Source organism: Paraburkholderia sp. EG287B (assembly GCF_040965595.1).
GTDB lineage: Bacteria > Pseudomonadota > Gammaproteobacteria > Burkholderiales > Burkholderiaceae > Paraburkholderia.
Genome location: NZ_JBFRCG010000017.1, coordinates 167,786 through 222,844, shown reverse-complemented (window position 1 = coordinate 222,844; position 55,059 = coordinate 167,786). Strand labels below are relative to the sequence as shown.

Below are 55,059 nucleotides of genomic sequence, written 5' to 3'. Positions count from 1 at the left end.
CGTCAGGTCGGGCGCAGCCGCTCAGGCCGTGAAGAGCGTGTCGAGCGCGGCGGCGGCCTCGTTGTCCACCGTGTTGTAGGTCACGGTGTCGGCCTCGAAGATGTAGTGCGTGGTGTACTTGCCGAGGCGGGCAAGAATCTCTTCCTGAATCAGCTCGGGCGTGGCGTCGAGTTTCAGGTACCACGCGGTCGATGACAGGCGCGTCTGGAACGCGCCGTACTCGACCATCAACTGGTCGAACGCGAGCGCATCCTGATCGCGGCAGACAATGACCAGATTTCCCTTCATGCATGCCTCCAGATTTGTGCGGAACACCGAAGTGGCGCGGTTTGACTCATGCGCACCGGATGGACTGGTGCGCACCGTTCATCCCATGATACCGCGCCTCGCCGGTTGAGCCGGGCGAGCCCCGCAGCCTGGTACGGGCATCCCTCGTGTGATGGTTTGCGCAAGCTCGTTGCGCACTCACCAGGTCGGCGCCGCGGCGCGCGGCGGCACGACGCCCTCGGCCGTCATGGCCTCGCAACGGTCGCGCCCGGCCGCCTTCGCCATGTAGAGCGCGAGGTCGGCGCGGCTCATCAGACGCTCGGGCTGATCCTGCGAGGCCGCAAGTTCGGTCACGCCGATGCTCACGCTCACGCTCGCTTCCTCGGGCAATTCCACGCAAATGCGTTTGCTCACCTGCTCGCGCAGGCGATCGAGCACGATGAGCCCCGTGGCAAGCGAGGTCGCGGGCAGCAGGATGCCGAACTCCTCGCCGCCCAGGCGTCCGACGGCGTCGTCGGCGCGCAGTTCGGCGCGGCAGGTCTCCACGAAATGCTGGAGCGCGCGGTCGCCCGCCGGGTGGCCGAAGCGGTCGTTGATCTGCTTGAAATAGTCGAGGTCGGCAATCGCCATGCACAGCGGTTTGCCTGCCTCGTAGGCCGTGTCGATCTCGCGGCGCAGCAGGTCGAGGAAGTAGCGGCGCGAGAGCGCGCCGGTCAGCGCGTCGTGGCGCGCCTCGGCGGCGAGCAGCGCGTTCGCGGCCTGCAACTGCCCGGCGAGATCGCGGCTCGCGTGATGCAGGCGCCGCTCGCGCACCCACGAGACCGAGATCACTGCCGCGAGCGCCGCGGTGCCCGCGAGCGTGAGGAAAATGAGGAGCCGGTCGCGCTGGTGGTTCGCAATCAGCTCGGACCATGCGTTGACCGGATCCACGAGGTGTGCCGAGAGCCCGGAGTTCAGGCCGCCGCGCTGCTCGTAGAGGGCTGGCGCGCGTTGGCCCGGCAAGGCGATCATTTGCGCGGCGTCGGCGCGCGGGATCCACGGCGCCTCGCTCAACGCGGTTTTCGATGCCGGGCGCAACTCGAGCGGCGCGAAGTGCTCGCGCAGATAGGTGTTCACGCGGTCCAGCGCATTCATTTCGGCGACGTGCGAGCCGGGCAAGGCGCGTCCTTCGAGCGCGCTGTCATGGGCCATGATGATGACGCCATTGTTGTCCGCGACGAAGGTGCCCGGGTGGGTCACCCAGTGGCGCAGTCGGGCGATGCTGACCTTCGCGACCACGGCGCCGACCAGCAGGCCGTCGTCATAGGCGGGCGCTGCGACGAAAATGCCGGGCTCGCCGCTTGCCGTGCCCACGCCGTAGGCTTCGGAGAACGCCCCGAGCAGCGTGTCGTTCAGATATGCGCGCGGACGCATGTCCACGCCGACGTAGGAGATTTTTTCGAGCGCATTGCTCGACGCGATGCAGATGCCGTTCGCGTTGACGAGCCAGATCGCATCGAGCCCGGAGAAGCCCTGGGCGTCGTGGAGAAAGCGGTCGACCCCGGCGAGCGCCGGCACGCCTTGCAGCTCCTTGCGCCGTGCCAGTTCCGTCGATTCGCTCGACGCGGCATAATGCGCGGCCTCGGTGAGTGCCTGCTGGACGACACGGGTTTCGGCCATCGTCGCCGGAATGGCGCGCGACATGGCGAGGTCGCTGGCGATCACTTCGGCCATGTTGTCCACGACCGAGCGCATCATCTGGCGCTGTGCGGCGAGCGCGGCCTCGAACTCCTGGCGGACCATGCGGTCCGCGAGCCAGTCGGCCGCCGCCCAGCAGACGAGCGCGACCACCACGACCCCGAGGGGCCCGGCTGCCTGACGCAAGAGTCTCCTGTTCATCGGCCTTCTGGTTCGTGAGTGGTATGGAGGCGTGGGGATCGGCGCCCCTGGGCGTCGGGGCGCCACTGACGGAGCGTGTCGATTTTACCCCTCGAACGGGGCCGGTGAACCCGCTCTCGAAGCCTCAGCGCGGCGTTGCGAGGCGGCGCGAGCGGACGGCGGCGCGAGCGTGGATCGCTAACATGCAAGGTGCATGCCGTCAGCACGGCGATACGCGGCGATGAGCGAAGTCGAGGCAGCGCAGACGCGGTTGGCGCGGCTTCGCGAGCGCCGTTCACGCGCGTGCCAGCGTGTGGCGCGCAAGCGACGCCCACTGGCGTTGGCGGCCTGAATGAGGCAGGAACGCAGGCGAGCGCGGCGTCGTTGTGTCATCAAGGCGTCATCGATGCGTCATCACGATGACGTGCAGAAGCCGGGCGCGGCACGTTCTGGAAGCTCTCCAGAAGGCCGGCGAAAGCGCCGCGAAAGCCCGTGTAGTCTGGCTTTCACGGCGCACCGGCCGCGGTTGTGAGTGTCATCGAGGTTGTAGTAGTGTCGTGCCGTTTCAGTCGAGGCAAGCCCAGTCGTCCGCCGCCAGTCGCCAGCCGCAACTGCGGTGCGGGCGGTGCGTACCACCGCGGCATCGTCGCCGTGTCATCAACGCCAACGAAATTTTGAGTCCATGCGCCTTGCCTTTGTCGATCCGCCATCCTCGCAGCTTGTGCAATGCCTGTCCGGCGGCACGGACGTCATGTCGTCCGCCTTTCTGAAACCTGGCGCGGAGGGCGTCTGAATGGAGTTCAGCTTCAACCTGAACCGCACGGCCAACGCCTCGGCGTGGCGCGTGCTGCCGAACCGCTGGGACTTCGTGGCGTTCCCGCTGATGATCGGCCTCATTGCGATGGCGGCCGTGGGCTTTCACGAAACGATGGCGCCCATCGCGACGTTGAAGGCGCAGCCCATCTCGCTCGATCCCGCGAACCTGCCCGAGTACGCCATGCGTACCACGCTGCGCATGCTCGCGGCGATGGTGGCCTCGCTGATCTTCACGCTCGTCTACGGCACGCTCGCGGCGAAGAGCCGCCGCGCGGGCCAGGTGCTCGTGCCGATTCTCGACATCCTGCAGTCGGTGCCGGTGCTCGGCTACATCTCGTTCACGGTCACGTTCTTCCTCGCGCTGTTTCCCTCGCGCGTGCTCGGTGCCGAACTCGCGGCGATCTTCGCGATCTTCACGAGCCAGGCCTGGAACATGACGTTCAGCTTCTACCAGTCGCTGCGCACGGTGCCGCGCGATCTGGATGAAGTCTCGCGCGGGTTCCACCTGACCGCATGGCAGCGCTTCTGGAAGCTCGAAGTGCCGTTCTCGATGCCGGGCCTCATCTGGAACATGATGATGTCGATGTCGGGCGGCTGGTTCTTCGTGGTGGCCTCCGAAGCGATCACGGTGGGCAACAACACGATCACGCTGCCGGGTGTCGGTGCGTATCTGGCGCAGGCGATCGCGGAAAAGAACCTGCACGCCGTGGGCTGGGTGATCCTCGCGATGATCGTGGTGATTCTTGCCTACGACCAGTTCCTGTTCCGCCCGCTCGTGGCCTGGGCCGACAAGTTCCGTATGGAGAACACGAGCTCGGGTGATGCCCCGGAATCGTGGCTGCTCGACCTGATTCGCCGCACCCATCTCATTCATCAACTGCTCGTGCCGCTCGGCTGGCTCTTCGCCAAGGCGGCGCGCATGCCGATCAAGCTGCCGTCGTTTCCGAACGTGACGTTCGCCGCGCCCGTGACGCGCGGCCGCCCCGGCTTGCGCGCACGCATCGGCGACGCCGTGTGGGCCGTGCTCGTGATCGCATTGACCGTGTTCGTCGTGTGGCGCGTGGTGGCCTTCGTACGCACGGGCGTGACGCTCGACGAAGTGTGGCACGTGCTCGGTCTCGGCTTCATCACGCTCTTTCGCGTGCTGCTGCTGATCGCCATCGCTTCGGTGATCTGGGTGCCGCTCGGTGTGCTGATCGGTCTGCGCCCGGCGATCGCCGAGAAGGTCCAGCCGCTCGCGCAGTTCCTCGCGGCGTTCCCGGCGAACCTGCTGTTCCCGGTGTTCGTGATCGTGATCGTGCGCTTTCACCTCAACCCTGACATCTGGCTGTCGCCGCTGATCGTGCTCGGCACCCAGTGGTATATCCTGTTCAACGTGATCGCGGGGGCCAGCGCCTATCCGAACGACTACAAGGAAGCGGCGAAGAACTTCCGCATTCGTGGCTGGCAGTGGTGGCGTCAGGCTATGCTGCCTGGCATTTTCCCGTACTACGTGACGGGCGCCATCACGGCTTCGGGCGGCGCGTGGAATGCGAGTATCGTCGCGGAGTTCGTGCAGTGGGGCGATACGAAGGTCGTCGCGCACGGGCTGGGCGCCTACATCGCGCAGACGACGGCGGCCGGCGATTACCCGAAGATCATTCTCGGCATTGCCGTGATGTCGCTCTTCGTCACGCTGTTCAACCGCCTCTTGTGGCGCCCGCTGTACACGTACGCCGAGTCCCGTCTGCGGCTCGACTGATCGACGACTGATCGAACAACGAATGATCGAAGGTAACGCGATGCAAAACCCCAAGACGCTGAGCGCCGCGCACGGTGATGTGCAGACGGCCCCGAACCCGCCGCGCCTCGGCGAAGAAATTCTGAACGTGAAGGACGTGTGCCGGGGCTTCAACAAGACCCAGGGCGAGCTGCTCGTGCTCGACGACGCCAACCTCCAGCTGCGCGAGGGCGAGATCGTCGGGCTGCTGGGCCGCTCGGGCTCGGGCAAGTCGACGTTGCTGCGCATCATCGCGGGCCTGATCTCGCCGACCTCCGGCGACGTCACCTGGCGCGGCAAGCCGCTCGAAGGGCCGGCCGAAGGCGTGGCGATGGTGTTCCAGACCTTCGCGCTGTTCCCGTGGCTCACCGTGCTGCAGAACGTGGAAGCGGGCCTCGAAGCGCAGGGCGTGGGCGCGCGCGAGCGGCGCGAACGGGCGCTGGCGGCGATCGACCTGATCGGTCTGGACGGCTTCGAAAACGCCTATCCGCGCGAGCTTTCGGGCGGCATGCGCCAGCGCGTGGGCTTCGCGCGCGCGCTCGTGGTCGACCCGATGCTGATGCTGATGGACGAGCCGTTTTCCGCGCTCGACGTGCTGACCGCCGAAACGCTGCGTACCGACCTGCTCGACCTGTGGACGCAAGGCCGCCTGCCGATCAAGTCGGTGCTGATCGTCACGCACAACATCGAGGAAGCGGTGTTCATGTGCGACCGCATCCTCGTGCTGTCGTCGAATCCGGGCCGCGTGGTGGCCGAGATCAAGGTGCCGTTCAAGCATCCTCGCAACCGTCTCGACCCGGTGTTCCGCAAGCTCGTGGACGACATCTACGCGAAGATGACCGCGCGTCAGACCGACGAGACGACGAAGAAGGGCCTCGAACTCGGCAGCTGGCTGCCGCGCGTGTCGACCAACCTGATGGCCGGTCTGATCGAAACGCTCGCGATGGCGCCGTATCACGGCCGCGCCGACATGCCGGAAATTGCGCGCTCGCTGCATCTGGAAGTGGACGACCTGTTCCCGATCGCGGAAGTGCTGCAGAACCTCGGTTTCGCCGACGTGCGCGAAGGCGACGTGCTGCTCACGCCGCCCGCGCGCGTGTTCGCGGAGTTCGGCACGCAGGAGCGCAAGATGATGTTCGCCGAGCATCTGCTGCGCCACGTGCCGCTCGCGGCGCGGATCAAGAAGGTGCTCAACGAGCGCCCGGGGCATCGCGCGCCGCGCGTGCGTTTCGAGCAGGAACTGGAGGACTTCCTCTCCGACGGCGCCGCCGAAGAGACGCTCGACACCGTGATCGACTGGGGCCGTTATGGCGAGATCTTCTCGTACAACGACCAGTCGGAAATCTTCAGCCTCGAAGACGTGGAGTCCTGAGCGACGCGCGCATCGCCAGGCATAAAAAGCGGTCGCGGGGTGCGTTCACCTGGCGACCGTTTTTCGTTTGCGGACAAGGCGCGCTATTGCAGCGTGCCCCAGCGCTCCACCGCGGGCTCGGCCGTGGCCCACTTCCAGCCCGACTGGTCCTGACAGGCGCTCGCGGTGAACCACTGCTCGGGCGCGTCGGCTTTCTCGCCGTCCTGCACCGAGAACACGAAGTCCTTGCAGAGCGTGAGGGCGTTGGCGAACGCGCGCGTCACGCGCACCTGGCCGTGGCCGTTCTCCACGGGCAAATCGTGCTTGATGCGCCAGAGGTCCATGCCGCCCACGGGCAGGCGGCCGGCCGTCTCGGCGATCAGCGCCTGCTGGTCCGCGTGCATGCTCTTCATGAAACGGCCGACGGCTTCGTCGGTGGCCGCCTGCACGGCAATGCCCACGCCGATGCCCACGGCAGGATTCGCCGTGACGATGCCGGTGGCCGCCGCCGCCGCGGCGCCGCTCGCCGCGCCGATCGACGAGCAGCCGCTCGCCGCGAGCGCGACGCCCGCGCAGAGCGCGGCCAGCGCGATGAGCTTCACGGGGCGCGCCGTGGACGACTCCGTTGCACCGTGCCGTACGCGCTTCGCGCGCGCGTTCATGCCGTTCATTGCAGCGCACCCCAGCGGGCGGTGGCGGGTTCGGCCGAGGCCCACTTCCAGTTGTCGCCGTCGCGGCACACCGATGCGACGAAGAACGCGCTCGAGGCGGGCTTGTCCTTCGTGGCCTCGTGATCGACGGAGAACACGATCTCCTTGCAGTCGAGCGCACCGCTGCTGATCGTGCGGCTCACCGTGACGCGGCCGTGCTCGTCGTCCTCGATGGGGAACGAGTGCGTGATCGACCATGGCGCGACCGCGCCGACTGCGAGCGGGCCCGCCGCGTGGGCGATGCTGTTCTGGGTGTTGGTGTGGACGACGCGCTCGGAGTACTGCACGCCGGCCTTCGCCGCGGCCACGGCGCCGAGGCCGATGCCGGTCGCCACAGCCGCGTTGCTCGTCACTTTCGAGGCGACCGCCGCGCCGGCGATACCGGCGCCGGTTTGTGCGCCTTCGGAGTAGAGCGAGCTGCAGGCCGAGCACGCGAGGCTCGCGATTGTGGCGAGCAGCGTGAGCGACATGACGCGTCGCCAGCGAGGATGAGCGGAAGGGAGCGGGGGCACGCCGGCGATCGTTTCCATGACCGCGGCCGACACCGCTGGCGCAACGCGCGCCCGAGCACTTCGTTGTTGCATGATGATTCCCTGCCGCTAGCCGGATAGCGCCGCGTTGCGCGGATATCCAGCATGTTTTGCTTACTTAACGTGCTGCGGATTGTGCAGCACGGGATTGCTTACGGGGATAGGTAAAGTGCAAGAAATTGCAAAAGGGCGTGCACGGCAGGCCGAACTTTGATCGGCTTGCCGTGCGCCTCCCACCTCGCCGCGCAACGAGCGTGCCGCGATGAGGCGGGGGAGGGGAATCAGGCTTCGTTCGTGTCCGGGTCGGCGGGTGCTTCGCTTTCGCCATCGTCGGCGCCGTAGCTGCCGAGCCGGTTGTAGAGCGTCTTGAGGCTCACGCCGAGCGTGCGCGCCGCGAGACGCTTGTCGCCGCCGCAATACTTGAGCGTGCCGAGAATGATCTGCTTCTGCGCATCGGCGAGTGGCGTGCCGATCCAGACGCTCATGGCGTCGCCCTGGGTGACCGGCTTCTTCACGCGCGGCACCAGCTGCGGATGCGCGATCTCCACGACCTTTTCGGCGAGGATGAATGCGCGGTACACGGCGTTCTTCAGTTCGCGCACGTTGCCGGGCCACGACCAGTTGCGCACGGTTTCGAGCGCGCGCTTGCTGAACGCCTTTTGCGTGCCTTCCTGGTCGTTCAGTTCGGTGAGGAAATGCTGCGCGAGCAGTTCGCGGTCGCGTTCACGTTCGCGCAGCGGCGGCGCGCGCAGCGGAAACACCGCGAGCCGGTACATCAGGTCCTCGCGCAGGCAGTTTTCCTTCACGGCCGTCACGGGGTCGCGGTTGGTGGCGGCGATGATGCGCACGTCGCCGCGAATCGCTTCGTTGCCGCCCACCGGAAAGTACTCGCCGGTTTCGAGCGCGCGCAGCAGCTTCACCTGATGCAGCAGCGACATCTCGGTGATTTCGTCGAGGAACAGCGTGCCGCCGCGCGCGTGCTCGAAGTGACCGTCGCGCGCCTGCACGGCGCCCGTGAAGCTGCCTTTTTCGTGACCGAACAACTCGGCCTCGATCAGCTCGTCGGGAATCGCGCCGCAGTTGACCGCGATGAACGGGCCGTCGCGGCGTTCGCTATGCGCGTGGATCGTGCGGGCGATCAGTTCCTTGCCCGTGCCCGATTCGCCGACGATGAGCGCCGTCGCCTCGGTTACGGCCACGCGGTCGATCTGCGCATACAGATCCAGCATGACCGCCGACGAGCCGTACAGCAGACCGTACGACTGCAATCCCGCGACACGCGCATCCTCGTCCGCTGCGGTATTTCCGTTGTTTTCGCTGTTGCGTTTGGTGGCGGCGGGCGAGCCCGGCTCGATTGACGCCATAGGGATGTTCGTCCTGCAAAGGTAGTGCGGGGCGTTTGCTTCAACGCGCATCGGCATGTCATCGGCATGCTTCTGCGCGTATCGGCGAACAGGCCCTGCGATCCGGGGCTGGCCGTCCAGGACAGGTGCGGAACTTGCCGCTCCGACGGCCGCGAGGTTTGCGTCTTCGAGCTTGGTAGCTCGTTTTCGCGTAAACATTTAACCACTGCCGCGCCTGACAGGGCAATGGACCTGTCCAGGCACACCGCGAGCGAGTGTGGCACGCATCCTGCTGCGGAACTTGAAGCGCCCCGCGCCGTCTGCATGAATAGGGGCCGCGCATCGGCCACGCCCCGGGCGATGTCATTCGAGTCAACTCGCGTCTTCCGTCTTTGACGAGGCGTATCTGGGAGAAAGCGATATGTCGAAGAACCGCAGCGGTTTGGTAGGAACCCTGGTGACCGTCGGCGCGCTTGGCGCGATGGCGGGCATGCTGGCATGGCGTTTCTCGCAGCGTCATCGCATGCAACGGCAAACTTTTTATCGCGATCTGAGCCGCTGGGAGGGCGAAGGCGGCTCGCTTGCCGACACCACGGGCAACAACGGACTGGGCCCGGAAATGGCCATGGCCCGGGGCGCCTCGGACGCGCCCGCACATGGCGCGAAGAGCCGGATGACGAGTGGCGTGAACGGCGCAAATGGGTCCGCCGGCATGCCATGGCCGTTTCCGCACAGCTAGCAGGCGGGCGTGGCGGGGGCCACGCGAGAGCCGTGCCCGCTTGTCTCGAATAAGTCTATAATAGTCATATCAACAACAATCGAGGTTCGGACGGCCCGCGGCTGACGGTATTGTTGCTCAGTTGTAGCAAAACCGCGCGTATCGAGGCTTTTGCCGCCTTGGGCGTGCGTCCGACCGTTTCGTACTCCACTGCAGCGCAATCACGTGCGTCGCGACTTCCGCGGTGCCGGGCAAGGTTGTCCGGCACGCCTGCGAAGGGCGCGGCGCTCGCGCTTTGGAGCCATTCACCTATCAAGGCTGACGAGACGCGATGCCACATGTATTGATTGTCGATGACGATGCGGAAACCCGCGAGGCGCTGGCGGCCGTGGTGAGCGACGACGGGCTCACGACCGCGCAGGCAGGCGACCTGCGCGAGGCGCGCATCCAGCTCGTGCGGCAGACGCCGGACGTGGTCTTCACCGACCTGAAGCTGCCCGACGGCAGTGGCACCGACCTGTTCGAGGATCTCGACCCGCGCTCCGGCGTGGAACTCGTGGTCATCACCGGGCACGCGACGGTCGAGACGGCCGTCGATGCGCTCAAATCCGGCGCGATCGATTACCTGGTCAAGCCGATCAACCTCCAGCGCGTCAAGGCGATCCTGAACCGCCTGCCGCGCGCGGGCGACCTCAAGGCCGAAATCGGCACGCTGCGTGGCGAGCTGCGCCGCATGGGGCGCTTCGGCCTGATGCTCGGCAATTCGCCGACCATGCAGGAGGTCTACGACCAGATCAGCCGCGTCGCGCCGACGCCCGCCTCGGTCATGCTGGTGGGCGAATCGGGCACCGGCAAGGAAGTGGCCGCGCAGACCATCCACCAGTTGAGCCTGCGCCGCAAGCACGAATTCCTTGCGGTGAACTGCGGCGCGATCTCGCCGAACCTGATCGAGTCCGAGATGTTCGGTCACGAGCGCGGCTCGTTCACGGGCGCCGACCGGCAGCACAAGGGCTATTTCGAGCGCGCGAACGGCGGCACGCTGTTCCTCGACGAAATCACCGAAATGCCGATCGAGCTGCAGGTGAAGCTGCTGCGCGTGCTCGAGACCGGCATGTTCATGCGCGTGGGCACGACCAAGGAAATCGAGACCGACGTGCGCCTGATCGCGGCGACCAACCGCGACCCGGAGCAGGCCGTCGCCGAAGGCAAGCTGCGTCTGGACCTGTACCACCGCCTCAACGTGTTTCCGATCAGCCTGCCGCCGCTGCGCGAGCGCGGCAAGGACGTCGAGCTGCTCGCCCAGTCGTTCCTCGACGAGCTCAACGAGCGTCATGGCACCAAAAAGCAGTTTCCCGCGGCGGTGCGCGACATGCTGGCCGCCTACCCGTGGCCCGGCAACGTGCGCGAGCTGAAGAACTACGTGCAGCGCGCGCACATCATGTCGGGCAACGACGGCGATTTCACGGCCACGGTGCCGCTGCAGATTTCGCTCTCGAAGCCGATCGCCGGCACGGCGGTGACGATCCCGTTCGGCACCTCGCTCGCCGATGCCGATCGCCAGCTCATCCTCGCGACGCTCGAGCAGTGCGGCGGCGTCAAGACGCGTGCGGCGGAAATCCTCGGCATCAGCCTGAAGACGCTCTATAACCGTCTTGTGGAGTACGGCAACGAAAGCGCCGGCAAGGGCGATGCGCCCGCGCGTGTAGCCGGCGTCTGAGCAGCATGAGCGAGCGTGCCCATGTGGCGCGCTCGCGCGGGCGGTACGACGCTTGCAGTGTGAGTTTCGCGTCCATGATGAGGAGCGAAAGATGCCGAGCTGCAAAACCAGTGATGCCGTCCGCGTGAAGCCCTGGCTCGCGCATACCCCGCAGCCCGACGAACCGCCGCCGGATCAACCCGGCGAGCCGGACGTGCCGCCCATCGGCGATCCACCAGAGCCACCGGGTGAAGTGCCGCACGCGCGACCCCGATTCGACCCTTCGGTCTCCTCTCGATTTCATCTCTCGCGTGGCGCATTGCCCGCCACCTGAGCATCTGCTCGCACGGCCTCGAGAAGCGATCCGCTGATCGTGATGCTTTTATGTACTAGTTACAAAGGCGCCACCATTTTTACCGGCGAATTCACGCGGCGAACCCTAGACTATAAAAAAGCGCCACGGCCGCGTGGCCGCCTTCCCGCTGGAGGCATCGACATGAGACATCCTGCCTTGCGCCGCTCCGCACGTTACACGGGCAAGCGTGGCCCGCGCGATTCGCAAGAGAAAAGCAGTCCGCAACCGTCGGACGCGCCGGACCCCGCGGGCCAGAATCGCGCCGCGCCTGGCGTGCCGCCCGACGGCGAGCACAACCAAGGCGGGGCGCGGGCTGAGGGCATCGAGTACCAGCGCGATCTCGGCTCCGAACAGGACGCCTGATCCGCTTCGAACCGCGTCTCACCGCGCGCTGTTGGCAGGCCGGTTTCCTGGCCTGACAGATCACCGGGGTATTCCGTTCTTGCGTGCTTGCCGCGCGGAATTTGCTCGCGCTGTCGTTTGTGAGAAAAGATTTTTGCTCCAGACCCCGCCGAGTCGGCACGCGTCTTGCATACGTACCTGAAGCATCGTCTTCGGACCCAACGAAACAGGAGGTAGAGCCGCAATGGGCAGACTGATCGTGGTATCGAATCGCGTTGCGCCGACCCAGGAGGGCCGTCCCGCAGCGGGCGGGCTCGCAGTCGGCGTATTGGACGCGCTCAAGGAAACCGGCGGTGTGTGGTTCGGGTGGAGCGGCGAAACCGTCGCGGAGCCGTCCGCACCGGTCATCGAGCAGCAGGGCAGCGTCACCTACGCGACGGTGGGTCTCACCCGGCGTGACTATGACCAGTACTACAAGGGCTTCTCGAATACGACGCTCTGGCCGACGTTCCACTACCGCAACGACCTCGCGCGCTACGAGCGCCAGGAGTACGGCGGCTACCTGCGCGTGAACGTGTCGCTCGCGCGCCAGTTGCAGCCGCTCATCGAGCCCGACGACATCATCTGGGTGCACGACTATCACCTGATTCCGTTCGCGCGCTGCCTGCGCGATCTCGGGGTGAAGAACCCGATCGGCTTCTTCCTGCACATTCCGCTGCCGGTGCCCGAAGTCATGCGCTCGGTGCCGCCGCACGAAGAACTGATGAAGTTCATGTGCCACTACGACGTGGTCGGCTTCCAGACCGACGCCGACCGCCAGGCGTTTCTCGACTACATCGAGCGCGGCGGTCATGGCACCGCAAGCGACGACGGCATGGTCCACGCGTGGGACCGCTTCCTGAAGGTCGGCGCGTACCCGATCGGCATCTATCCGGACGCCATTGCCAAGGCCTCGTCGCAGTTCGCCGACCGCAAGGCCGTGCGCAGCCTGCGCGAAGCCATGCGCGGACGCAAGCTGATCATGAGCGTGGACCGGCTCGACTATTCGAAGGGGCTCGCCGAGCGCTTCCAGGCGTTCGAGCGCCTGCTGCAGAACGGGCCGGGCTGGCATGGCCGCGTCTCGCTCCTGCAGATCGCGCCGCCGACGCGCTCCGACGTGCAGACCTACCAGACGATCCGCCGCAATCTCGAAGGCGAGGCGGGCCGGATCAACGGCCGTTTCGCGCAGCTCGACTGGACGCCGATCCAGTACCTGAACCGCAAGTACGAGCGCAACCTGCTGATGGCGCTGTTCCGCGAGGCGCAGGTGGGCTATGTCGCGCCGCTGCGCGACGGCATGAACCTCGTGGCGAAGGAATACGTGGCGTCGCAGAATCCCGACGATCCCGGCGTGCTGGTGCTTTCGCAGTTCGCGGGCGCGGCCGAACAGCTGCCGGGCGCGCTGGTCGTGAATCCGTACGACCTGAACCAGACGGCCGAGGCGCTCGAGCGTGCGCTCTCGATGCCGCACGCCGAGCGTGTCTCGCGCTACAACGACATGATGGCGTCGCTGCGCGAGAACAATCTTTCGGTGTGGCGCGATACGTTCCTCGCCGACCTGCGCAGCGTCGCGACGGCCGCTTCGGTCACGGCCAGGGCGCGCAATGCCGCGCCGGCGGGGAAAGCTCCCGTGCAAGCGAGCGCGCCCGAACAGGCGCAGCGTGCGGCGCGCGCGTAGCGAGGCATCGGCGGTTAGGGGCGCAGCGGGATGCATGCCGCCCCTGGCCGACTAACCATTCTCGGCGCAAACGGATTCGCGCGGCGGCCTTCGGCCCGCCGCGTTTTTTTGCGTCCGCGTAATCGCTACCCGGCGATACGCGTCGCGGCGTGCGCTCAGACCCGCTGGCCGCTCGGCGCGGCAAACGGCATCGGCGCACGGGTCGGATCGAAATCGGCCCAGTGTCCGTCGTGCCATTGGCCCGAGGCGCATTCGATCTCGGCGGCGCCGCCGTCGCGCAGCAACTGCGCGGCGAGATCCTGGTTCTCGTAGCAGACGTGCACCGAGAGCAGCACGCCGTCGCTGCGCGTTTCGCGATGCACCCGCTCGTGGTGCATCGACATTTGCTGCGCAGCGGCTTTCGCGCCCACACTCGCGCCGATGCGCGCCCCGATCCAGGCGCCCACGCCGGCCGCGATCACGACCGATGGCAGCGCAGCCGAGAACGCGCTGAAAATCACCACGCCCACCACGGCGCCCGCCACGGCGCCTGCGGTGATATTGCGGGTGTGATGCGGGTGCACGGCGGCGACCGTGGGCGGCGCGCCCATGGCCGTCCCCTGGACGCTATGGCGCGCATGCTGGCCGCGCGGATTGACGAAGAACAGGTTGACGTCTTCTTCGAGGAAGCCGCCCGCGTACAGCTTTTCGGCGGCGGCTTCGGCAGCGGGAAAGGTCGTGAACCGACCAGCGACGATCAGTGACATGGGAAGCCCCCTTTGCCGGGTCCGGCAGGTTGACTCGCCGGGCGCGGCCGCGAATGCGGCTCGCCCTGAATCCATGTTAGTGCCTGTGCGCGCGCAGGGTTAGGCCGCTGTTAGCCCGGCGTACGCGCCGCGGTGCCCGGCATCAGGCGCAGCAGGCTCACCACCGCCGCGACGGCGGCGAAGGCCGTCGCCACGTACAGCGCCGTGGTCGGCCCGTGCTGCGGCGCAACGCCGAAGATCAGCGCCACGAGCGCCGCGCCGAGCGTCTGCCCGGTGAGGCGCGCGGTGCCGAGCATGCCGCTCGCGCCGCCGCTGCGCTCGCGCGGCGCGGAGGAGAGGATTTGCCGGTTGTTGGGCGACTGGAACACGCCGAAGCCCGCGCCGCACAAGGCCATGCGCCAGCAGATATCGAACACCGCCGGATGCGCGCCGAGCGTGGCGAGCGAGAGCAGGCCGAGCGCGAACAGCGCGAGTCCGATGCCGCCGAGCATGCCCGCCGGATAGCGGTCGGAGAGCGCGCCCGAGAGCGGCGCGGCGCCGACGATGACGAGCGGCCAGGGCGTCATGAGGAGGCCCGTGTCGACCTGCGAGAAACCGAAGGTCTCCTGCAGCATGAAGGGCAGCGCGACGAACGCGAGCATTTGCGCGCAGAACGAGCAGACCGAGGTGCTGATCGACAGCGCGAACACGGGGTTGGCGAGCAGATCGACGGGCAACAGCGGCGCGGCCTGCGTGAGCTGGCGGCGCACGAAGAACCAGCCGATCACGATCGCGAGCACGAATTCGAGCGCGACGAGGCGATTGCTCTCGCCGTGGCCGAGGCCGTCGACGGCAAAGATCAGGAGGCCGAACACGATGGCGTTGAGCACGGCGCTCAAGTAGTCGTAGGGCGCGGGATGCCGCTCGTTCACGGGCAGCGCGCGCAGGCCCAGCACGAGCGCGGCGATGCCGATCGGCACGTTGATCGCGAAGAGCCAGGGCCATGTCGCGATGGCGAGCACGCCCGAGGCCAGCGTCGGACCGACCGCGGAGGCGATCGCGACGACCATCGCGTTGATGGCGACGCCGCGACCGAGCTGCGCGCGCGGATAGATCATGCGCACGAGCGCGGTGTTCACGCTCATGATCCCCGCGCCGCCGAAGCCCTGCACCGTGCGTGCGAACGCGAGTTCGGGCAGCGTGGTCGCCAGCGCGCAGCCGAGCGACGCGACGGTGAACAGCACCATGCCGGCCAGATACACGCGCTTGTAGCCGATGCGGTCGCCGAGCGAGGCGAGCGGCAAGAGCGAGATGGTCACCGAAAGCTGATACGCGTTGACGATCCAGATCGAGCTTGCCGCGCTCGCATGGAGGTGCCGCGCAATGGTCGGCAACGCGACGTTGGCGATCGCGCCGTCGAGCACGGCGAGTGTGATGCCGAGCGCGACCACGAGGATCGCGTAGTAACGCTGTGGAAAGGGCAGGCCGTTTTCGATGTCGGCGGTGGAAGCGGCGGAGAGTTCGGAAAGCGTTGGCATCGACGGGAGAGGCGGCGCGCGATGGACGTGCGCCGCCGGCTGGATGTTGTTTTCTGGTGTGCTCTGGCGGCTTATTTCAGTTCATAGAGCCCGACGTAGGTGGTCGAATCCACCTCGTTCAGATGCGTCATGAAGCGCGCCACCGCGTTCGTCGTTTCCGGCGTGACGGGCAGTTGCGCCGCCTTGAGCGCATGCACGCGGAAGATGTAGCGATGGGGTTTGTCGCCGCGCGGGGGCGCTGCGCCGCCGAAGCCGACCGTGCCGTAGTCGTTGCGCACCTGCACCGCGCCCTGCGGCAGCAGGCTGCCGTCGGCCTTGCCGGCGTTGCGGGCGAGCGAGCGCACGTCGGGCGAAATGTTCACCACGACCCAGTGCCAGAAGCCGCTGCCCGTGGGCGCATCCGGATCGTAGACGGTGAGCGCGAAGCTTTGCGTGTCGGCGGGTGGATCGTCCCACTGCAGCGCGGGCGAGACGTTGTCGCCGTCGACACCGAAGGCCCGGTCGTCGAACTCCTGCGCCTTCGGCATGAAACCGTTGCTGGGAAAGTCATCGGACCAAAGTCGGAAATCAGCCATCGGGTGTCTCCTTCGCTTGGGGTCGTGGGACGGTCGCGCCAACACGTGTGACGCGTGAAGCTGGGTGCGCAGCCGGTCGATCGAGTTTATCACTGCGGGCTCTGCAGGCAGGGCCAGCTTCGCAGCGTGAGATGCGCGGCGCATCGGCTTGCCGTCATGCTTCGCGTGATGCCTGGCGAGGGCGCGTTACGAGCGCGCCTCGAACCAGGCCGACGACTCGTCTTCGAGCCACGCGGCCAGCCGCTCGACGACCGCCTGCGGATCGTGCTGCGCGCCACGCAACGCGCATTCCCAGATCACCGCCACGCGCCAGCCCTGGGCGGCGAGCGCGGCGAGCGCCCTGGCGTCGTTCAGACGGTTGCGCGCGATCTTCTCGCGCCAGAACTCGGGGCGCGTTTGCGGCCACTTGAAGAGGGCGCAGTTGTGGCCGTGCCAGAAGCAGCCGTGCACGAACACGACGGCGCGCCGGCGCGGCAGCACGATGTCGGGCCGGCCCGGAAGCTCGCGCACGTTCAGGCGAAAGCGGAAGCCGCGCCGGTGCAGCAGACTGCGGATCAGCTTCTCGGGCTTCGTGTTGCGTCCGCGGATGCCGGACATCATCCGGCTGCGGGTCGCGGTATCGACGACGTCGACCATCGTCTGTCGCCTCGCTTCGGTTGGCCGCGGCGCGCGCGGGTCAGCGACCTCCCGCCGTGGCCGTGGCCGTCGCCGCGTTGCGTGCGGTGCGCGACGTGCGTGCCGTACGCGTGGTGCGCGTTGTGTGTGCAGCCTCGGGAACCGTCGGCGGGTCTGCACGCGGTGCCGCGTGCTGTCTGGACAGCAGCGCATCGAGGTGCGGCATCATCGTGCGCGCGACTTCGCGCATCACCGGCATCACCACGCTGTTGCCGAACTGGCGGTACGCCTGGGTGTCGCTCACCGGAATGCGGAAGGTGTCGGGCAGGCCCATCAGCCGCGCACACTCGCGCGGCGTGAGGCGGCGCGGGCGCAATCCTTCGCCTTGATAGACGAGGATCTCCGAGCCGTCCTTGTGGTAGCGCGCAGAAAGCGTGCGCGTGACGCTGTCGGGAAACGCGAGGCCGTAGCCGAAGCCGTTGCCGGCCGCGCGATGCTTTTCGGCGTATTGCTGCAGATAGGCCCAGAGCCCCGGCGTGAGCGTGTACTTCGGCTGCACGCGGCGCGCGCCGTGATCGAAGAAGCGCTCGCCGTCCCACGGCAGCAGCGGCTCGCAGCCGTCGGTGCGGTGCAGGATCGAAGCGAGCCGCGGGCCTTCTTCCGGCAGCGCGAGCGCGTCCCACGAGAACGCCGCCGGCTCGCGAAAACCGACGATGATGATGCGTTCGCGATGCTGCGGCGTGAAATGGCTGCCGTCGATCACGCGGTAGTGCACGTCGTAGCCGAGCTCGTCGCGCAGCACCTGGAGGATCACGTCGAACGTGCGGCCGCGGTCGTGCGAGACCAGGTTCTTCACGTTCTCGAGCAGGAATGCGGCGGGCCGCTTCTCGGCGATGATGCGCGCGACGTCGAAGAACAGCGTGCCCTGCGTGGTGCAGGCAAAGCCGTGCGGACGGCCAAGCGCATTCTTCTTGCTCACGCCCGCGATCGAGAATGGCTGGCACGGAAAGCCCGCGAGCAGGACGTCGTGATCGGGCACGTCGGCGGCCTCCACGGCCGTGATGTCGCCGATGAACGGATGATCTTCGCCGTAGTTTTCCAGATACGTCTTGCGCGAGAACGGGTTCCACTCGCTCGTGAAGACGCATTCGCCGCCGTGTGCCTCGAACCCCTTGCGGATGCCGCCGATGCCGGCGAACAGGTCGATGAAGCGAAAGCGCGCCGTCGCGCCATGGGCGTGAGCGCCGCCTTGCAGCAGCTCGCGCAGTGCGGCTTCGAGCATCGCGGGGCAGGGCGTCTCGCCCTTTTCCCAGCGCCGCACGGTCTTCACGTCGCGGCCGACGTGCGTGGCGATCTGCTGTTGCGTGAAACGCTTGCGTGCCTGCTGGAGCAGGTCTCTCGGTTCGGCCGTGAGCACGGAGTCCTCGTTAGGGTATTTTTGCGGACATTATGACCGATGGTCGACCCGCGGCACCAGGAATTCCCGAGGTGCGTGCGCAGACGAGCGCCGCGCAGGCGAATGCCTGCACGCGCGAGCGTCGAATTCAGGGGAGTCAGGAGTGTTGCGGGCCGGCGTTTGCCTGCTTCGCCAGAGGCGCGGAGGCCGAGGCGACGTTCAGCTCGTGCAGGTCGAGGATCAGCAGCAGGCTGTCGATTTCACACAGCTGCCCCTTGTTCACGTGACCGGTGTCGAGCAGACGGTGCAGGCGCTGGCGCCAGTAGAGCGCGGGGAGAATCGGCCCGCCGAAGTCGCCGGCGAGTGACAGCGGCATCACGCGACGAATGTGCGCGATATCCTGATCGATGAGGGTCGACATCATATGACCGGCGGGGAGGGGACGCGTGGAGTCCATAAAGGCCTTTACGGCACTATTTTTCCCTACTTTAGGGGTATTTAACTCGGTATTTACCCCTAATTAGCCGGTCGGATTCCGTTTATTCGGCGGCGGGCGGCGTCGCGCCTTGCACTTGCGCCGCGCTTTCGAAGAAACGCCGCGTCGCTTCGAACGCGTTCAGCATCTGCTCGGGCCAGGGCGTCTGCAGCATCACGGCCTGGTGGTTTTCGAACGCCGCGCCCAGCTGGCGGGCGAGTTCGGGCGAATTGAGGTGGCGCAGCAGCACGCTCACGGCAATGGCGGTGGCCTGGCTGGCTCCTGCCGTCTGCAGTTCGGAGGCGGTGAGGGCGGCGACTTGCTTGTTGATGTCCATGGAAAACCTGCTCGGGAAAGAGGGTGCGCGAGTGCGCGATAGAGACGGGACGGGGATCTGCGAACCGGTTGCGGACTTCGCGGCCCGGCCTGCGCGGCCCGGCGTGGTGGCCGGGCGGCTGGTCCCCCTGGCAGGAATCGAACCTGCATCTAGCGCTTAGGAGGCACTTGTTCTATCCATTGAACTACAGGGAGATGACCATAACCACTGGATAGACGGTAACCCTTGTAAATCAGGGGTTTCGCCTTATCCGGCGGGCGATTCCGGCTTTCCCGCTTCTTCCTAAATGAAGCGCCGTGAACCATTGTGTAGCAGCGTTTAACGCCCTCACTGCTACAATCCTGCTACAGATTCCAGACTGTAGCAGTCGCCCTCCGAGCATCTGCTACAGCCAAACCGGACGGGGCAACATGGCATCCATTCTTCCCATCGGCAGCCGTTGGCGGGCACAGATCCGGCGCAGCGGCGGCAAGAGTATATCAAAGACGTTTGCGACGAAGCGCGCGGCCGAAGCCTGGGCTCGCGAGATCGAAATCGAGCTCGATCGCGGCGGCAGGGTCGAGGCGTCCAGCGTCACGCTTGGCGAGCTGATCGTCAAGTACCGCGAGACGCGCCGCGAGTCCGGCCGGGGTGTAGTCGACAAGTCCAACGAGGACTACATCCTCAACCGGCTGCACGACGAATTTCAAAGCGACTTTGCGGCGAAACTCACGACGGAACGCATCGTTGGCTTCGCCCAGCAGCGCCGCAAGTCCGGTGCCGGCGGCTACACCGTTGACATGGACATCTCGAAGCTTGGGACCGTGATGCGTCACATGGCGTCGCTGCTCAGCATCACGCTGCCCGACGTCGTCGCGGCGGCCCGTCCGACCCTTCGCCACCTGCGCCTCGTGACTGCCGGGTCAAAACGCGACCGGCGACCCACGCCCGACGAGATCGAGAAAATTTTTGCATGGTTTGCCGAGCATCCCGAGCGCGAGCAGGCCATGCCGGATCTGCTGCGCATTGCAATGCAGTGCGCGTTCCGGCGCGGCGAGCTGTTCAACCTGCGCTGGGGCGATCTCGATCACGACCGGCACCTCGCGCTCGTGCGCGACCGCAAACACCCGCGCCAAAAGATCGGCAACAACGAATGGATTCCCCTGATCGGCGACGCGTACGAGGTCATCATGCGCCAGCCGCGCTATCCGGTGCCAGACGGCTATGCGGAGAAGCGCGCGGCCGATCCCTTACTGGCGGCGCACAAAAACGAGTTTATTTTCCGTTTCAACAAGGGCACGGCGAGCAAGTATTTCAAGCAGGCCTGCGACGCGAAGGGGATCGTGGATCTTCACTTGCATGACCTGCGTCACGAGGCGACAAGTGCGCTGTTCGACGCCGGCTGGCAGATTCCGGAGGTCGCGGTCGTGACGGGTCACAAGGACTGGCGCAACCTGAAGCGCTACACCAACCTTGATCCGGCACAAGTGGCGAAAAAGGGGCGGATCAAGCTTGTATCCGCCTGTTGATTGCGGTACCGCACAAATCAAGGTTGCCCTGGGTATTGATTTCTAGCGGTTGCCCCTTCACTTTTGTTACCATGCCGTCGTAAACACGGTAAACCAAACAAGTCAAGACCAAATGCCCAGCTTCCAGACCCCGTCGATCGCGCAATTCACCTATGTGATCCACTTCAAGGAACTGGAAGAAAAGATCCGGTTCGCTCAAGGCGACGCGGAGGTAGCGTTCGGGTCTTTTGGGGCAGGCCAATCACAACAGACCAACGTGCCGGACGGATCAGACCCCACGGTGCCACGAATTCTGTTTGTGAAGGGAAATCGTAATATTTCGATTTCTTCGCACGCTGTCCAGTTGCAGCATGTCTTTCCTGCGAACGTGAATGCAGTTTCATTGAAAGTCCAGCTTACCGAGATAGCTGCGGAAGTTCAGGCTTTTCACGCTCAGGCATTGGATTTTCAGCGCAATGGTCGGGAGTACGGTCACGTCGCGCTTATCGCAGTGGTCAATTACCCGTCCGCGGCTGATACATCGGAACTGCATAAATATTTTTTTGAGCGCTTTCTTAAGGTCGAGCCGCTGGGCGACCTTGCCAGCGTTTCGTTTGCTACCGGATTCAGAAGTGGTGACTTCTTCCTGAATGTCAACGGCGCCGTCTATGAATTGCGGCAGTTCGATATGAAACTCGATAAGCCGGGATTCATAAATCCGCTAAATCTTGCTTTCAACAGGGACTCAAAAGTTCTCTCGAAGGGCGTGCAGTTCACGGTAGATGTGAATGATCGGCCCCGATCGATGTCGCCGAGTCGCACCGATGGGTTGATCCCTCCAGAGCGGCTGCTCGACGTTGTTTTCGATGTGGTCACGAATAAGCTGCCTAGGATGGCGGATGCAGGGACGCAGTCATGAGCGAAGAATATGTGTGGGAGGGAGATGCGCAGCCCAGCGCTGGCGTATCGTTGTTTGGTCCCGGAAACGCGCTGATTGCCGCTGGTGGCGCAGTGATCTCCGGTGCAAACTCATTGCAGGTGAGCACAAGCAGCATGTTCACGTCTGCCTTGGTAACAACAGATTGGCAAGTATCTGGAGAAGATGGCGATCAACTGGGACACGTCGATCAGATGTACCGCTTCCAGACGGTCCAAACGGACGAGCTTACTCGTTCCGTGGTTGGTCATACGTGGGAGACGCGAGAGTTTGTTCGCGGTCTGCGTGCTTGGGCGGTGGAGCGAACGGACGAAGTCAATCTCCTGCGGGACTTTGCCATTTGGCAAAAGCGAAAGCTGGATTTTGCAGGGGTCTATGCTGCGTATCTCCTCGACGCTATTACTGATGATGAGTTCGACGAGGAGTCGCTCAAATACGCTATCCCGCTGCACGCAAAGTGTGAAGTGGGAGCCGTCGGGACTGCAGAAAAGCTTGTTTCACTGCTGCCCTTTGAGCTGACAACTGCCGATCTGGCCGAGTTTTTGAAGACGGAGCCGCGTGCGTTGCTGCGAGCAATTGCGCAAACGAAAAACCCATCGCAGAAACTGAAAGAGTTGCTGCCAAGTCAAACGCCCGAACTAGACGACAAATAAAATGGCTCACGCGATCGCAATTTGTTGTTCAATCGAGGCAGAAAAGATCGAGATCAAGACGCGCAAATTCAATATGGTGCCCGTTATGGATCCGGACACTGGTGTGATGCGCTACCAGTTTCAACTGGGCATGAACAGTAGTGCATGGATCCACCAGGAATACGAGTCGCCCGCGACGCAAATTACTATCAAGCAATCGATGACGAAGAAGGGCGACCTTCTGACCGGTGGCTGCATTGATGGTTGGGCTTGGAAGGCGCCCAAGAAACAGGTTGGGCCTGGGTCGGCCTCGCACTCAGCAACTTTCGCATCGATTAGAGGCGGTTGCTACGCGCACATTCAAACGCCAGCCCGCGAGCATCTCGACAATCCAGATATGGCCGAAAAGATTCGCGCAATCGCGCAAGAGCCTAACCTCCAAGTAAAGTGAAGGACGATTGAGCCGCTGTCGCAAGCGCCGCTGGCCACAAAGCGGCGGCGCATGGGCGATCACGCGGCCCTCTGCCTGGCCTGTTCCGACATCTTGTCGAGGTATTCGGCGACAGCCTCATACGGCGCAAACCGCGCCGATCCTTCTTTGTAGGTTGGGATCGGGAAGATCTCCGCGCTGATCTGGTTGCGCACCGTGCCCTCGGCCATCGAGAGCAGTTGCGCGAGCTGCGGCACCGACAGGCGTACGCCGAATTTTTCGAGAATGTATGCGCGCGTAAGCAGGCTCATACACGGACTCCGGTTGCGAGTTGAAGGGCGTGGGCCTGCATTGCTGTGAGCACAGCGGCGGCGTTGAAGCGCGTGGCGGTGCTCACATGCGCCGTTCCTGCGATGCACCAGAACTGGTCCATCCGACCGCGCGTGGATCGCGCCAGATAGCTCTCTATCTCGCCAACCGCTTCAGCTTCACGCAGCGCCGCACTGACGAGTCTCGATACGGTTCCGAGCGTCTTGGCGATTCGGGTACTCGTCAAAGGCCCCAGAGTGCGCAGCAATTCGACTGCATCAATGCGTAAAGCAGCTTTGTCCCGTACTCGACGCGTTACGCCGCTTCTCACCATGCGCGTGTAGCGGTCTTCATGCATGGTAGCCTCCTATGGGACGCGTGTGACCTTTGAGTCCCCCCTTAGTCGTGGCTGCCGTAAAGATCATGCGAATCAAGCCGATATAAGAAAGATGGAAAACGAACACAGCCCGTTTCCGAATGAGGAAACCAAGTGGGCCATGGCCCGCAACATCGAAGACGCAGTTCGCGCAATGCGGCGCGCGCAAGGAAAGAAGAACCCCGAAGACTTTCCTCGGGGCTCGCCCGAGGAGGAGGTCACGACGGCCGAATTTCTCCACGACGTCATGCGCGCGATTGATCGCATTAGCGAGGTGTATGGGCGCAAGTCCGGCGACGATGAGCCGCACGGCGTCGGCGCTGCAGGATAGGCGACCGCGCTCGTAGTTTCGGATCACGCGCATCATTGATCCTCATCCTGCTGCGCCACAGCCGACGGGCCGCTTTCTGGCGCCGGTGTAGACTCGTTCTGCTCGACAGGTGCTGCTCCGATAACGGGGGTGTTTGCATTATCCTGGGCGTGTTTATGCACCTCAGATAAGGACGGCAATCTGTCGGGCCCGGTTTGTTTCGCATCTGCGGCTACGAGGTCGCCATGCCTCTGCCCGAGCAGCGCCACGTCGTCTGCGCCGCAATGGCGAATGACTTGGCGCCACGTGTCGTCGAGCGCGCGGCGGTGCACGTTGACGAGAGGCCGATTACGTACCTCGGCGTTCCAGCGCTCGGTGGCCCACTTCGCGAGACCATGGCGGATGCGGTCGCAGTCTGCGCGAGCGTCGTCGCGCTCATTGATGAGGTCGCTCACGATTTCGGTGGGCGACTCATTCCACGCATCGTCGGGGCACATCGACGCGACGCGCTCCAGCAGCGCTTTGCCAATGTTCGCCATGTCGTGGATCGAATGCTGCTCGTCGGGCGTGAAATCCAGATCGTCGGCATTCACGGCTAGTTGCTGCGCTACCGCGGCAAGGGCGACGGGAGCGGCGTAGAGCTTTGTGCCGAACGGGATCTTGCTCAGATCTGCGCGCGCAACCAGTTCGCGCTCTCCGAACGCCTCCGGGTCGCCATAGGCGGAAACCACTTCGGCAATCGGCGCGTGGTCCGCGTCGGAAAGGTCGGCCGGACCTGAAAAGCCACGCTCTCGAGCGAGAAGCGCCAAGCCGAACGCCACGCCCGCTGCGAGCGGGTTGCCCTGCTCAATGGCTTGGTGGAGCGCTTCCGAACAGGTCACGAGAGCTTGCGCTGCATTGGGCGCCGCGACGGGGCCTGTGTAGAGCGCATGGCGGCCAGGTTGCAGGTCATCGTGCGCTTTCCACATACGGATTGCGAGGTTGCCGTGGACTTTGTCGCGGACTAGCTCAATGTCCAGTACGGGTGTGTGCATCGCGTCTATCACAGCGAGAACCGCATTCAAGTACAAAGGCCAGAACCGATCGTCGACGGGAGAGAGTGTGCGATTGATACGAGCAACGGCGGCGCATGCCTGCGCGTGAATGGTTCGGAGTTGTTGGGTGTTCATGATCATCCTCGAGCGTTAGCAGGGCGCATCGCGCGCTCCAGTTGCATCAAACCAGTCTCGATCGACAGGCGTGCTTGTTCGGCCCACGTGCGCGCGTCCTGCGCTGCTTTGTGCCGGCTATAGCTGCCTACTTCATCGCGCATGAGGTCGAGCAACTCGACGTCGGCGCCAAGCACGATCGCCTCGACCAGCGAGCGGATCTCGACACCAAGGGCCTCGATGCGCGAGAGGTGGTCACGTCGGATTTCCGACGTGACTTCGTTCGTCTGGATTGGTTTGCGCCGCGCATGCGGCGCCTCCTTCTTCTGGATTGCGGGCGAGAGCCCGCTGCCGTTGACTTCGCCGTCCAAAGTCTGCGCTGGTACGGCGCTAGCGAGCGCGAGCCTCGGGCGTTGTTGGGCGCCTTTGCGCTGACGCGGCAGCGGACGTGGGGTAGAGGAAGCCGCGAGCAGGGTCATTTCGCCTCCGCGTTCGCAAGATCCTCTGTCCAGTCAGGGTCGGGTGCGGCGTAGAGGCCGTCTAGCCACTTGCGAACGCTGGGCGCTTCCTTCGTTTCGCCGAGGCGCGGGTCTTCAAGGCGACGCGTGAAATACTGAACGGCGGCGCGGATCGCTTGCCCGCGCGTTGGATAAGTCAGGTCGCCATCGCGTAACGAGCACGGGGTGCTACCACCACCCGTTCCCATGTAATAAGACGTCCCGAAAATCCATTTGCCTGGAGCGGTCTGTGCGAGGTGGATTTCAGCCGGTGCGTTCACAGTGCGGCCGATCTTCAATCTCGGCGACGCAAGCTTCTCGAAGGTGTAGACCCCATTCTCGTTCGGCACGTTGACGGGATACTCCTTCTTCGCCGATGGCTTGGCGTCGAGAAGGTCGGCGAGCGGGCCGAGCGCGATGTGCACGCCATCGATAGTGCCCGGCGAGAGCTTGCCGAACATCGGGTCGTGCAATACAGATTGCAGAGCCTGCAAAAGTTGCTTTGCCTGCGGCTCACTAATCTTCTTCGATGCCGGTGCCGGGGTTGCATCGGGCTTCGCCAGATGCTTCTTTGTCACCTTGGCTTTGCCTGCCGCTTTGGCTTCATCTGCGCCTTTTTGCAAACGCTCCAGCGCCTTCTCGGCACCATGCTTGCGGATCTCTTCGATAGCCAACGTGGCGGCGACAGTTCCTCCGCGCACAAGCTTATGCAGTGCGGTAGGCGCTCCCTCGAGAAGGGCGACATCACGAATCGTCTGGTCGGTTATCTGCAGGCGCTCACGGATCGTTTTGTTGTCGATGCCGTGCACGTCACGCAGTTCGGCAATCTTCTCGGCTAGCTCGAGCGGGGACGTGCTTTTGCTCTCGTTGCTCGTCAGGCCACCGAATATCAGGTTGACGCGGTTGACAGACTTCGCTTCGATGATGACGACGGGAATTAGGCCCACGTCGGCGCCGGAGTCGATGGCAAAGCCGATGCCGTGATAACGATGCTGCCCCTTCCAGACATAGACGAGGTCTTTGCCGTCGACCTTGCGCACGTAACAGTGCAGCGGTTGACTCTTGTCGTAGCCGTCAGTGGCAATGAGCTTGCCGAGTCGCTCTGCCCAGGCGATGTCGAGCGGACGGACGTTGTCGCGCGGATCGTAGTGAATCTCGTCGTACGGCAGCATCCACAGGTCGGCTGATTTGCCGCCGGCCGCCTTGACAGCGGCCTTCGTGTTGCCGGTAACGATCGGCTCGTCCATCTGGAGCGGGCGGGTGCGCTTGTCGTTCATGCTTCACCTCCGCGCTTGCCCCCGGAAAAGCTCACCGAACGGTTACGCAAAAACACGCGTGCAAAGCACAGTGCACAGAATGCCGCGACGAGGATCACGGCAGTCTTGCCGGCTGCAATGCCGGCGATGAGCCAGAGGGCGGAATTGGCGAGCCCGAATAGGGCGCCAATGGTTCGATTGGGCTGCGTACCAGTCAACAGCCAGGCGGTCGCGCATGTCGCGATAGCGATTAGCAGGGCGAGCATTACGCAGCCTCCGATTCGAGCAGCGTGGCGAGACCCGCCGGCGTGCAGCGGACGATCGGGCGAATTTGCGTCTTTGGCCGGCGAAGAATTGCGGAGGGCCAGCGGGGGTCTCCGTGGCGACGCTCGATAACGTAGCCGAGATCGAGAAGCGCTCGAACGGCTCGATCTCCGCTGGCGTCCGATATGCCGGTATCTAGTCGGAGTGCGTTCACGGCACGCCCGATGAGCACGTCCTCGCGGCAATCCACGATCAGACCGAAGCGACCATCAACATTGAAGTTGACGTTTTTGTCTCGCAGGCGTTGGAGATCTGGCTCCAGAGCGACGATTAACTTGCGCGCCTGAGCGAGCCGCTTGAGCCGGGCTTCGAGGTCACGTCGCTCTTGCGAGACCATCTCGGCGTATGTGGTCGCCGGTTGCCAGCCAAGGGTGGAGGCGCGCTTCATGCCGTCACCTCTTCACGGTTGGCTGCGGTGTTGCGCTTCGTCTTGGCCTTCGCGACAGCAATGTCGGTCATCGATGCAGCCTGATGCTGGCGATGGCGTCGAACGGCGGCGGCACAATCGTCCTCGCTCGGATACGAGATCTGCGTGCCAACGATGGTGGCGCCGTCGAGGATCATGTAAAGGGTGTAGATGCTATCGGACAGCGGCCGGCGCGCGACCACGTATTGATCGACGACGATCGGCGTAGTGGGACGCGGCGCCATCGGGTCGTACTTGACGATCGTGCGCAGGCCGATCGTGTCGCGGCGTTGGCTTTCTTGTTCCGGTTGCGGGCTGAGTTTGATTCGCGGCATGAGGCGTTACTCCGAATCGCCAGCGGCACGGCGCTTGTTGTCGACGAGCTGGCCGCTCGGCGGTATCTCGCGCTGTTTTCGCTGTCCGGCGAGGACGGCGAGGCAGGTGCGCATGGCGGGGTTGGCAAGTGCGTCTATGGCGGAGCCGGGAATGCGGCGGAGGCGGTGTTCCCGCACGATCTCTGCATCGGTGACGGGGATTCGCTCGGCCATGTCCGGCTTACCTCTACACGGACACGTGACGACCGAACGGCCGGTACTTCAAAAGGCGATGCAGGATGCCGCCCGGTGAGGGCGGTGGCGTGCGTGGTGCGGTGGCGATGTGGTGATTGGCCGTAGGTACAGCTGGCATGAGTGCCCGCAGCGCCAGATCTCCACGGTGCACCGTTACGACGTAGTCGAACCGCGCTTGTACTGTGGCCGGCGCCTCGACGTCGACGCTGATAACAACCGGATCAGCAATGTGCTCTACAAAAGAGACGTCGATATCGGCGGCAGTCGCCACTGCGATGCAAACGAACGCGCACTCATTGCCAGTCGAGCGCAAACGGTCTGCGATTGCGACGGCAACGGTCTCTGCGGAATGCGTGCGCTCGGTCGGCTGAACGAGGTTCTGAACAAGGATCTTTCGCATGTCGCGCCCTCAAACCATCGGCCGGATGTCCGACGCATTGGCGGCGGCGGGGTTAAGCGGCGCCGGTTCCGGCGAAAACACCTGGATGCCGATCACGATCAACGCCACGCAGAAGCAAAAGCGCCAATACGGGGACTGCTCAAAGTTGCTTTGCGGTGCGCTTTCCATGCCGGCTCGCATCTGCTGCTGGAGCCAAGTGCGGCGCTCATCCGCATAAATGTCGACTGATTCCATTTGGATCTCCTGCGCGCAACTTGCGCGTGGATGCCAGAATAGCCACTAATGGAATTAATGTAAAGCCATAAATGGTTATTTATGGGCGGAGCGAGACGCCCAAAATGCGGGCGTGGCTACTGTGCGGTCAGCTAAGAGGAGCGTCTTGCGAGGGCTGCGGCAGTCAGCTGTGCCCCGATAGACAGCACGGCGTCGAGCCATGCGATGTCGTTGATGTAGGTGGCGGCAACGAAGCTGATGGTGCTAAGGATTGCGATTGTCGCGGCGCCACGTTGGTGCGTGCCGTCGCGCAGATGCGACCTTCGGCGAGAGTGTTTTGCGGCGTGCGCGTCGAGCGTATTGGCGAGGGAGCGCAGTTCGTGGGCGAGGGCGGTGGCCATCTCCGGCTCAATTCCAGCCGCGACATGGCCGATGCTTCCATTGGTGTCAATGAAGGCTGCGGCAACTGCTACGGCTGGAGAGTCGGCTTGCGTGAGGCGGGAAATTACCCTGCTATTTACTAGATCGATGCGTTTTGCATACGCATCGGCAATGTCTGTGGTTGGGGGAGAATCCGGGGTTCGGAATCTATCGAGTCGATGTACGTTTGCGTACGCGCGCGGTGTGTTTGTTCTCGTGTTCACGTTCATGGCTAGTATTCAGCGTGTCATCATTAAGCTCACGCTGAATCGCCTCCACTAGGCGTTCTGTTAGCCCGCGGTTTGCTTCGCGTACTCCTTCGGTGTTCAGGGTCGTCGAGGGCGCTTCGTGCTGGTGCCGTGCCGCGAGGAATGCGACGAAATCGGAAACCTGCTTCTTTTCCTCTTCTGAGAGGTGGGTGTAGGTCTGCTCCCACTCCGGAGTGATTCCGCGTGTGTGGTCGATGTTCTCGTCAAGAAGCGCCGCAACGTCAACCTTGAAGGCCTCGGCTAGGGCTTCCACTTGGGAGAGCTGCGCATAGACTTCCCCCCGCAAGAGTCGACCGACAGTGCTCTGGGCGATGCCAGCGCGCTGTGCGACCTTAATCTGCGTATCCAATATTTCACTGTGGTCCATTAAGCGTCGAAGGTTCTTCGCCAGGATCGCTTTCGTATTTTGTCGGCTCATGGCAGCGAGCGTGCCACTAATGGATAGCCACTTGCGGGTATCTGTGGAGCTCCCTAATTTGCAAAAATAACCATTTGTGGCTAATATGGCGCTGTTCATATCAAGGGGTTCCGTATGGAAAACCACAGCGACACGCTGCTGGATCGGGTGCTGGCCCGGCTAGGCCGAGAGAAGGGCAATTTACGGGTCATCGCGAGCAAGGCTGGTGTGCCGTACTCCACGCTGACGAAGATCAGTGCGGGTAGCGTTACCGACCCTCGGTTCTCGACTGTTCAAGCGCTTCACGACTATTTCGAAAGACATCCCGATGCTGCCGACTCCGGTGCTTCCGGACGTGTTCATTGATGTGCATTCGCATAAGGCGATTTCTCGCACCCGGCAGCCGAAGCGCGCGAGTTTGAATCGTAGGTCGCGAGGCGTCGTGCAAACAGCATGAAACAACAGGTCCACCAAGAGAACGAGGGAAGCATGACCTGCAGATACAGCAACACGGATTGGCTTGACGTGCTGTACACGTCGATTCGCGGTACGCCCGGCGGACTGCCCGAAGCGGCAGCGTTCCTGACGAATCGCCGGGGCCGCAACATCACCACGGAGAGCCTTCGTCTGCGTTTGCGCGGGCAGGGCGAGAATCGCCTCTCCATGGAGATGTTCGAATTGCTCATCGAGTGGATGGAGGAGCGCCGTCAGCCGCAGTACCGCGATGCGTTGATAGCGCTTAACGAGCGGTTCAATCTCAGCGTAGCGCCAAACGATGTCGTGCAAGTGGGCAGCACGCCGCACGATATCGCCATGCAGACATTCGATCTCGCACAGCACGCCGGCGTCGTCGCCGAGTGTGTGCGCGAGGCGCTCGAAGATCGCATCGTCACGCCAGCGGAAGCCGACAATATCATCGGTGCGGCGAGAGACAGCAAGCGCCTGCTGGACCGCATCATTGCGACCGTGCGTCGCGTCAGCGCCAAGCCTGCGCGCTAAACATGGCGTGCTGCAATCCGCATCGTGTGAAGGCCGAACTGCATTGCGACATCGGGCAGCAGCTGGTCTGCGCCGAGTCGCGTCTTAAGTGGCACGCGGAGTACAAGCCGGAGGCGGTGCCACGCCTTCTCGTGCAGGCAATCTCAGCTTTCCCCGATCACCTTACCCATTTGCGTGTCGTCGCTTTGCGCGTTGACGCGCTCGACCATTTTGTCGACTGCGTTGCACGTCAATGCGCGCAACTCCCGACCAAAACAGATCGCCGCGAATTTCGTGCTCGTCTCGAGCCGGAAATGAGCGTCGCTGAACTCGAACATTTCGACCGCGTGCTCGGGGCCGAATGGCACCGCCTGCGCGGGCGCACGCCGGAGAGCAACAAGTGACTTTGAACGGATACAGCACCGCGCTGCGACGCAGCTACTCCCTGAAAACGCGTTCGCCTCTCGGCACGCACAGCTATGCCGCCGGCCGCGCCTGTTGGCGCAGTCATGCCTGCGCGCGCGCACGTAAGCGCCTCAGCGCACTCTGCGCGCGTGGTGCGGATCACCGCCTCGTTCCCATTCGCGGTCGCTCGTAGACGTGCCACGCATCCCAAAGTGACTTTGGCGTATCCGCATCGAGGCGAATACGCAGTATCCCTGCGCTCCTTGTGCACTGCGCGCCTTGCGCGTTGTGGGGGCGTTCAACCCAGAAGGGGCAATTGACCGATGGCGACACTCGACCAGATTCGCGCGCAGTTGATAGCTGCGGATCATCCTGAGCTTCCTGCGGGCCATCCGCACATCCGGGAGGATGGCAGACCGGTGCGATACGGTCCCGGAAAGAAGTACTGGTACTCGATTCACGCAGTTGAGAAAGATGGCCGGATCATCGGCTATATCGGGGCATTCGGTTGCTGGGCCGGCAATGATAGTGGTGCGCAGAAATTCCAGTGGCAGGGCGAAGCCCTTGCGCCTGAAGCGCTGGCTGCAGCCAGGGCCCGGCAGGAGACAGTTGCCGCCGATGAGGAGCGCAAGCGGCAGCACGCCGCCAAGCTTGCCGCGAATCGGGCGCGTGACCAGTGGCAGCGGGCGCAGGACGAGGGAGCGTCAGCCTATCTGGAGCGAAAGCAGATCACGCCCGAGGGAGTGCGCTTCGCGACTAACGGTGACGTGCTCGTGCCGATGTTCCGTTACGGCGACGGTTATCGGCTCGTCGGCTTGCAGAAGATCACGCCTACGGGCGCGAAGCGCTTCAACAAGGGTATGGAAAAGAAGGGGGCGCTGTTCCTCCTGGGCGACCTGAGCGCGGAGAGCAAGGTTGTCCAGATCGCCGAAGGCTATGCGACGGCCCGGTCGATCCGCATGGCTACCGAAGGTGCTGTGCCGGTGGTTGTGTGCTTCGATGCCGGCGGCATCATGGACGCGGCGTGCTACGTGCGCGCGACGTATCCGGACGTCCACGTCATGGTTTGCGCGGACGATGACTGGATGATCGAGCGGCGTCTGTACGATCACCTTGCCGACGACTTTGGATATAGAGATGCCTTCGAGATCGGCGGCGAACCGATTCTCGTCCAGGCGCGCAAGACGTGGTATCGAGTCCGTGCCGCTCGCGAGACTGACCCACATGGCGTCGAGTCGCTCGTGCTGACGTTTGGCAACGACGTGATGCCGGAGCGCACGCGGCGCTTCGAGAATGCCGGCCTGAAGTATGCGTTCCAGGCCGTGGCGGCGATCGGCAACGCGAGCGTCGTGTTCCCACGCTTTACCGGTCGGGGCGAGCGCAAGCTGACCGACTTCAATGACTTGCACGTTGAAGAGGGCCTGCACGTCGTCAAGTCTCAGATCGCGACCGCGCTGCTGGTCGAGATGGCGGCGTCCAGTACCGATCACGCGCGCAGCTCGCATCTGTCTGTCGTTGCCGAAGCTGTCGATCCACTCTATGAGCAGGCGGTCGAGTTTGTGTGTAAATCGCGCGCTGCTTCGGTATCGAAGGTCCAGCGACATCTGCGGATCGGCTATAACCGCGCCGCCCGACTGCTGGAAGCGATGGAGCGCGCTGGTGTCGTCTCGCCGGAGAGCGACAGCGGCAAACGCACCGTCTTGCGGCCGGCCGCGACGTCCGCTGGCGCGGGTAATAACGGCGGCGACGCTGAATGGCCCGGCACTGAAACGGAGAACGGCGCATACACATGGGAGCAGCGCCTGCGCCGAACGGATCGCTTCGCTCTAAAGCCCGACCTCGATAACGTGGTCGACATTCTTACGCACTCCGACCAGTGGCGTGGTGTGCTTGGGTATGAGGCGTTCTCGCAGAAGGTGCGCAAGCTCGAACGGCCGCCGTATGAAGGCGGCGACATCGGAGAGTGGATCGAGCACGACGACGTGCTGCTCACAGACTGGTTCGGGCGCACGTGGTCGATCACGCCGCGCCGTGACGTGATTTGCGACGCAGTTGCGACGGTCGCTCGGCGCAACACCTATCACGTGGTGCTCGATTATCTGCACGGCCTTGTGTGGGATCAGAAGCCGCGCGTGCATACGTGGCTGGTTGACTACCTCGGTGTGCAGGATACGCCCTATGCCCGCGCGGTCGGCTACAAGTGGCTGCTCGGCGCCGTTGGCCGGGTCATGGAGCCGGGCTGCAAGATGGACAACGTACTGATCCTTGAAGGTCCGCAGGATGCTGGCAAGTCGCGCTCAATCAAGATGCTGTTCGGTGAGGAATGGTCGATGGAGGCCAACATCAACCTCAACGATTCGGATGCGGTCGAGGTGCTCGGCGGCAAGTGGGCGATTGAACTGGCCGAACTCGATGCACTCAACAAGTCAGATTCGGCGGCAGCCAAGCGCTGGATCACGACACAGGCCGATGTCTACCGGCCCAAGTATGCACGCCGTGCCGTGCGCGTACCTCGCCAGTTTGTGGTCGTCGGCACGGTGAACCTGGACGCTTACCTGAAGGACGAAACGGGCAACCGGCGTTACTGGCCGGTGCGCGTCATGCCGTGGATCGCGCTTGCTTCGCTGCGCTCCGACCGCGACCAGATCTGGGCTGAGGCGTTCTCGATGTATCAGGAATGGGCCGCAGAGAACGCGGAAGCGGGCGGCGAGTTGCCCACACCATGGCAGGTGCTCGGCGAAGAAAAACCGATGTTCGAGATCGAGCAGGCTGCCCGCTACGAAGGCGATATGTACGAGTCGCTGATCGCTGAATTCGTTCAGGGTCGCGAGAGCGTGACGATGGAGGATATCGCGCTGGACTGCATCAAGCTCGAAACATCGAAGGTGACGAAGGCTGAACAGCGTCGAATCGGTGCCGCAATGAAGGCACTCGGATGGGAGCGCAAGCGGGAGACGAAGGGCGCCCGGCGGTGGTATTACGTGCCTGCCTCTGCGCCAGCCTCGCCCGCTTCGACTGCGCGCAGTCAATCGACTGGAGGTGATGACGATGCACCGCTCTGACTTCGCGCCAGCTGCGTCGCTTCGCACGCGCGCCACGTCGCGCTGTTTGGCGCGCCACGGTTGCCATTTTGGCGCGCCAAGTGCAAGCGGTTCGCGTCCCGCGTCCCACTTGGCGACGCACTTTCCGTAGTCCCGTGTGTGCGAGCGCGACGTGCGCGACGTGAGGGTGCGCATGTCGCACGTCGCGCGGGCACTCACACATTTTCTTTTCATCGATATTGAAGTGGGACGAAGGACGGATAGGGGGTTACGGTGATTGTCGACCTGAAAGAGCAAGCCGGTATTGCGATGAATGCACGCGGTCAGCTATCGGAGCCGATTGCCGACCCCCAAGTTACTTTGGGCGCGCTCGCATTCGCGAACGAACTCGGTCGCCTGTTGTGGCGAATGAAATACGGGCAGGATGTTCGGCGCTCGGGCCTGCATCGCGCTACGTTGCTTCTCGCAAAGCGCTTGCGTGAACCCGGCCGGTTCGAGCGTTCGAAATTTACCGGTGTGACGCGTGCGGCAGAAAAGGCCGCCGCAAAGACGGGCAAAAAGGTCGAGCGACAAATATCGGACATCATCGAGCGGTTCGCACGGCAGGCGATCATCGAATGGGTTGCGGACCTTTGCGCCGCGTGTGATGGTCGCGGCGTAACCGGACGTGGTAAGGCGTTGGCGGTGGAGCGTATCGGTTGCCCGACGTGTGGTGGCCAAGGCCGGGTCTGTGTCGACGAATATTCCATCCCGTTTGCAGCGAGCCGTAATGGGCGCGGCCCCATGATCTTTCGCGAGTACGAGCGCTGTCCGCAATGCCACGGCGCCGGCAATATCGTGGTCGAGATTTCAGCCAAAGGCGCTGGTCGGCAGATCTGCTGTGTATGCGGTGGGACCGGTCGCCAGCCGGAGGATCACGCAGCACGCGCACGCGCGCTAGGTGTTCCGATGGCGCAATACCGCTCGCATTGGGAGCCGTACTTTCACGCGGTGCATGCGTTGCTCGATGCACTTGACGGCGCGGCCAATGACACCGTACGACGGAGAATGCAACGATGAAAACTCTTGCATTTCAAGAAAAACCCTGCTTACAATTCGCGCCATGCATCCTTTACCGTGGCACTGGACGCTGTGAGCCCCGCACACTCGTGGAGCAACCCTCTCCCGGCAGTCGTACAGAATCGCGCGAGCGGCGCGACGAATAACATGCCAACAGCCTGCCGGGAATTGTTCGGCGGGCGTTCGCCCGTACGAAACACGATTATCCGAAGCCCTGAGCGCGAAAGCCTCGGGGCTTCTTGCATTGGGTGTTGCCATGGCAAGCTCAACATTCAGCGTACGCGTCGACACAACGAAGTTTGATTCGGCCGTTGACGATCATGTCCGCAATCGCGTGCCGCGCATCATGGCCAAGGCTTTGAACGCTACGGCGCGCGAGGCGCAGGCCGCACTGAAAACTGCGATGCCGCAGTATTTCGACCGGCCGACGCCGTGGACATTGAACAGCACGCGTGTCGTTACTGCGTCGCCGACAAAGCTGGTGGCAACGGTCGGCTTCAAGGACGAGGCGTTCAAAGGCACGCCAGCGACGAAATATCTTCTGCCACAGGTCGAAGGTGGTGGCCGCAACGTCAAGCGCATGGAGTCGGCACTGCGTCGCATCGGCCTCCTGCGCAGCAATGAGTTTGCTGTTCCGGGTCGAGGCGCGAGGCTCGATGCGTACGGGAACGTCGCCCGTTCGCAGATCGTGCAGGTGATGTCATATTTGCAGGCGTTCGGCGAACAGGGCTACCGGGCGAACATGACGCAGAAGCGCCGCGATGCATTGGCTCGTGGTCGCAAGGGCTCGCGTGGCTTCAGCTATTTCGCACTGGTGAATCGCGAGGGCAAGCTACCACCTGGCATCTACCTTCGCACGCACTATGGTGCGGACTCGCGCATTGCGCATCTGCAATACGGTGGCGCGAAGCCGGTCTTTGTCTTCACGCGTGCGCCGCAGTACCGCCCGCGTTTCCCGTTCGAGCAGCTGGTGGCCGATAGCGTGAGCGCGACGATGTCAATCAACATCGCGGGCGCGTTCCAGCTTGCATACGGTGGATGATCGCGCTCGCCCGGTCGTTTCCCGCGCGCAAGATTTTTATAGCGATTTAAAAATCTAGACGTTTTAAAAACCTCTTTCTCCAAACGGGACTTTTTGCCCTGCAATGGTGCGAAGGTGGCGCAGGCAAAGCGACTTTGCCCGAAAATTGGGGGGAAACCCCTATGGAAGGCCCGAAATCGCACGGGTCCTTCCGGCGACCCTGCGCGTGGGGGTAATTCGAGCCGCGTTGCTCGCACGGTCTCAGGTCTTTTTCAGGGTGGTCACATGGGTGGTCAGGTGGTCACCGGTGGTGGTCAAAGGGTGGTCAGATGGCCGAAATGAGTCAAAGGGGCTTTGCCCGCCACATGGGCGTTGCGCTCAATGCCGTGCAGAAAGCCCTGAAGTCTGGACGCATCGCACTGAACGCCAACGGCAAGATCGACGCTGTCGTGGCCGAATCCGCGTGGCGCCGTAATACCGACGAGAGCCGCCGCTCGTTCGCCGACCTTTCGCGTGATACGAAGGCGCTGGAGGCCGATACATCGTTGCCTCCGGCTGACGGCGATGAAGCGTTTCCCGCTGCCGCGTCGACAAACGACCCGCATATGGCCGTGTATCGCGCGGCGCGGGCGGAGCGCGAGACTACGCGGGCGAAGCGTGAGTCCATGGAGCTGGAGCGTGATCTTGGAAACTTGCTCGACCTCGCTGACGCAAACCGCCTCGCTTTCACTGCGTTCCGCACGCTGCGCGATAGCGTCATGAACGTGCCTGTGCGTATCAAGGACCTGCTCGCAGCAGAGAGCGACCCCCATCGGATCGAGTCGATGCTCGAAGACGAACTGGCGCGGGCGCTGTCGTCGATCGACGTCAACAGGCTCATGCACGAAGAAGAAACGGACGAAGACGATGGGAGCGATCGACAGCTTTCTGAAGACGATCGGGGAGGCGATCCGGCCTGACAAGCGTATCGGCATCGCTGAGTGGTCCGAAGAACACCGTATCCTGCCCGAGAGCAGCCCCGAGCCGGGGAAGTGGCGCAATTCACGCACGCCGTATCTCGTCGGGATCATGGATGCGCTGTCCGGTCTGGCGAGCACGGTCACGCGATACGACCACGACGATACGCGCCCATTCGATAACAGTTGGGTCACGGTCGTCGGACTGCAGAAAGGGCACCAGCTTGGCGGCTCGGCGCTCGGCGAAAACTTCATCGGGCGCAGCATCACGAGTGCGGCCGGCAACATCCTTGCCGTGTTCGCGACGAAGGACGATGCCGAGAAGTGGGAGATGGACCGCTTCGAGCCGATGCGGTTGTCGACGAAGGCGTTGCGCCGGCGCGTAAAGGACGCCAATCGCAAGGGCAGCGCCAATACGAAACTGCGCAAGCGGTTCCCGGGCGGGATCATGAATCTCGTCAGCGCGACGCGTGCGGGGCGCCTGAAGTCGACCACCGTGCGCTATGTGCTGCTCGAGGAGGTCGACGAGTACGAACTCAACGTCGACGGGCAGGGCAACCCGATCGACCTCGCGAAGAATCGCACAAGCAACTTTGGACGACGCGCGAAGATCTTCGCGAACAGCACGCCGACGATCAAGCGGCGCTCGCAGATCGAGAAGCTATACGAGGCTGGCGATCAGCGCCGCTACTTCGTGTCGTGTCCCGAATGCGGCGTAGCGCAGTATTTCGAGTGGGCGAATTTCAAGCGCGTCGAGTCGGAGCCGGACACGATTCTTTGCTATTGCAAAGCGCCGGGTTGCGGCGTAGGCAGCCCGGAGCACGCGTGGAAATCGCAGTATCCGAACGCGTACTGGATGCCCACGGCGAAGGGCGACGGCCGTACGGCGAGTTTCCACCTAAGTGCGTTGTATGCGCCGCTGGGTTGGCGGCCGTGGCCGGAATTGATGTCCGATTACGAGGCGGGCGAGAACGACGTCGAGAAGCGTATTGCTTTCACGAACAATGCGCTTGCGGAATGCTGGGAGGACAAGAGCGCGGAAATGAAGTGGGAGACGATCAAGCGTCGAGCGGAGCCATACCGGCTGCGCACGATTCCGCTGGGCGTGCTCCTGCTGACGGCTGCTGTCGACACGCAGGGTGACCGTCTCGAAGTCGAGATCTCCGGCTGGGGGCGTGGCATGCGCAACTGGACGGTCGATCACATCGTGATACGGGGCGATCCGGCAACGCCAGAACCGTGGGCCGCCCTCGATCGCATCCTCGACACGCCGATCGAGAATAGCTTTGGCGTGCCGATGCGCATCGAGCTGTGTGCGGTCGACACCGGCGGTAACAGAACACAGGACGCCTACGACTACTGCCGCACTCGCGCGCATCGCGGCGTGTTCGGCGTCAAGGGTGCGTCGACGAAGCATCGCCCGATTGTCGGCAGGCCGTCCGATCAGGACGTGACGAAGAATGGCAAGACGATCAAGAACGGCGTCAAGGTGTGGCCAGTCGGCACGGACACGGCAAAGGATCGGATCTTCGGCACGCTTGCTGCCGATGAAGAGCGCGAGACCGTCGACCGGCGCATGCACTTTTCGGAGGATCTCGAAGACGAGTACTACGAGCAGCTATGCGCCGAGGCGTACAACCCTTCGAAAGATCGATGGGACAAACTGCGCAAGCGCAATGAAGCGCTTGACCTCAAGGTCTACAACTTCGCATGCGCGTATCACCCAAGACTGCGGCTCAACACGTATCAGGACGCTGACTGGACGGCGCTGGAGCTTGTCGTCCAGCCGCGTGTGCGCGATCTCTTTTCGCAGCCCGTAGACGCCCCTCAGGCGGCTTCTACCGACGTCGGACTGGCGCACCCCTCGCCGGGCGAGAGCGAGCCCGCTGCGGCGGCGGTGGACGTTGCTGAGGCAACCATCGAACAACCTACGGCGCGGCCGCAGAGGCCAGCGGCCGACGCATGGTTGCCGCGCCGGGACAACTGGCTAAGGCGATAGCTATGGCATTTACACAGCAGGATCTCAACGCCGTCGAGCGCGCAATCGCGAGCGGCACGCTCACGGTCGAATACAGCGGGAAAAAAGTAACTTTCCGGCAGGTGAGCGAGCTTCTCGCAGCGCGCGACACGATCAAAGCAGATCTGGCCACGCAGAATCCTACGGCGCGGCAACGATCGAGCATCGCGATCATGGAGCGCTTTTGATGAAACGGAATCTGCTCGACAGGCTGGTCGAGGCGATCTCGCCGGAGGCCGGTGCCCGCCGTATGCGAGCGCGCATGATGCTCGATGTGGCGCGTGGCTTCGACGGCGCGAAGCGGGGGCCGCGCGCGATCGGGTGGAAGGCAACAGGCACGAGTGCGAATGCCGAGCTGGGGCCAGCGCTCGCAACTTTGCGCAATCGCTCGCGGGACTTGATTCGTAACAATCCATACCTCTCGCACGCGCTCAACGTGAAGGTGGCGAACCTCGTCGGAACCGGCATCCGTGCGAAGTTCAAAGATAAGGCGCTGCAATCGTTGTGGAAGCAATGGGTGAAGGAATGCGATTCCGGCGGCCTGCTCGACTTCTACGGCATCCAGGCGCAGACCTATCGAGCGATGGATGAATCGGGCGAGTGTTTCATCCGCTTTCGCTCCCGGCTCCCTCAAGACGGACTGAGCGTGCCGTTGCAGTTGCAGGTCCTGGAGTCTGACTTTCTCGACAGCACAAAGACCGGCCCTGTTCCCGGCGGCTTTGTGATCCTCGGCGTGCAGTTCAACATGATTGGCCAGCGCACGGGTTACTGGTTCTTCGACCAGCACCCCGGCGAGATCGCGACGGTGCCGCGCAACATGGTTAGCAGCTTCGTGCCGGCCGCCGACGTCATCCACCTGTTCGACGCCATCAAGCGCCCCGGCTCTGTTCGGGGCTTGCCGGAGTTCGCCACGACGATCTGGAAAGCGCGCGATCTCGACGAGTATCAGGATGCGGAACTAATCCGCAAGAAGATCGAGGCGTGCTTTGCGGCTTTCGTCACCACGAGCGACGATGGGTATCAGGCGGGACGTCAGGTTGCGACGGGGGCGTCGAACGGTCCTCGCGTCGAATCGCTGTCGCCGGGGCTCGTGGAGTATCTCAGGCAGGGTGAGACAGTCAGCTTTGCTGCGCCTGCTGCGAGCGACGGCTACAAGGATCATGTTTCGATCGAGTTGCAGGCACTTGCGGCGGGCACCAACACGACGTACGAGCAGCTGACGGGCGACTATTCGCGCGTGAATTTCACAAGCGGGCGCATGGGCAAGATGGAATTCAAGCGGATCATGGAGCAGCGGCAGTGGCTTCTGGTGATTCCGATGCTTTGCGAGCGGGTTGCTGCCCGGTTCGCTTCGACGGCATATCTGGCAGGTCTCACCCCGAAGCCCGTCGCGGACGTGAGCTGGACGCCGGAGCGTATCGAGTTTATCGACCCGGTGCGCGAAGCCAACGGTTTGATCTCGCTCATTGAAGCGCACCTCAAGAGTCGCAGGCAGGGCATCCGGGAGCTTGGTGAGGATCCGGACGAAGTCGATAGCGAGATCGAGGCGGATCCGTTCAAGAAGGACGCCACGAATTTTAAGACGACTGTGAACTAGGGGTGACTCAGCCGCAACCGTCGTCATACCCGTGCCGGCCATAGGAGGTCGGCAACACAACCACACAAAACGCCCGCGCTTGCGGGCGTTTTTCATTGGAGCAAACGATGCCCCAAACAGCAAATTCGCCGGGTGGAGCCCAGCCGCGCGGCTCATCGATGCCGATCCTCGGTCGCGAGATGCCGGTCTCTTCGGTGAACGCCGATGCGCGCACCGTCGACGTGACCTGGACGACCGGCGCGCAGGTGCTGCGCTACGACTGGATGCGCGACCGCAACTACCTCGAGGAGTTGAGTACGCAGCCCGGCGCCGTGCGTATGCAGCGCCTCGAATCGGGCAGCGCTCCGCTTCTCAACAACCACAGCCGCTGGGCCGGGCTCGATGGTGTGCTCGGCGTTGTTTCGTCGGCCTCGCTCAACAGCGCATCGGGAACCGGCCAAGCAACTTTGCGCTTTTCAAAGCGCGACATCGCCGAGCCGTATTTCCAGGACGTGCAGGACGGCATCCTGCGCAACGTCTCGGTCGGCTATCGAACCTATCGGGTCGAAATGATCCCTCCCGGCCAGGAGGGCAACGATCAGTGGATTTACCGCGCGACGGATTGGGAGCCTTACGAGGTCTCGCTCGTCGCGATCCCGGCTGACGCGGGCTCGACCACGCGCGGCGACGATCCTGGCGGCCATCAGCGTTTCTTTCCCTGCGAATTCGTCGAGCGAGGCGCAGGCAATCAACCCAACGGGGCGAACGCCTCTCAGCAAAACGAAGGAGCAACTATGCCGACGACCCAAAATGAAAACAACCAAGCCCGCACCGCACCCACCGCGAATGCTTCGGTCACCCCGCCGGTACAGCCGGGAAATCCGCCGGCCGAAGGCGCCGAAGCCGCTCGTTCTCAAGCTCAGTCGGAGGAGCGCCAGCGCGTGCAGGAGATTCGCGTAGCAGTGCGCTCCAGCACGCTCGAGGATCCGCAGGTGCTGATCGATCGCTTCGTCGACAACGGCACCACGGTCGATGCGGTGCGCGCCGAACTGCTGCGTATGCTCGCTGAGCGCTCGAATGCGGCGCAAACGCGCTCGCAATCGGGCGTGCAAACCGTGACCGACGAGACCGAAGTGCGGCAGGAGGCGATGTCCAACGCCCTCATGCACCGCATCAACCCGCGCCATTCGCTTACCGATGCAGGCCGTCAGTATCGCGGCATGACGCTCGGCGAGTTCTGCCGCGTCGGTCTTGAAGCAGCGGGTGTCGATACGCGTGGCCTCGATCGCCGTCAGATCGCCGGTATTGCGCTCGGCATGGGCGAGCGCGGCTACAACACGACCTCGGATCTTCCGGTCGTGTTTGGCAACGTGATCAACCGCACGCTTCGCGAAGCGTACACGGCAGCGCCGCGCTCGTTCTCGCAATGGGCGCGTCAGGGCGTGCTGACCGACTTCCGCGCTGCGACGCGCGTGATGGTCGATGGTGCGCTGAAGCTCGAACAGGTCAACGAGGCCGGGGAGTACAAGTACGGCAAGCTGGTCGACGGCGGCGAGACGATCCAGCTTGGCACGTTCGGCAAGATCGTTTCGTTCACGCGCCAGATGATCATCAACGACGATCTCTCGGCGCTTGAGCGCGTGCCGCTGTATTTTGGGCGCGCGGCTGCGAACCTCGAGCTCGATATGGTCTATGGTGCACTGACCGGCAACACTCCGATGTCCGATGGCAAGGCACTGTTCCATGCGGCGCACAACAACATCGGGCAGGCGGCGGCCATCGGCATCGCGTCGCTGTCGGCCGGCCGCGCCGCGATGCGAGTGCAGAAGGCGCCGGGAGATGGTACGGCGCTGAATCTCGCGCCGAGCTACCTGCTGGTGCCGGCGGCGCTCGAAACGGTCGCGGGTCAGTACACGAGCAACCAGTACACGCCGAATCAGGCGACCGAGCAGAACCCGTTCTTCGGGACCCTCACGCCGATTGTCGAGGCGCGACTGGATGCTGTCAGCACGACCGGCTGGTATCTCGCTGCGGACCCGTCCATGATCGACACGGTCGAGTACTGCTATCTCGACGGTGAGCAGGGTCTTTACACCGAGCAGTCGCTCGACTTCGATGTCGACGGGTTGAAGGTGAAGGCTCGTCTCGACTTCGCGGCGAAGGCAATCGATTTCCGCGGGCTCTACAAGAACCCCGGCGCCGCGTAAGGCACGTTGCCGGGCGCATATGTGCGCCCGGCGTGATCCGCAGTTCAAGCGAACCATTTCCGACAGGAACCCCATATGAACAACTTCATTCAGCACGGCAAGACCCTGACGGCGACGCTCGCCGCCGCTGTCATTTCCGGCCAGCCCGTGACGCTCGGCAATTCGAAGCTGCCGGCGGTCGCAAGTGGCGCGTACGCAGCGAACACGTCTGGCGAATACGCGATCGTCGGTGTCTTCGAGCTGCCGGCGGATGCGGCGGCGGCCGGGGCCGTAGGTGATGCAGCCTACCTGACCGCCGCCGGCACGATTGCAACCGTCGCCGAGGGCAACACTGCTTATGGTGTGCTCGCGGCGCCTGTGGTCGCGAACAGCGCCACAGCGCGAGTGCGACTGCCCGGAGCCTGACGTGTTCGATCCCGGCATATTCTGGGACGCCTTTGCCGCTGTCGGGATGCTCAAGACGGCATACGTCGACGGCGTGCCCGGCAGCGTGCAGGTCGGATTCGTTGCGCCCGATCATCTCGAGCTGGGCAATCAGACAACGGCCGCTGAGTACCAGATTGAATATCAGGCTCACGACCTTTCCGATCTTGCTCGCGGCTCGTTGCTGTCGATCGATGATGTCCGGTATCGCGTACTGCGGCCCCCACGCCGACAGCACGATGGCTTCTTCATGGTTGCCGATCTGGGAGTTGCGAAATGACGACGCGACGCGAGTCGTATGTTGAATCGCTCATGCAGGCGCTATCGGGCGATGCGCAGTTGCAGGCGCTCGGCGTGCAGGTCGAGCGCTCAGTATTTGAGGCGGTGAGCAGCAGCGAGCCACGCGTGCTTGTGGTTCATCGTGGTCGCGACGTGCCGACGACGGACATCGGCGTCACGACGCGCGAGTGCATTTTCAATCTGACCGCAGTCGTGCGCGACGCCGCACCCGATCGTGCCGCTGACGACATCTTCGAACTCGCGCATCCGATCGTTCTGGCGTTCGATGCGCCGGGTTTGATGGGCGTCGTCGAAGGGCCGACTGAAGAGCCTAGCGTCGCCGATGCGGAGGGCGGCATCGGCGTCGTGACTATCCAGTATCTGTTTCAGTACCAGACGCCGACCGAGGCCCTGTAGCGCTGGCGTCGTATACATTTAGAGGGAACCTCGATGGCGAAATCCACAAAGAAAACAGTCATTCTCGCGAAGCTGCAGGATGCTATCGGCACGCCAGCCGTGCCGACCGGTGCAGACGATGCGATGCTGGTGACGAATCCGAGCCATACGCCGCTTGCGGCGACGATGGTCAGCCGCGACCTTATCCGCCCGTTTTATGGCAACAATCAGCAACTGACGGCAGGCGTCCACACGGAACTGAGTTTCGATGTCGAGATCGCTGGCTCAGGTGCCGCCGGCATGGCACCGGCATGGGGCCGACTGCTCGTCGCCTGCTATTTCGCCGAAACCATTACGGCTGGCTCAGACGTGAAATATGCGCCAGTGAGCCTCAAGCCGGACACGCCGCTCACGATCTACTATCACCTCGACGGTCTGTTGCATCAGCTGACGGACGCTTACGGGACGGTCTCATTCGACATCACCTCGGCGGGGATTCCGAAGATGTCGTTCAAGTTCATGGGGACCTACAACCCCGTGACTGATTCGCCGCTCCCGGCGGGTGTGGACTTCTCGAAGTTCCTCACTCCCAGGATCGCGAATACGGCGAATACCACGTGGTCGATGTTCGGCTACAGCGGGCCGCTCCAGTCGTTGTCTCTGGATATTGCGAATTCGCTCAACTGGTTCCAGATGATCGGCGACGAGGGCGCCGAGGTCGACGATCGGGCGCCGACCGGCAAGATCGTCATGGAGCTTTCCAAAGTCTCCGACAAAGACTGGTGGACTGCTGCGCGGGATGCGACGCTTGGCGCGCTGACGATTCAGCAGGGGCAGGCAGCGGGAAACATCGTTCTGCTCGAGGCGCCGCAAGCGCAGATCAGCAACCTCTCGTACTCCGATCAAAACAACAAAGCGCTGCTCAATGGGGATCTTGGAGTCAACCCGCTCAACGGCAACGATGAGCTGATCATCACCGTAAAGTAACTTTGCTTGTTCATCACGTACGGGCCGCCAAAGCGCGGCCCGTTTTCATTGGGGTTTAAATGGCCTACGTACTCAGCAAATCGCCCACGCTTACTGCCAAGGTAGAAGTCACGGAGCCCGGCAATGCGCCGGATGGTGCGGTTGAAAATTTCACGTTTGTTGCCGTGTTTCGGCGGCTTGACAGCGACGAGCTTGACGCACTGTTGAAGTCCAATAAGCCCATCCGAACGGTCTTGGCTGACCTGCTTACCGGATGGTCCGATTTGCGTGACGCGACAGGCCAGGAATTGCCCTTCACGACCGAATACCGCGATTCGCTGCTGAAAATTCCGCATGCAGTTGTCGGACTCTGGGGGGCTTTCCTCGAGGCGCATTCGGGAGCCGCAAGAAAAAACTGATTGGGGCGGCGCGTAAGTGGGCAGGGGTCGCGCCTGACGACGGCGGGATCGACGATGGCGTCGCCTCCGCGTTAGCTGCCTTCGGTGCGCGTCAGGTTGATGTCGATTCTGCGCGCGAGCGTGCCAGGGAATCTGATTTCGAGGTCTATCCGGATAACTGGGAGACCGTTCAGGTTTTCCTCGCGCTCGGGACGCAGTGGCGCGCAATTGCTGTATCGACGATGGCGTCCGCGCGCGTTCTGCAGACCGGTATCGATTACGGCGCGATTGACCCTGTATTTCGCCTGCTTGGCGTCGCCAGAAAGCGCCGCGCGGCTGTCTTCGAGAAGTTGCGCGTTATGGAGGAGGCCGCGCTCGACGTGATGCACTCGTCCTGAATATAGATGAACGCGCACGCGCTGTGCGTCATACGTGAGAGAGGCCATATGGCTGCATCAAGTGGTTCCCTGGGCCAACTGGTCGTTCAGATCACGATGGACCCGTCCGCTTATAACGCCGGGGCGCGCGATATCAAATCAACCGCTTCAAGCGTCGGCACTTCACTCAAGCAATCCGGCGAGACTGGTGCGGCCGGCATGGACAAGATCGGTATTCATACTGCCGCCGCGCGCCGGGAACTCCTCGTGATGGCGCACGAGACGTTGACCGGCAGCTTCAAGAATCTCATTGGCTCTTCGATGGTTCTCGCCGAGGAGATGGATGCAGTGGAGGTGGTCACCAGCGCAGCGGGCCTTTCCATCGTCGGCCTCATCGGAACGATTGCCGCGTTTGCAGTCGCTGCGGTAAAGGGACACGCGGAGACCGAAAAATTCAACAATTCGCTGATCCTCACCGGGAACTATGCGGGTGTCACGGCAAGCAGCTTTCAGGCGCTCACGCAGTCGATTGCGTCGAGTACGGGATCGAGCGTCGGAACCGCGCGCGAGGGCCTTCAGGCGCTCGTATCCTCGGGACAGATCACGGGGCAGGCGCTTCAGATTCTCGGCGCCGACGTAGTGCGAATGCATGATCTGACCGGCAAGAGCCTCGATGATATTGCCGAGGACTACGCAAAAATGCCCGAGGGCGTTGCGAAGTGGGCCGAGCAGCACAACACGAGCATGCACTTCATCACGACGGCGCAGTACGAATACATTCGCGCGCTCGAGGATGCGGGGGACAAGCAGGGTGCCATTCTCGCGGTTGCAAAGGCGCTCGATGCACAGATCAGTGGACAGTCTTTGCAAAACCTCGGGTATCTCGAAAAGGCGTGGCGAGGTGTGGGGGCCGCGATTGGTGGCGTCTGGGAGTGGATGAAATCGCTTGGCCGGGCCGAAACGGCGGCCGAGAAGATCGCAGCTGCCACTGCGGAGGTGCAGCGCCTGCAAAACGCGCTCAACTCGCCGACCGGCAAGATGAACAGCGATCTGCTTACGCCGCAACTGAACGCAGCGCGCGCGCAACTTGATGCACTGAACCGCGACGCGCTGAAAGAGCAGGACGCTGCCACAACGAAGTCGCAAAACGACATAGACCAGGCGGCCGGCATCAAGGCGTCAGACTTCCTGAAGAAACTGCAGGACGAGGAGCGCGGCATCCATCGGGTTGACGATGCGCTCTCGGAGTACCGAAAGAACGTCGCCGCCTATAACAAGGCAAACCCAAACAACCAGATCTCCACTGCGCAGCAGGCGACCGACGAAGCGTATCTGCGCAAGCACTATGCCGATCAAGGCGGCGTATCGGCTGCGAACAAGGCGCGCAAGGATGAACTGGCAGCGGCATTGCAGACGACGAAAAACGGCCTTGATCTCATCAACGCGGCATACAAGGCGTCGGACGATCAACTGCAGGCGCTGCACAAAGCAACTTTGATTTCCGACCAGGCGTATTACGAGGCCGAGATCTCGCTTGCCGACGATACTGCGCAGCAACAGATTGCTGCCTATCAGCAGCAGAAGAAAACGCTTCAGGATGCCTACTGGAGGGCGCCGTCCGAGGAGCGTATCAAGATCACCCAGCAAATCGGCGAAGTCGACACGTCGATCGCCAAGGTGACACAGGAAAACGCAGCAAAGGTCGCCGTGCTGATCACCCAGCAAACGGAGGCTCAGCGCCAATACAAGAAGTCGATCGACGACGCGCACAACGCGCTCCTCGCGCAAGCTGGCGTATCGGAGACGAAGGCGCTCGCGGATTTCGACGAGAAGTATCGCGGCGCGAGTTTGCAGGCGGTGAGCACGGGCGATCTGTCGGGCGCTGCGTTTCTCGATCAGGATCGGCAACTCACGGCACTCTCGGCTCGATATAACGACATCGTCGCGCAGGCAAAGGCCGCGCAAACGAAGATCGACCTGGATCAGCAAACGGGCCTGGCTGGTTTGTTCGACGGATTCAGTCAGTTGCGTGACAACTCCGAGGAAACGGTCCAGTCGTTGCAGACCCTGTATGACCAGGTGAACCGGCTTTCGTGGTCGACAAACGACGAGGGCGTGTTGCGCAGCCTCGATCAGTTGCGCGACAAGATCCGGCAGTCAATGGTCGACAGCCAAGGCTATCTTCAGGACTTCACGGATGCTGGGAGGAGTGCATTCACTGGCATGTTCTCCGACATCGTCACGGGGACAAAAACGCCTGCGCAGGCGGTTGCGTCGATGGTGTCGAGTATGCTGGCTTCGTTTGCGCAGATTTTTGCGAACAAGGCGTATAGCAGCCTCGCAAACAGCATTCTTGGATTCCTTTCGCCGAGCACGCTCACGGGCAGCGCCGGATATAGCTTCACCATGCCGGCCAGCATATCTGGGTCTGGGGCTTTGTTCGGTGTAGGCGCAGGGCTTGGCTTTGCGACCGGTGGTTCCGTATGGGGAGCTGGCTCCGGCACGAGCGACAGCATCAACGCGCGCCTCTCCAACGGGGAATTTGTGGTTAAGGAGAGCGTGGCATCGCGTCCGGGCATGCGTGGCTTTCTGACGGCCCTGAATGGAGGCGGTGCGATCAGCGGATCGAATCGCTTTGCTGATGGTGGGTCGGTCGAAGGGAATTCCACCTCGGCGTCATCGCCGCAGGTAGAGGTGAACATTCACAACGCTCCGGCCGGCACGCAGACGACTCAGTCGAAAACCGCGAGCGGTGGACTGCGCCTCGACGTGCTGCTGCCCGCGATCGATCAGCACATTGCCGCCGGCATTCAGTCGGGTCGCGGCACAACCGCAAAGGCGATGCAACGGCAATACGGTTTGAACCGTACCGTGGGAGGGACCAGCTAATGGCAGATATTGCAGTATGGCCTGACACGTTGCCGCAGCCGCGAGCGGATGGCTACGGAGTCCAGCCGAAGGCGGTTTATGCCGCCACAGACATGGATTCCGGGCGCAGTCGCACCAGGCGCCGTTTCACGCAAACCCCGAGCACCATCTCGGTGAAGTGGCGATTCACGTGGACGCAGTTTGCGGTTTTCGAGGCCTTTTTGAAGTACGAGATTAACCTCGGCGCCGCACCGTTTTCTGTCGGACTATTGAACGGCATGGGTGTCACTGCGGTGCACGCCCAATTCTTCGAAGATCCGCCTTATCAGTCGTCAATCAGCGATTCGCGCACGTGGTTTGACGTGACTGCCAATCTGAAGGTTAAGTCGATGCCGGTACTCGGCTACGACTATTACGTCGTGTTGCGCAAATACAGCGAGCAGGAAGTCTTCGGGGCCGGGGACCGTCTCCATCGGCTTATTCACTCGGACCTTACGGGTCCATTGAGGTGGTAAATGGCGACGCTCTCTCAAGCGCTCGCGGAGATTTACGCGAGCAATCCGCAGGACGACTATGTCCTCAATACGCTGGAAATTCGCCATCCTACATTCATCGACGATGCCGGCAATCCAGCGCCGATTCGCGTGGTGGCTGATCACGAGCCGATACGGGCGAAGCTCGAGGCGGACGCCCCTTTGAATGCTGGTGACTCTGTCCAGTTTGAAGCCATGGCGTTCAACTTCAAGTTGCCGTCGATGGAAGAGGGACAAGCGCCGCAACTCGATGTAACGCTCGATGGGGTTAGTCGCGAAGTGGTGTCCCGCCTTGAAAACGCGGTCGGGCAAACGGAGCAGATCGAAGTGACCTATCGGCGCTTTCGTGCCGCAGACCCGGCAGCAGGTCCCCAGGACGTGGAGCCGCTAACGCTGTATGCATCGAGCGCCAAAGCAACTTTGACGCAGGTGACGACGAGCGCAACGCTTACAGACATCCATAACAAGGCGTTTCCGTCGCGTATCTATACCACGACTGATTTTCCGGGGCTGAATCGATGACGTCCGATGAGGTCAACGCATACATCAATCGTCCATGGGTGGGCGGTGGACGCGGCCCCGACAGTTTCGATTGTTGGGGCCTTCTTGCATGGGTGCAGAGAGAGCACTTCGGTATTCATCTGCCCGAGCGTGTCACCGATCCTGCGGGGATGCGCGCGATCTACCACGATGAGCTGGAGTCTGGTCGTTGGCGCATCGTGTCGAGCCCGGTGCACGGCTGTGGCGTGCTGCTGCGTGCCGGTGATCGGCCGCATGTCGGTATTTATCTGCAAATCGATGGTGGCGGGGTGCTTCACGCCATGGAAGGGGTGGGTGTGATCTACACCTCGCGACATCAACTCAAGGTAATGGGGTATCCGCGTGCTACTTGGTACGAGTTCCTACCGCGCGACAGTCATTCACGCGCGTAACCCGCTTTGCTCCTCGCTTGCTCGACGGATCGTACACCTCGAGCGGCCAATGACGGTGCGGGATTGGCTCGCCGCAGCGTCCGTTGACGCTTCGTGGAGCACGGTCTGCGTGAATGGCGATTACTGGCTGCGCGGAGATTGGGACCGCGAAATTCCCCACGGAGCGCTTGTCCATGTCGAAGCCCGCGCCGGCCATGGTGGAGGCTCGAATCCGCTTGCAATCATCCTGCAAGTTGCCGTGCTTGCCGCTGCGGTGTTTGTGCCTGGGGCTGGCTGGGGTTTGGCGTTGACAGGATGGCAGGCCGCCGCCGCAGGAATGGCAATATCGATTGGCGGTTCGCTGCTAGTCAATGCAATCGTGCCGGCGGTAAGCGCGAGTTCAAGCGTGACTGGCACTACGACCAGTCCCACCTATTCGTTACAGTCGAGCGGTAACAGCGCGCGGTTGCTCGATTCGATGCCGGCTGCCTATGGTCGCATGAAGCTGACGCCGGATCTCGCCTCGCAGCCCTACACGGAGTATTCCGACAACGATCAGTACCTGTACGAGCTGTTTTGCATCACACAGGGCGAACTCGCGATCGAGTCCATCCTGATCGGCGATACGCCCATTGCGAATTTCAGCGAGATCGACTATGAGATTGTTGGGCCGAATCAGGCTGTCACGCTCTTTCCCGACAATGTCGTCACAAGCGCCGAGGTCGGGGGTATCGAGTTGCAGGCTCCGAATGACAGTGGTGATTGGGTTGGGCCGTTTACGGCGAATCCGGCGGGCACGAAGGCTAACTTCATCGGAATCGACCTCACGCTGCCGTCAGGGCTGTTCTACGCGAATGACAACGGTTCCCTCGGTTCTCTTGCGCTGACCTATGAGGTGCAGGCCCGGCAGATTGATGACGCCGGTAATGCAACGAGCGGCTGGATCGGACTCGATGCGCGCGAGCTGAAGATGGCAACGTCTCAGCCGCAGCAGATGAGCTATCGCTATCCGGTGACGGCCGCTCGTTACGAGGTGCGGGCACGCCGCACGACAAACCTTAATACGGATAGTCGCGCACAGAATCGGGTGCAGTGGGCAGGCATGCGTGCATACCTTCCGAGCGAACGTTATTACGGCGATTGCACCTTGTTAGCCCTTCGTGCACGCGCGACCAATAACCTGAATTCATCGACGGCGCACCAGGTCTATGTTATCGGCACGCGAAAGCTGCCTGTGTGGAACGGGACTTCGTGGAGCGATCCGCAGCCGACCCGATCGATCGCATGGGCATTCGCGGATGCGTGTCGAAACACGACCTACGGTGGGGGGCTCGCGGACAAGCGCGTTGATCTGGAGACGCTGCTCGAACTCGACGCCATCTGGTCGGCGCGTGGCGACCAGTTCAATGGAGTGTTCGACACCAAAGGGACTTTTTGGGATGCGCTCACGACGATCGCGGCAGCCGGGCGTGCGGTGCCGATGTATTTCGCGAGTGTGGTCAGCATCGTGCGCGACGAGCTGAAGACTGCGCGAACGATCGTATTTACCCCTGACAACAGTATCCCAAGTTCGTTCGCTGTGAGCTATGCGTTCTATGCGGCGGATACACCGGACCACGTTGTGATCCAGTACCTGGACGAACAAACGTGGGGATGGCAGGAGGTGGCATGTATTCCCACAGGGTCTCCTGCACTTGTTCCCAGCACGATCAAGATGGTCGGCGTTACCAACCGAACTCAGGCGTGGAGAGAGGGGATCTACAAAGCATATGCCAATCGCGATCAGCGCAAGCAGATCACGCTCTCGACCGAGTTGGAGGGCTTTATTCCGCGATTCGGCGATTTGGTCGGTATCTCTCATGACCTGCCGCAATGGGGGATTTCCGGCACGGTAGACGGGCAGGACGGCAGCATGGTGATGGTCGACCAGCAACTCGAGTGGACCGAGGGGGCGCAGCACTATGTCTATTTCATCTGGCCGGATGGTTCGCCTACGGGTGCGCTAAGGGTTTCGAAGCCGGATAGCGGGGACGATATGAGCATGGCGCTCGTCGACGCGCTGCCGGCCGGTTTTGTTTTCAGCGACGGCTTCTCGTATGAGGCGACACGCTTTTGCTTCGGGCCGGGCATCGATCGAGCCATGCTCGATGTCCGCGTGATTTCGATCGTTCCGGGCGACAACGGGCAGGTCGATCTCACGTTCGTCAACGCAGCCGACAGCCCCCACCTCGCGGAAACGCAGCAGTCACCGCCGGGACCAGTCTCGCCGTCGTCTCTGCCCGGCATCATTCATGCGCCGATCGTCACGGAGATTGCCGTCGACTGGAAGATCGTGCCCGGCAATGTGACGATCACAGCCGCCCCTGCGGCTGGCGCCGCGCTGTACGAATTCCAGTCAAGCGCGAACGGCGGTGTCTCGTGGGCAAAGCTCGGCGCCTCGACGGGCAATACGTTAAGCGTACCGATTGCGGTGGGTGACTGGATGTTTCGCGTGCGAGCGTACGGTGCGAGCGGCCTGGGAGGCCCGTACGCGACGTGGACAGGCTCGGTAACGGAATTTGTGTATCCGCCTGCAGCGCCTTCGCTCTCCCTGCGCGACCCCTTCACGGGCGACCAGTTGTCGATCGAAATCCAGCGTCTGCAGGACGTCGATTTTTACGACATCGATGTCATGGTCGGCGGCGCCGTGAAATACAGCGCTGAGATCACGGCGCAAAACTTCACCTGGACGCTTGAGCAGGCGCAGCAGTATGGCGCAGTCGCGGATACGTTCGATGTACGTGTCACAGCGGGCAACGTGGCGGGCATGGGTACGCCTGCAACGATCACCGTCAAGAGCACGCCGCCTGCTGTGCCGACAGTGACGGTTACGCCTGGCGTCGGAGGATTGGCGACGCTCTCCATGTCGAGTATTGGGGCAGTCAAGGCGACAGGCTTTGTAGTGCGGCAAGGTGGCGACACAGTGTTTGACGGGGCTGGCCCGACGTGCCAGGTGACTGCCGGCAATTCGTATGACGTGACGGCATACAACGCGTGGCATAGCGAGTCCGCGGCCCGTACGGTCGACGTCTCGGTAAGCGATGGCGAGTCGTCTGGGTCGGATAACTCCGGCCCCGGTGGCGGGACGTAACAAAGCAACTTTGCATGCGCGAGGCCGCCCGGATTATTTCCGGCGCGGCCTTTTTTCATGCCTGGAGAAAATCAGATATGGCACTTACACCAGTGCAGGAAATCGATCGGCTCGCCGTAGACTGTGAGCTGCTCCATGACATCGTTCACGGTCCCGCAACAGGGGCCGGCAGCACGGTGCAGACAGAGGGAGGTCAGGTTGTAACGGTCGCAAAGCTCCTGAATGACCAGAGCGACGAGATCGATGCGGCGGCGGGGGCTGTGCCGGTTGTGACTCAACTCGCCGCCAATGCGCAGGTGAGTGCAAACCAGGCGGCTACGCAAGCGGGTGTCGGCGCAGCAGCGAATCGCATTTATGCGTCGACGGCGGCAGGCATAGCGGCGACGACCGATCAGCAGTATTTCTACGTGCCGTCGACGAACGCGGCCGGCTCTTACGACGTATGGCAGAACCAGGCAGGGGCGGCTGTCAGTGCAGGCATTACGCTGCCAAGCCTTGTGGCAGTGCAGGCCCATTCGCAGGCGATCACGAACCTCAATGCACGCACGGCAACGTTGCGATTCGTCCCCCTGACGCAGTACTACGACGTCATCTGGGGTGCGTGCATCGACGGCGCGTACACGGTATGGCTCGATAGTGCGGGGACGTTTCACTCGACCCACACGCACGCGGAGTTCTCGCAGTTCGCCACCTTGCGCGAGTATGTGCCGAAGGTGATGCCGCTAACGCAGGGAAGCGCTCTTGATTACGGTGTGACGATCGACGGCACGCTGAAAATCTGGGTGGACTCAAGTGGTGTATTCCATTCGACGCACACGCATACGGAGTTCGGCCAGTTCGCGATGTTGCGGGATCTTGCGCCGAAAGTAGTCCCGCTCGCGAAGGGGCAAGACTACGCGTACGGGGTCGTGGTCGATGGCGCGTATCTGACGTGGATCGATAGCGTCGGCGTATTTCACTCTACACACACACATCCTGAGATAGCGCCGTTGCAGGCGGCCGTTGCGGGGATTCAGACTCAACTCGAGTCGGGAGCATTGGGAGGCAATGCCTCCGGCTATCTGGTCGAGCAGGTAGCGAAGGTGAACGGCGGCACGACAGAGCAGCAGATCATGGTGCTCGACGGGCAGTCGCAGTATCGGCAGCTGACGCTTGATGGATACAACTGGCGAGCACCGGTCGTTCACCACAATACGGCGGTGCGCTGCATCACCGACCATGAGTTCGTAGGGGGCAACGACGCGGTGACGATCCTGCCGACCGGTGAGATCGTGCCCGAGTCGGGCGTTGTAGCGCACACTGCGGTGTACGGTCAGTCGCTCGCGCTCGGCGCACGGGGCTTTGTGACTTACACGTGGGACGCGGTGAATCAGGTATTTACCGCCGCGACCGTGTTCTCGAATGTTCCCTCGCCGCACGGATGGTACTGCCTAGCGTTCGGCGACGGGACGGTCGGCAACCCGCGAACGGGCAACTATTTCACGAAGTTCGGCGTGCTGCAGGAAGCCTGGAGCGGCGTTGTGGGCGAGACGGTTTGCTCGGGCTTTGCGAATGCGCGCAACAACAGGCTTCTCTCAAAGTGGGGCTTCCGTCAGCGCATCCTCGCGACGTCGACGGGCCTGGGGGCAACGCCGTATTCGGGGCTGAAGAAAGGCACAGCGCCTTACGCGAGTCTGATCGCCTCGGTAACAGGCGGCAAGGCCACCGCGGCTGGTAAGGGCTGGAAGTACTACGTGCCGACGCTCTACATCATTCATGGTGAGAGCGAGACCGGGAACATTGCGGATACGACGTACGAAGGCTATCTGCAGGAGTGGATCTCGGATTTCTCGGCTGACATCATGCCGATCACGGGGCAGCGTCAACCACCGGTGATGATCCTTTCGCAGATGAACCGGCAGAAGGTAGCGAACGAAGGCGTGACGCTTGGCCAGCTGCTCGCGCACGACAACAGCGCCAACATCATCCTGATCGGCCCAAAGTACCAGCACCTGTATTACGACGACGCGCACATGC

The 55,059-nt window shown here is 62.9% G+C and carries 60 protein-coding genes and 1 tRNA gene (1 of these 61 running past the window's edge); 35 read left to right on the top strand and 26 right to left on the bottom strand.

Features of this window, described 5'->3' with window-relative positions; genetic code table 11:
- Positions 1 to 21 precede the first annotated feature (21 nt).
- A complete protein-coding gene (locus tag AB4Y40_RS30255; protein ID WP_028207711.1) occupies positions 22 to 288 on the bottom strand; it encodes a hypothetical protein in 267 nt (88 codons plus the stop codon).
- Between the two features lie 177 nt (positions 289 to 465).
- The gene (locus AB4Y40_RS30250; RefSeq protein ID WP_368690974.1) at positions 466 to 2,145 is read right to left on the bottom strand and encodes a diguanylate cyclase; all 1,680 of its coding nucleotides are present in this window, start codon (positions 2,143 to 2,145) and stop codon (positions 466 to 468) included.
- A gap of 772 nt (positions 2,146 to 2,917) precedes the next feature.
- On the opposite strand from AB4Y40_RS30250, the gene AB4Y40_RS30245 reads away from it, so the two are divergent.
- Together AB4Y40_RS30245 and AB4Y40_RS30240 are read left to right on the top strand one after the other, a co-directional pair.
- Positions 2,918 to 4,681: an ABC transporter permease gene (locus AB4Y40_RS30245; protein WP_368690973.1), complete on the top strand. Its 1,764-nt coding sequence runs from the start codon at positions 2,918 to 2,920 to the stop codon at positions 4,679 to 4,681.
- A gap of 40 nt (positions 4,682 to 4,721) precedes the next feature.
- Positions 4,722 to 6,071, top strand: a complete 1,350-nt coding sequence (locus AB4Y40_RS30240) for an AAA-associated domain-containing protein (protein WP_368690972.1) — start codon at positions 4,722 to 4,724, stop codon at positions 6,069 to 6,071.
- Between the two features lie 83 nt (positions 6,072 to 6,154).
- On the opposite strand, the gene AB4Y40_RS30235 is transcribed toward AB4Y40_RS30240, so the two are convergent.
- The 3 genes from AB4Y40_RS30235 to AB4Y40_RS30225 form a co-directional block, all read right to left on the bottom strand.
- Complete coding sequence (locus AB4Y40_RS30235) at positions 6,155 to 6,712, bottom strand: hypothetical protein (protein ID WP_368690993.1); 558 nt, start codon at positions 6,710 to 6,712, stop codon at positions 6,155 to 6,157.
- 5 nt (positions 6,713 to 6,717) lie between these two features.
- Positions 6,718 to 7,230, bottom strand: coding sequence for a hypothetical protein (locus AB4Y40_RS30230; protein WP_368690971.1), 513 nt, complete (start codon positions 7,228 to 7,230; stop codon positions 6,718 to 6,720).
- 341 nt (positions 7,231 to 7,571) lie between these two features.
- On the bottom strand, positions 7,572 to 8,654 hold the full coding sequence (locus tag AB4Y40_RS30225; RefSeq protein ID WP_368690970.1) for a sigma-54 interaction domain-containing protein: 1,083 nt from the start codon (positions 8,652 to 8,654) through the stop codon (positions 7,572 to 7,574).
- A 400-nt stretch (positions 8,655 to 9,054) separates the two neighbouring features.
- Between AB4Y40_RS30225 and AB4Y40_RS30220 the strand changes: the two genes are divergently transcribed.
- The 5 genes from AB4Y40_RS30220 (at position 9,055) to otsA (ending at position 13,461) form a co-directional block, all read left to right on the top strand.
- Positions 9,055 to 9,372, top strand: a complete 318-nt coding sequence (locus AB4Y40_RS30220; RefSeq protein WP_368690969.1) for a hypothetical protein — start codon at positions 9,055 to 9,057, stop codon at positions 9,370 to 9,372.
- Between the two features lie 310 nt (positions 9,373 to 9,682).
- Positions 9,683 to 11,068: a sigma-54-dependent transcriptional regulator gene (locus tag AB4Y40_RS30215; protein ID WP_368690968.1), complete on the top strand. Its 1,386-nt coding sequence runs from the start codon at positions 9,683 to 9,685 to the stop codon at positions 11,066 to 11,068.
- Between the two features lie 91 nt (positions 11,069 to 11,159).
- On the top strand, positions 11,160 to 11,381 hold the full coding sequence (locus AB4Y40_RS30210) for a hypothetical protein (RefSeq protein WP_368690967.1): 222 nt from the start codon (positions 11,160 to 11,162) through the stop codon (positions 11,379 to 11,381).
- Between the two features lie 162 nt (positions 11,382 to 11,543).
- Positions 11,544 to 11,765, top strand: a complete 222-nt coding sequence (locus AB4Y40_RS30205; RefSeq protein ID WP_368690966.1) for a hypothetical protein — start codon at positions 11,544 to 11,546, stop codon at positions 11,763 to 11,765.
- Positions 11,766 to 11,988: 223 nt separating this feature from the next.
- The gene (gene otsA / locus AB4Y40_RS30200) at positions 11,989 to 13,461 is read left to right on the top strand and encodes an alpha,alpha-trehalose-phosphate synthase (UDP-forming) (RefSeq protein ID WP_368690965.1); all 1,473 of its coding nucleotides are present in this window, start codon (positions 11,989 to 11,991) and stop codon (positions 13,459 to 13,461) included.
- Positions 13,462 to 13,616: 155 nt separating this feature from the next.
- On the opposite strand, the gene AB4Y40_RS30195 is transcribed toward otsA, so the two are convergent.
- From AB4Y40_RS30195 to AB4Y40_RS30160, 8 genes are all read right to left on the bottom strand, one after another.
- On the bottom strand, positions 13,617 to 14,207 hold the full coding sequence (locus AB4Y40_RS30195) for a hypothetical protein (RefSeq protein WP_368690964.1): 591 nt from the start codon (positions 14,205 to 14,207) through the stop codon (positions 13,617 to 13,619).
- A 110-nt stretch (positions 14,208 to 14,317) separates the two neighbouring features.
- Positions 14,318 to 15,724: an MFS transporter gene (locus AB4Y40_RS30190; protein WP_368690963.1), complete on the bottom strand. Its 1,407-nt coding sequence runs from the start codon at positions 15,722 to 15,724 to the stop codon at positions 14,318 to 14,320.
- A 71-nt stretch (positions 15,725 to 15,795) separates the two neighbouring features.
- Complete coding sequence (locus AB4Y40_RS30185) at positions 15,796 to 16,299, bottom strand: YbhB/YbcL family Raf kinase inhibitor-like protein (RefSeq protein ID WP_368690962.1); 504 nt, start codon at positions 16,297 to 16,299, stop codon at positions 15,796 to 15,798.
- A gap of 186 nt (positions 16,300 to 16,485) precedes the next feature.
- On the bottom strand, positions 16,486 to 16,935 hold the full coding sequence (locus AB4Y40_RS30180) for a very short patch repair endonuclease (RefSeq protein ID WP_028205780.1): 450 nt from the start codon (positions 16,933 to 16,935) through the stop codon (positions 16,486 to 16,488).
- Positions 16,936 to 16,975: 40 nt separating this feature from the next.
- Positions 16,976 to 18,331 carry a DNA (cytosine-5-)-methyltransferase gene (dcm, locus tag AB4Y40_RS30175; protein WP_368690961.1) on the bottom strand — a complete coding sequence of 452 codons (1,356 nt, stop codon included), beginning with the start codon at positions 18,329 to 18,331 and terminating at the stop codon, positions 16,976 to 16,978.
- Positions 18,332 to 18,467: 136 nt separating this feature from the next.
- Positions 18,468 to 18,731 (bottom strand): hypothetical protein, encoded by a 264-nt coding sequence (locus AB4Y40_RS30170; RefSeq protein WP_368690992.1) that lies wholly within the window; start codon positions 18,729 to 18,731, stop codon positions 18,468 to 18,470.
- A 118-nt stretch (positions 18,732 to 18,849) separates the two neighbouring features.
- A complete protein-coding gene (locus tag AB4Y40_RS30165) occupies positions 18,850 to 19,122 on the bottom strand; it encodes a hypothetical protein (RefSeq protein WP_321914756.1) in 273 nt (90 codons plus the stop codon).
- Positions 19,123 to 19,241: 119 nt separating this feature from the next.
- Positions 19,242 to 19,316 (bottom strand) — tRNA-Arg (locus AB4Y40_RS30160).
- A gap of 216 nt (positions 19,317 to 19,532) precedes the next feature.
- Between AB4Y40_RS30160 and AB4Y40_RS30155 the strand changes: the two genes are divergently transcribed.
- From AB4Y40_RS30155 to AB4Y40_RS30140, 4 genes are all read left to right on the top strand, one after another.
- Positions 19,533 to 20,630 (top strand): tyrosine-type recombinase/integrase, encoded by a 1,098-nt coding sequence (locus AB4Y40_RS30155; protein WP_368690991.1) that lies wholly within the window; start codon positions 19,533 to 19,535, stop codon positions 20,628 to 20,630.
- Between the two features lie 112 nt (positions 20,631 to 20,742).
- On the top strand, positions 20,743 to 21,528 hold the full coding sequence (locus AB4Y40_RS30150; protein ID WP_368690960.1) for a hypothetical protein: 786 nt from the start codon (positions 20,743 to 20,745) through the stop codon (positions 21,526 to 21,528).
- Positions 21,525 to 22,199 (top strand): hypothetical protein, encoded by a 675-nt coding sequence (locus tag AB4Y40_RS30145; protein WP_368690959.1) that lies wholly within the window; start codon positions 21,525 to 21,527, stop codon positions 22,197 to 22,199. The genes AB4Y40_RS30150 and AB4Y40_RS30145 overlap by 4 nt, the downstream gene beginning before the upstream one ends.
- A gap of 1 nt (position 22,200) precedes the next feature.
- Entirely contained in the window at positions 22,201 to 22,629 is a 429-nt protein-coding gene (locus tag AB4Y40_RS30140; protein ID WP_368690958.1) for a hypothetical protein, read from the top strand.
- Between the two features lie 59 nt (positions 22,630 to 22,688).
- Here AB4Y40_RS30140 and AB4Y40_RS30135 read toward each other — a convergent pair whose 3' ends face one another.
- Together AB4Y40_RS30135 and AB4Y40_RS30130 are read right to left on the bottom strand one after the other, a co-directional pair.
- A complete protein-coding gene (locus tag AB4Y40_RS30135) occupies positions 22,689 to 22,919 on the bottom strand; it encodes a hypothetical protein (protein WP_368690957.1) in 231 nt (76 codons plus the stop codon).
- Positions 22,916 to 23,275: a hypothetical protein gene (locus AB4Y40_RS30130; RefSeq protein WP_368690956.1), complete on the bottom strand. Its 360-nt coding sequence runs from the start codon at positions 23,273 to 23,275 to the stop codon at positions 22,916 to 22,918. The genes AB4Y40_RS30135 and AB4Y40_RS30130 overlap by 4 nt, the downstream gene beginning before the upstream one ends.
- A 91-nt stretch (positions 23,276 to 23,366) precedes the next feature.
- Between AB4Y40_RS30130 and AB4Y40_RS30125 the strand changes: the two genes are divergently transcribed.
- The gene (locus tag AB4Y40_RS30125) at positions 23,367 to 23,624 is read left to right on the top strand and encodes a hypothetical protein (RefSeq protein WP_368690955.1); all 258 of its coding nucleotides are present in this window, start codon (positions 23,367 to 23,369) and stop codon (positions 23,622 to 23,624) included.
- 32 nt (positions 23,625 to 23,656) lie between these two features.
- Here AB4Y40_RS30125 and AB4Y40_RS30120 read toward each other — a convergent pair whose 3' ends face one another.
- From AB4Y40_RS30120 to AB4Y40_RS30070, 11 genes are all read right to left on the bottom strand, one after another.
- Positions 23,657 to 24,772 carry a hypothetical protein gene (locus AB4Y40_RS30120; protein WP_368690954.1) on the bottom strand — a complete coding sequence of 372 codons (1,116 nt, stop codon included), beginning with the start codon at positions 24,770 to 24,772 and terminating at the stop codon, positions 23,657 to 23,659.
- A 2-nt stretch (positions 24,773 to 24,774) separates the two neighbouring features.
- Complete coding sequence (locus AB4Y40_RS30115; protein WP_368690953.1) at positions 24,775 to 25,230, bottom strand: hypothetical protein; 456 nt, start codon at positions 25,228 to 25,230, stop codon at positions 24,775 to 24,777.
- Entirely contained in the window at positions 25,227 to 26,525 is a 1,299-nt protein-coding gene (locus tag AB4Y40_RS30110) for a pyridoxal phosphate biosynthetic protein PdxJ (protein WP_368690952.1), read from the bottom strand. The genes AB4Y40_RS30115 and AB4Y40_RS30110 overlap by 4 nt, the downstream gene beginning before the upstream one ends.
- On the bottom strand, positions 26,522 to 26,770 hold the full coding sequence (locus tag AB4Y40_RS30105; RefSeq protein WP_368690951.1) for a hypothetical protein: 249 nt from the start codon (positions 26,768 to 26,770) through the stop codon (positions 26,522 to 26,524). Before AB4Y40_RS30105 ends, AB4Y40_RS30110 begins: the two co-directional genes overlap by 4 nt.
- Positions 26,770 to 27,216 (bottom strand): ACP synthase, encoded by a 447-nt coding sequence (locus AB4Y40_RS30100; protein WP_368690950.1) that lies wholly within the window; start codon positions 27,214 to 27,216, stop codon positions 26,770 to 26,772. Before AB4Y40_RS30100 ends, AB4Y40_RS30105 begins: the two co-directional genes overlap by 1 nt.
- Positions 27,213 to 27,569, bottom strand: coding sequence for a beta-hexosaminidase (locus AB4Y40_RS30095; protein WP_368690949.1), 357 nt, complete (start codon positions 27,567 to 27,569; stop codon positions 27,213 to 27,215). The genes AB4Y40_RS30100 and AB4Y40_RS30095 overlap by 4 nt, the downstream gene beginning before the upstream one ends.
- A gap of 6 nt (positions 27,570 to 27,575) precedes the next feature.
- Positions 27,576 to 27,782, bottom strand: coding sequence for a hypothetical protein (locus AB4Y40_RS30090; RefSeq protein WP_368690948.1), 207 nt, complete (start codon positions 27,780 to 27,782; stop codon positions 27,576 to 27,578).
- A 13-nt stretch (positions 27,783 to 27,795) separates the two neighbouring features.
- A complete protein-coding gene (locus tag AB4Y40_RS30085) occupies positions 27,796 to 28,203 on the bottom strand; it encodes a hypothetical protein (protein ID WP_368690947.1) in 408 nt (135 codons plus the stop codon).
- A 9-nt stretch (positions 28,204 to 28,212) separates the two neighbouring features.
- Positions 28,213 to 28,437 carry a hypothetical protein gene (locus AB4Y40_RS30080; protein ID WP_368690946.1) on the bottom strand — a complete coding sequence of 75 codons (225 nt, stop codon included), beginning with the start codon at positions 28,435 to 28,437 and terminating at the stop codon, positions 28,213 to 28,215.
- A 131-nt stretch (positions 28,438 to 28,568) separates the two neighbouring features.
- Positions 28,569 to 28,817, bottom strand: a complete 249-nt coding sequence (locus AB4Y40_RS30075; RefSeq protein ID WP_368690945.1) for a hypothetical protein — start codon at positions 28,815 to 28,817, stop codon at positions 28,569 to 28,571.
- Positions 28,818 to 29,004: 187 nt separating this feature from the next.
- On the bottom strand, positions 29,005 to 29,622 hold the full coding sequence (locus AB4Y40_RS30070; protein ID WP_368690944.1) for a helix-turn-helix domain-containing protein: 618 nt from the start codon (positions 29,620 to 29,622) through the stop codon (positions 29,005 to 29,007).
- Between the two features lie 15 nt (positions 29,623 to 29,637).
- Here AB4Y40_RS30070 and AB4Y40_RS30065 point away from each other — a divergent pair, with 15 nt between their 5' ends.
- The 23 genes from AB4Y40_RS30065 to AB4Y40_RS29955 all read left to right on the top strand — a co-directional run.
- On the top strand, positions 29,638 to 29,868 hold the full coding sequence (locus AB4Y40_RS30065; protein WP_368690943.1) for a hypothetical protein: 231 nt from the start codon (positions 29,638 to 29,640) through the stop codon (positions 29,866 to 29,868).
- 87 nt (positions 29,869 to 29,955) lie between these two features.
- A complete protein-coding gene (locus AB4Y40_RS30060; protein ID WP_368690942.1) occupies positions 29,956 to 30,501 on the top strand; it encodes a hypothetical protein in 546 nt (181 codons plus the stop codon).
- Positions 30,502 to 30,527: 26 nt separating this feature from the next.
- Entirely contained in the window at positions 30,528 to 30,884 is a 357-nt protein-coding gene (locus AB4Y40_RS30055; protein WP_368690941.1) for a hypothetical protein, read from the top strand.
- Positions 30,885 to 31,208: 324 nt separating this feature from the next.
- On the top strand, positions 31,209 to 33,947 hold the full coding sequence (locus tag AB4Y40_RS30050; RefSeq protein ID WP_368690940.1) for a VapE domain-containing protein: 2,739 nt from the start codon (positions 31,209 to 31,211) through the stop codon (positions 33,945 to 33,947).
- Positions 33,948 to 34,199: 252 nt separating this feature from the next.
- A complete protein-coding gene (locus AB4Y40_RS30045; RefSeq protein ID WP_368690939.1) occupies positions 34,200 to 34,985 on the top strand; it encodes a hypothetical protein in 786 nt (261 codons plus the stop codon).
- A gap of 244 nt (positions 34,986 to 35,229) precedes the next feature.
- The gene (locus tag AB4Y40_RS30040; protein WP_368690938.1) at positions 35,230 to 36,027 is read left to right on the top strand and encodes a hypothetical protein; all 798 of its coding nucleotides are present in this window, start codon (positions 35,230 to 35,232) and stop codon (positions 36,025 to 36,027) included.
- A gap of 308 nt (positions 36,028 to 36,335) precedes the next feature.
- Entirely contained in the window at positions 36,336 to 36,965 is a 630-nt protein-coding gene (locus AB4Y40_RS30035) for a hypothetical protein (RefSeq protein ID WP_368690937.1), read from the top strand.
- Positions 36,913 to 38,961, top strand: a complete 2,049-nt coding sequence (locus AB4Y40_RS30030; protein WP_368690936.1) for a phage terminase large subunit family protein — start codon at positions 36,913 to 36,915, stop codon at positions 38,959 to 38,961. The genes AB4Y40_RS30035 and AB4Y40_RS30030 overlap by 53 nt, the downstream gene beginning before the upstream one ends.
- A 2-nt stretch (positions 38,962 to 38,963) precedes the next feature.
- Positions 38,964 to 39,167 carry a phage head-tail joining protein gene (locus AB4Y40_RS30025; protein WP_368690935.1) on the top strand — a complete coding sequence of 68 codons (204 nt, stop codon included), beginning with the start codon at positions 38,964 to 38,966 and terminating at the stop codon, positions 39,165 to 39,167.
- Positions 39,167 to 40,576, top strand: coding sequence for a phage portal protein (locus tag AB4Y40_RS30020; protein ID WP_368690934.1), 1,410 nt, complete (start codon positions 39,167 to 39,169; stop codon positions 40,574 to 40,576). Before AB4Y40_RS30025 ends, AB4Y40_RS30020 begins: the two co-directional genes overlap by 1 nt.
- Positions 40,577 to 40,683: 107 nt before the next feature.
- The gene (locus AB4Y40_RS30015) at positions 40,684 to 42,762 is read left to right on the top strand and encodes a prohead protease/major capsid protein fusion protein (RefSeq protein WP_368690933.1); all 2,079 of its coding nucleotides are present in this window, start codon (positions 40,684 to 40,686) and stop codon (positions 42,760 to 42,762) included.
- A gap of 75 nt (positions 42,763 to 42,837) precedes the next feature.
- Positions 42,838 to 43,167 (top strand): capsid cement protein, encoded by a 330-nt coding sequence (locus AB4Y40_RS30010; RefSeq protein ID WP_368690932.1) that lies wholly within the window; start codon positions 42,838 to 42,840, stop codon positions 43,165 to 43,167.
- A gap of 1 nt (position 43,168) precedes the next feature.
- Entirely contained in the window at positions 43,169 to 43,465 is a 297-nt protein-coding gene (locus AB4Y40_RS30005) for a hypothetical protein (RefSeq protein ID WP_368690931.1), read from the top strand.
- The gene (locus tag AB4Y40_RS30000; protein ID WP_368690930.1) at positions 43,462 to 43,881 is read left to right on the top strand and encodes a hypothetical protein; all 420 of its coding nucleotides are present in this window, start codon (positions 43,462 to 43,464) and stop codon (positions 43,879 to 43,881) included. The genes AB4Y40_RS30005 and AB4Y40_RS30000 overlap by 4 nt, the downstream gene beginning before the upstream one ends.
- A 33-nt stretch (positions 43,882 to 43,914) precedes the next feature.
- Positions 43,915 to 44,847 (top strand): phage tail tube protein, encoded by a 933-nt coding sequence (locus AB4Y40_RS29995; protein ID WP_368690929.1) that lies wholly within the window; start codon positions 43,915 to 43,917, stop codon positions 44,845 to 44,847.
- Between the two features lie 59 nt (positions 44,848 to 44,906).
- Entirely contained in the window at positions 44,907 to 45,245 is a 339-nt protein-coding gene (locus AB4Y40_RS29990) for a hypothetical protein (RefSeq protein WP_368690928.1), read from the top strand.
- On the top strand, positions 45,134 to 45,622 hold the full coding sequence (locus AB4Y40_RS29985) for a DUF1799 domain-containing protein (protein ID WP_368690990.1): 489 nt from the start codon (positions 45,134 to 45,136) through the stop codon (positions 45,620 to 45,622). The genes AB4Y40_RS29990 and AB4Y40_RS29985 overlap by 112 nt, the downstream gene beginning before the upstream one ends.
- 48 nt (positions 45,623 to 45,670) lie before the next feature.
- Positions 45,671 to 48,490: a phage tail length tape measure family protein gene (locus AB4Y40_RS29980; protein WP_368690927.1), complete on the top strand. Its 2,820-nt coding sequence runs from the start codon at positions 45,671 to 45,673 to the stop codon at positions 48,488 to 48,490.
- Entirely contained in the window at positions 48,490 to 48,984 is a 495-nt protein-coding gene (locus AB4Y40_RS29975) for a hypothetical protein (protein WP_368690926.1), read from the top strand. The genes AB4Y40_RS29980 and AB4Y40_RS29975 overlap by 1 nt, the downstream gene beginning before the upstream one ends.
- The gene (locus AB4Y40_RS29970; RefSeq protein ID WP_368690925.1) at positions 48,985 to 49,524 is read left to right on the top strand and encodes a DUF1833 family protein; all 540 of its coding nucleotides are present in this window, start codon (positions 48,985 to 48,987) and stop codon (positions 49,522 to 49,524) included.
- The gene (locus AB4Y40_RS29965) at positions 49,521 to 49,934 is read left to right on the top strand and encodes an NlpC/P60 family protein (RefSeq protein ID WP_368690924.1); all 414 of its coding nucleotides are present in this window, start codon (positions 49,521 to 49,523) and stop codon (positions 49,932 to 49,934) included. The genes AB4Y40_RS29970 and AB4Y40_RS29965 overlap by 4 nt, the downstream gene beginning before the upstream one ends.
- A 49-nt stretch (positions 49,935 to 49,983) precedes the next feature.
- Positions 49,984 to 53,043, top strand: a complete 3,060-nt coding sequence (locus tag AB4Y40_RS29960; protein WP_368690923.1) for a host specificity factor TipJ family phage tail protein — start codon at positions 49,984 to 49,986, stop codon at positions 53,041 to 53,043.
- 14 nt (positions 53,044 to 53,057) lie between these two features.
- Positions 53,058 to 55,059, top strand: partial view of a hypothetical protein gene (locus AB4Y40_RS29955; RefSeq protein WP_368690922.1) — the 5' portion only. It continues 497 nt past the right edge of the window; the window shows 2,002 of its 2,499 coding nt (coding positions 1-2,002); the start codon lies at positions 53,058 to 53,060; its stop codon lies beyond the right edge, outside the window.

Bases quoted from the DNA above. Each gene is read 5' to 3' on its own strand.
- AB4Y40_RS30255 (WP_028207711.1), bottom strand. From the start codon at position 288: ATGAAGGGAAATCTGGTCATTGTCTGCCGCGATCAGGATGCGCTCGCG.
- AB4Y40_RS30250 (WP_368690974.1), bottom strand. From the start codon at position 2,145: ATGAACAGGAGACTCTTGCGTCAGGCAGCCGGGCCCCTCGGGGTCGTG.
- AB4Y40_RS30245 (WP_368690973.1), top strand. From the start codon at position 2,918: ATGGAGTTCAGCTTCAACCTGAACCGCACGGCCAACGCCTCGGCGTGG.
- AB4Y40_RS30240 (WP_368690972.1), top strand. From the start codon at position 4,722: ATGCAAAACCCCAAGACGCTGAGCGCCGCGCACGGTGATGTGCAGACG.
- AB4Y40_RS30235 (WP_368690993.1), bottom strand. From the start codon at position 6,712: ATGAACGCGCGCGCGAAGCGCGTACGGCACGGTGCAACGGAGTCGTCC.
- AB4Y40_RS30230 (WP_368690971.1), bottom strand. From the start codon at position 7,230: ATGTCGCTCACGCTGCTCGCCACAATCGCGAGCCTCGCGTGCTCGGCC.
- AB4Y40_RS30225 (WP_368690970.1), bottom strand. From the start codon at position 8,654: ATGGCGTCAATCGAGCCGGGCTCGCCCGCCGCCACCAAACGCAACAGC.
- AB4Y40_RS30220 (WP_368690969.1), top strand. From the start codon at position 9,055: ATGTCGAAGAACCGCAGCGGTTTGGTAGGAACCCTGGTGACCGTCGGC.
- AB4Y40_RS30215 (WP_368690968.1), top strand. From the start codon at position 9,683: ATGCCACATGTATTGATTGTCGATGACGATGCGGAAACCCGCGAGGCG.
- AB4Y40_RS30210 (WP_368690967.1), top strand. From the start codon at position 11,160: ATGCCGAGCTGCAAAACCAGTGATGCCGTCCGCGTGAAGCCCTGGCTC.
- AB4Y40_RS30205 (WP_368690966.1), top strand. From the start codon at position 11,544: ATGAGACATCCTGCCTTGCGCCGCTCCGCACGTTACACGGGCAAGCGT.
- otsA (WP_368690965.1), top strand. From the start codon at position 11,989: ATGGGCAGACTGATCGTGGTATCGAATCGCGTTGCGCCGACCCAGGAG.
- AB4Y40_RS30195 (WP_368690964.1), bottom strand. From the start codon at position 14,207: ATGTCACTGATCGTCGCTGGTCGGTTCACGACCTTTCCCGCTGCCGAA.
- AB4Y40_RS30190 (WP_368690963.1), bottom strand. From the start codon at position 15,724: ATGCCAACGCTTTCCGAACTCTCCGCCGCTTCCACCGCCGACATCGAA.
- AB4Y40_RS30185 (WP_368690962.1), bottom strand. From the start codon at position 16,299: ATGGCTGATTTCCGACTTTGGTCCGATGACTTTCCCAGCAACGGTTTC.
- AB4Y40_RS30180 (WP_028205780.1), bottom strand. From the start codon at position 16,935: ATGGTCGACGTCGTCGATACCGCGACCCGCAGCCGGATGATGTCCGGC.
- AB4Y40_RS30170 (WP_368690992.1), bottom strand. From the start codon at position 18,731: ATGTCGACCCTCATCGATCAGGATATCGCGCACATTCGTCGCGTGATG.
- AB4Y40_RS30165 (WP_321914756.1), bottom strand. From the start codon at position 19,122: ATGGACATCAACAAGCAAGTCGCCGCCCTCACCGCCTCCGAACTGCAG.
- AB4Y40_RS30155 (WP_368690991.1), top strand. From the start codon at position 19,533: ATGGCATCCATTCTTCCCATCGGCAGCCGTTGGCGGGCACAGATCCGG.
- AB4Y40_RS30150 (WP_368690960.1), top strand. From the start codon at position 20,743: ATGCCCAGCTTCCAGACCCCGTCGATCGCGCAATTCACCTATGTGATC.
- AB4Y40_RS30145 (WP_368690959.1), top strand. From the start codon at position 21,525: ATGAGCGAAGAATATGTGTGGGAGGGAGATGCGCAGCCCAGCGCTGGC.
- AB4Y40_RS30140 (WP_368690958.1), top strand. From the start codon at position 22,201: ATGGCTCACGCGATCGCAATTTGTTGTTCAATCGAGGCAGAAAAGATC.
- AB4Y40_RS30135 (WP_368690957.1), bottom strand. From the start codon at position 22,919: ATGAGCCTGCTTACGCGCGCATACATTCTCGAAAAATTCGGCGTACGC.
- AB4Y40_RS30130 (WP_368690956.1), bottom strand. From the start codon at position 23,275: ATGCATGAAGACCGCTACACGCGCATGGTGAGAAGCGGCGTAACGCGT.
- AB4Y40_RS30125 (WP_368690955.1), top strand. From the start codon at position 23,367: ATGGAAAACGAACACAGCCCGTTTCCGAATGAGGAAACCAAGTGGGCC.
- AB4Y40_RS30120 (WP_368690954.1), bottom strand. From the start codon at position 24,772: ATGAACACCCAACAACTCCGAACCATTCACGCGCAGGCATGCGCCGCC.
- AB4Y40_RS30115 (WP_368690953.1), bottom strand. From the start codon at position 25,230: ATGACCCTGCTCGCGGCTTCCTCTACCCCACGTCCGCTGCCGCGTCAG.
- AB4Y40_RS30110 (WP_368690952.1), bottom strand. From the start codon at position 26,525: ATGAACGACAAGCGCACCCGCCCGCTCCAGATGGACGAGCCGATCGTT.
- AB4Y40_RS30105 (WP_368690951.1), bottom strand. From the start codon at position 26,770: ATGCTCGCCCTGCTAATCGCTATCGCGACATGCGCGACCGCCTGGCTG.
- AB4Y40_RS30100 (WP_368690950.1), bottom strand. From the start codon at position 27,216: ATGAAGCGCGCCTCCACCCTTGGCTGGCAACCGGCGACCACATACGCC.
- AB4Y40_RS30095 (WP_368690949.1), bottom strand. From the start codon at position 27,569: ATGCCGCGAATCAAACTCAGCCCGCAACCGGAACAAGAAAGCCAACGC.
- AB4Y40_RS30090 (WP_368690948.1), bottom strand. From the start codon at position 27,782: ATGGCCGAGCGAATCCCCGTCACCGATGCAGAGATCGTGCGGGAACAC.
- AB4Y40_RS30085 (WP_368690947.1), bottom strand. From the start codon at position 28,203: ATGCGAAAGATCCTTGTTCAGAACCTCGTTCAGCCGACCGAGCGCACG.
- AB4Y40_RS30080 (WP_368690946.1), bottom strand. From the start codon at position 28,437: ATGGAATCAGTCGACATTTATGCGGATGAGCGCCGCACTTGGCTCCAG.
- AB4Y40_RS30075 (WP_368690945.1), bottom strand. From the start codon at position 28,817: ATGGCCACCGCCCTCGCCCACGAACTGCGCTCCCTCGCCAATACGCTC.
- AB4Y40_RS30070 (WP_368690944.1), bottom strand. From the start codon at position 29,622: ATGAACAGCGCCATATTAGCCACAAATGGTTATTTTTGCAAATTAGGG.
- AB4Y40_RS30065 (WP_368690943.1), top strand. From the start codon at position 29,638: ATGGAAAACCACAGCGACACGCTGCTGGATCGGGTGCTGGCCCGGCTA.
- AB4Y40_RS30060 (WP_368690942.1), top strand. From the start codon at position 29,956: ATGAAACAACAGGTCCACCAAGAGAACGAGGGAAGCATGACCTGCAGA.
- AB4Y40_RS30050 (WP_368690940.1), top strand. From the start codon at position 31,209: ATGGCGACACTCGACCAGATTCGCGCGCAGTTGATAGCTGCGGATCAT.
- AB4Y40_RS30035 (WP_368690937.1), top strand. From the start codon at position 36,336: ATGGCCGAAATGAGTCAAAGGGGCTTTGCCCGCCACATGGGCGTTGCG.
- AB4Y40_RS30030 (WP_368690936.1), top strand. From the start codon at position 36,913: ATGGGAGCGATCGACAGCTTTCTGAAGACGATCGGGGAGGCGATCCGG.
- AB4Y40_RS30025 (WP_368690935.1), top strand. From the start codon at position 38,964: ATGGCATTTACACAGCAGGATCTCAACGCCGTCGAGCGCGCAATCGCG.
- AB4Y40_RS30020 (WP_368690934.1), top strand. From the start codon at position 39,167: ATGAAACGGAATCTGCTCGACAGGCTGGTCGAGGCGATCTCGCCGGAG.
- AB4Y40_RS30015 (WP_368690933.1), top strand. From the start codon at position 40,684: ATGCCCCAAACAGCAAATTCGCCGGGTGGAGCCCAGCCGCGCGGCTCA.
- AB4Y40_RS30010 (WP_368690932.1), top strand. From the start codon at position 42,838: ATGAACAACTTCATTCAGCACGGCAAGACCCTGACGGCGACGCTCGCC.
- AB4Y40_RS30000 (WP_368690930.1), top strand. From the start codon at position 43,462: ATGACGACGCGACGCGAGTCGTATGTTGAATCGCTCATGCAGGCGCTA.
- AB4Y40_RS29995 (WP_368690929.1), top strand. From the start codon at position 43,915: ATGGCGAAATCCACAAAGAAAACAGTCATTCTCGCGAAGCTGCAGGAT.
- AB4Y40_RS29990 (WP_368690928.1), top strand. From the start codon at position 44,907: ATGGCCTACGTACTCAGCAAATCGCCCACGCTTACTGCCAAGGTAGAA.
- AB4Y40_RS29980 (WP_368690927.1), top strand. From the start codon at position 45,671: ATGGCTGCATCAAGTGGTTCCCTGGGCCAACTGGTCGTTCAGATCACG.
- AB4Y40_RS29975 (WP_368690926.1), top strand. From the start codon at position 48,490: ATGGCAGATATTGCAGTATGGCCTGACACGTTGCCGCAGCCGCGAGCG.
- AB4Y40_RS29970 (WP_368690925.1), top strand. From the start codon at position 48,985: ATGGCGACGCTCTCTCAAGCGCTCGCGGAGATTTACGCGAGCAATCCG.
- AB4Y40_RS29965 (WP_368690924.1), top strand. From the start codon at position 49,521: ATGACGTCCGATGAGGTCAACGCATACATCAATCGTCCATGGGTGGGC.
- AB4Y40_RS29960 (WP_368690923.1), top strand. From the start codon at position 49,984: ATGACGGTGCGGGATTGGCTCGCCGCAGCGTCCGTTGACGCTTCGTGG.